Origin of the sequence: Micrococcus sp. TA1 (assembly GCF_014199555.1) — a bacterium.
Taxonomy (GTDB): domain Bacteria; phylum Actinomycetota; class Actinomycetes; order Actinomycetales; family Micrococcaceae; genus Citricoccus.
Genome location: NZ_JACHNW010000004.1, coordinates 1 through 55,876, shown reverse-complemented (window position 1 = coordinate 55,876; position 55,876 = coordinate 1). Strand labels below are relative to the sequence as shown.

At 71.2% G+C, this 55,876-nt stretch carries 50 protein-coding genes and 1 pseudogene (1 of these 51 cut by a window edge); 30 read left to right on the top strand and 21 right to left on the bottom strand.

Annotation, left to right across the window (positions count from 1 at the left end):
* From GGQ69_RS14735 to GGQ69_RS14725, 3 genes are all read left to right on the top strand, one after another.
* A protein-coding gene (locus tag GGQ69_RS14735; protein ID WP_183529896.1) for an enoyl-CoA hydratase/isomerase family protein crosses the window boundary here: on the top strand, positions 1 to 325 show its end. Its footprint begins 551 nt before the window's first position; 325 of the gene's 876 nt are visible here — the last part of the coding sequence; its start codon lies off the left edge, out of view; the stop codon is at positions 323 to 325.
* Positions 322 to 900 (top strand): MarR family winged helix-turn-helix transcriptional regulator, encoded by a 579-nt coding sequence (locus GGQ69_RS14730; protein WP_183529894.1) that lies wholly within the window; start codon positions 322 to 324, stop codon positions 898 to 900. The genes GGQ69_RS14735 and GGQ69_RS14730 overlap by 4 nt, the downstream gene beginning before the upstream one ends.
* A gap of 117 nt (positions 901 to 1,017) precedes the next feature.
* Complete coding sequence (locus tag GGQ69_RS14725; protein WP_183529892.1) at positions 1,018 to 1,566, top strand: CarD family transcriptional regulator; 549 nt, start codon at positions 1,018 to 1,020, stop codon at positions 1,564 to 1,566.
* 8 nt (positions 1,567 to 1,574) lie between these two features.
* On the opposite strand, the gene GGQ69_RS14720 is transcribed toward GGQ69_RS14725, so the two are convergent.
* Entirely contained in the window at positions 1,575 to 2,543 is a 969-nt protein-coding gene (locus tag GGQ69_RS14720; protein WP_183529890.1) for an acyl-CoA thioesterase domain-containing protein, read from the bottom strand.
* Positions 2,544 to 2,824: 281 nt separating this feature from the next.
* On the opposite strand from GGQ69_RS14720, the pseudogene ectA reads away from it, so the two are divergent.
* The 6 genes and pseudogenes from ectA to GGQ69_RS14695 all read left to right on the top strand — a co-directional run.
* A pseudogene (ectA, locus tag GGQ69_RS16640) lies at positions 2,825 to 3,316 on the top strand (diaminobutyrate acetyltransferase); the annotation flags it as partial.
* A 51-nt stretch (positions 3,317 to 3,367) separates the two neighbouring features.
* Positions 3,368 to 4,666 carry a diaminobutyrate--2-oxoglutarate transaminase gene (gene ectB, locus GGQ69_RS14715; RefSeq protein ID WP_255459784.1) on the top strand — a complete coding sequence of 433 codons (1,299 nt, stop codon included), beginning with the start codon at positions 3,368 to 3,370 and terminating at the stop codon, positions 4,664 to 4,666.
* 113 nt (positions 4,667 to 4,779) lie between these two features.
* Entirely contained in the window at positions 4,780 to 5,223 is a 444-nt protein-coding gene (locus tag GGQ69_RS14710; RefSeq protein ID WP_183529888.1) for an ectoine synthase, read from the top strand.
* A 253-nt stretch (positions 5,224 to 5,476) separates the two neighbouring features.
* A complete protein-coding gene (locus GGQ69_RS14705; protein WP_010144906.1) occupies positions 5,477 to 6,697 on the top strand; it encodes an acetyl-CoA C-acyltransferase in 1,221 nt (406 codons plus the stop codon).
* Positions 6,697 to 7,491 carry an enoyl-CoA hydratase/isomerase family protein gene (locus tag GGQ69_RS14700; RefSeq protein WP_183529886.1) on the top strand — a complete coding sequence of 265 codons (795 nt, stop codon included), beginning with the start codon at positions 6,697 to 6,699 and terminating at the stop codon, positions 7,489 to 7,491. Before GGQ69_RS14705 ends, GGQ69_RS14700 begins: the two co-directional genes overlap by 1 nt.
* A gap of 6 nt (positions 7,492 to 7,497) precedes the next feature.
* Positions 7,498 to 8,385: a 3-hydroxyacyl-CoA dehydrogenase family protein gene (locus GGQ69_RS14695; protein WP_183529884.1), complete on the top strand. Its 888-nt coding sequence runs from the start codon at positions 7,498 to 7,500 to the stop codon at positions 8,383 to 8,385.
* A gap of 84 nt (positions 8,386 to 8,469) precedes the next feature.
* Here GGQ69_RS14695 and GGQ69_RS14690 read toward each other — a convergent pair whose 3' ends face one another.
* The 3 genes from GGQ69_RS14690 to GGQ69_RS14680 are packed head-to-tail and all read right to left on the bottom strand — an operon-like array spanning position 8,470 to position 13,840.
* On the bottom strand, positions 8,470 to 10,935 hold the full coding sequence (locus GGQ69_RS14690) for a GNAT family N-acetyltransferase (protein WP_183529882.1): 2,466 nt from the start codon (positions 10,933 to 10,935) through the stop codon (positions 8,470 to 8,472).
* Complete coding sequence (locus GGQ69_RS14685; protein ID WP_183529880.1) at positions 10,932 to 12,254, bottom strand: lysine N(6)-hydroxylase/L-ornithine N(5)-oxygenase family protein; 1,323 nt, start codon at positions 12,252 to 12,254, stop codon at positions 10,932 to 10,934. The genes GGQ69_RS14690 and GGQ69_RS14685 overlap by 4 nt, the downstream gene beginning before the upstream one ends.
* Entirely contained in the window at positions 12,251 to 13,840 is a 1,590-nt protein-coding gene (locus GGQ69_RS14680; RefSeq protein WP_255459780.1) for an aspartate aminotransferase family protein, read from the bottom strand. Before GGQ69_RS14680 ends, GGQ69_RS14685 begins: the two co-directional genes overlap by 4 nt.
* 194 nt (positions 13,841 to 14,034) lie before the next feature.
* On the opposite strand from GGQ69_RS14680, the gene paaZ reads away from it, so the two are divergent.
* Positions 14,035 to 16,164 carry a phenylacetic acid degradation bifunctional protein PaaZ gene (gene paaZ, locus GGQ69_RS14675; RefSeq protein ID WP_010144914.1) on the top strand — a complete coding sequence of 710 codons (2,130 nt, stop codon included), beginning with the start codon at positions 14,035 to 14,037 and terminating at the stop codon, positions 16,162 to 16,164.
* 80 nt (positions 16,165 to 16,244) lie between these two features.
* Here paaZ and GGQ69_RS14670 read toward each other — a convergent pair whose 3' ends face one another.
* From GGQ69_RS14670 to paaI, 3 genes are all read right to left on the bottom strand, one after another.
* Positions 16,245 to 16,859, bottom strand: a complete 615-nt coding sequence (locus tag GGQ69_RS14670; protein WP_183529878.1) for a TetR/AcrR family transcriptional regulator — start codon at positions 16,857 to 16,859, stop codon at positions 16,245 to 16,247.
* Between the two features lie 62 nt (positions 16,860 to 16,921).
* The gene (locus GGQ69_RS14665; protein ID WP_183529876.1) at positions 16,922 to 18,241 is read right to left on the bottom strand and encodes a phenylacetate--CoA ligase family protein; all 1,320 of its coding nucleotides are present in this window, start codon (positions 18,239 to 18,241) and stop codon (positions 16,922 to 16,924) included.
* Between the two features lie 55 nt (positions 18,242 to 18,296).
* On the bottom strand, positions 18,297 to 18,776 hold the full coding sequence (gene paaI, locus GGQ69_RS14660) for a hydroxyphenylacetyl-CoA thioesterase PaaI (RefSeq protein WP_255459779.1): 480 nt from the start codon (positions 18,774 to 18,776) through the stop codon (positions 18,297 to 18,299).
* 226 nt (positions 18,777 to 19,002) lie between these two features.
* Between paaI and paaA the strand changes: the two genes are divergently transcribed.
* From paaA to GGQ69_RS14625, 7 genes are all read left to right on the top strand, one after another.
* Positions 19,003 to 19,992, top strand: coding sequence for a 1,2-phenylacetyl-CoA epoxidase subunit PaaA (paaA, locus tag GGQ69_RS14655; protein WP_010144918.1), 990 nt, complete (start codon positions 19,003 to 19,005; stop codon positions 19,990 to 19,992).
* Entirely contained in the window at positions 19,989 to 20,303 is a 315-nt protein-coding gene (gene paaB, locus GGQ69_RS14650; RefSeq protein ID WP_010144920.1) for a 1,2-phenylacetyl-CoA epoxidase subunit PaaB, read from the top strand. The genes paaA and paaB overlap by 4 nt, the downstream gene beginning before the upstream one ends.
* Complete coding sequence (gene paaC, locus GGQ69_RS14645) at positions 20,300 to 21,172, top strand: 1,2-phenylacetyl-CoA epoxidase subunit PaaC (RefSeq protein WP_183529874.1); 873 nt, start codon at positions 20,300 to 20,302, stop codon at positions 21,170 to 21,172. The genes paaB and paaC overlap by 4 nt, the downstream gene beginning before the upstream one ends.
* Positions 21,173 to 21,224: 52 nt before the next feature.
* The gene (paaD, locus tag GGQ69_RS14640) at positions 21,225 to 21,731 is read left to right on the top strand and encodes a 1,2-phenylacetyl-CoA epoxidase subunit PaaD (protein ID WP_183529872.1); all 507 of its coding nucleotides are present in this window, start codon (positions 21,225 to 21,227) and stop codon (positions 21,729 to 21,731) included.
* A complete protein-coding gene (gene paaE / locus GGQ69_RS14635) occupies positions 21,728 to 22,903 on the top strand; it encodes a 1,2-phenylacetyl-CoA epoxidase subunit PaaE (RefSeq protein WP_183529870.1) in 1,176 nt (391 codons plus the stop codon). Before paaD ends, paaE begins: the two co-directional genes overlap by 4 nt.
* A 98-nt stretch (positions 22,904 to 23,001) precedes the next feature.
* A complete protein-coding gene (locus GGQ69_RS14630) occupies positions 23,002 to 23,805 on the top strand; it encodes an enoyl-CoA hydratase/isomerase family protein (RefSeq protein ID WP_183529868.1) in 804 nt (267 codons plus the stop codon).
* Positions 23,806 to 24,003: 198 nt separating this feature from the next.
* Positions 24,004 to 24,840: a formate/nitrite transporter family protein gene (locus GGQ69_RS14625; protein ID WP_183529866.1), complete on the top strand. Its 837-nt coding sequence runs from the start codon at positions 24,004 to 24,006 to the stop codon at positions 24,838 to 24,840.
* Between the two features lie 66 nt (positions 24,841 to 24,906).
* Here GGQ69_RS14625 and GGQ69_RS14620 read toward each other — a convergent pair whose 3' ends face one another.
* Both GGQ69_RS14620 and GGQ69_RS14615 read right to left on the bottom strand, forming a co-directional pair.
* Positions 24,907 to 25,374 (bottom strand): hypothetical protein, encoded by a 468-nt coding sequence (locus tag GGQ69_RS14620; RefSeq protein WP_183529864.1) that lies wholly within the window; start codon positions 25,372 to 25,374, stop codon positions 24,907 to 24,909.
* A 101-nt stretch (positions 25,375 to 25,475) separates the two neighbouring features.
* A complete protein-coding gene (locus tag GGQ69_RS14615) occupies positions 25,476 to 25,925 on the bottom strand; it encodes an Lrp/AsnC family transcriptional regulator (RefSeq protein ID WP_183529862.1) in 450 nt (149 codons plus the stop codon).
* Positions 25,926 to 26,148: 223 nt separating this feature from the next.
* Between GGQ69_RS14615 and GGQ69_RS14610 the strand changes: the two genes are divergently transcribed.
* The 11 genes from GGQ69_RS14610 (at position 26,149) to GGQ69_RS14560 (ending at position 39,455) form a co-directional block, all read left to right on the top strand.
* Positions 26,149 to 27,312, top strand: coding sequence for a thiamine pyrophosphate-dependent dehydrogenase E1 component subunit alpha (locus GGQ69_RS14610; RefSeq protein ID WP_183529860.1), 1,164 nt, complete (start codon positions 26,149 to 26,151; stop codon positions 27,310 to 27,312).
* A gap of 182 nt (positions 27,313 to 27,494) precedes the next feature.
* Entirely contained in the window at positions 27,495 to 28,505 is a 1,011-nt protein-coding gene (locus GGQ69_RS14605; protein ID WP_255459783.1) for an alpha-ketoacid dehydrogenase subunit beta, read from the top strand.
* Between the two features lies 1 nt (position 28,506).
* Positions 28,507 to 30,171 carry a dihydrolipoamide acetyltransferase family protein gene (locus GGQ69_RS14600; RefSeq protein ID WP_183529857.1) on the top strand — a complete coding sequence of 555 codons (1,665 nt, stop codon included), beginning with the start codon at positions 28,507 to 28,509 and terminating at the stop codon, positions 30,169 to 30,171.
* 290 nt (positions 30,172 to 30,461) lie between these two features.
* Complete coding sequence (locus tag GGQ69_RS14595) at positions 30,462 to 32,225, top strand: tannase/feruloyl esterase family alpha/beta hydrolase (protein WP_183529855.1); 1,764 nt, start codon at positions 30,462 to 30,464, stop codon at positions 32,223 to 32,225.
* A 228-nt stretch (positions 32,226 to 32,453) separates the two neighbouring features.
* Entirely contained in the window at positions 32,454 to 33,158 is a 705-nt protein-coding gene (locus GGQ69_RS14590) for a 4-carboxy-4-hydroxy-2-oxoadipate aldolase/oxaloacetate decarboxylase (RefSeq protein ID WP_183529853.1), read from the top strand.
* A complete protein-coding gene (locus tag GGQ69_RS14585) occupies positions 33,148 to 34,224 on the top strand; it encodes a PrpF domain-containing protein (protein ID WP_370577201.1) in 1,077 nt (358 codons plus the stop codon). The genes GGQ69_RS14590 and GGQ69_RS14585 overlap by 11 nt, the downstream gene beginning before the upstream one ends.
* A gap of 12 nt (positions 34,225 to 34,236) precedes the next feature.
* Complete coding sequence (locus tag GGQ69_RS14580; RefSeq protein WP_183529851.1) at positions 34,237 to 35,235, top strand: VOC family protein; 999 nt, start codon at positions 34,237 to 34,239, stop codon at positions 35,233 to 35,235.
* Positions 35,235 to 36,242 (top strand): amidohydrolase family protein, encoded by a 1,008-nt coding sequence (locus tag GGQ69_RS14575; protein WP_183529849.1) that lies wholly within the window; start codon positions 35,235 to 35,237, stop codon positions 36,240 to 36,242. The genes GGQ69_RS14580 and GGQ69_RS14575 overlap by 1 nt, the downstream gene beginning before the upstream one ends.
* 133 nt (positions 36,243 to 36,375) lie before the next feature.
* Positions 36,376 to 37,170 carry an adenylate cyclase gene (locus GGQ69_RS14570; protein WP_183529847.1) on the top strand — a complete coding sequence of 265 codons (795 nt, stop codon included), beginning with the start codon at positions 36,376 to 36,378 and terminating at the stop codon, positions 37,168 to 37,170.
* Positions 37,171 to 37,248: 78 nt separating this feature from the next.
* Entirely contained in the window at positions 37,249 to 38,733 is a 1,485-nt protein-coding gene (locus GGQ69_RS14565; RefSeq protein WP_183529845.1) for a helix-turn-helix transcriptional regulator, read from the top strand.
* Positions 38,734 to 38,912: 179 nt separating this feature from the next.
* Complete coding sequence (locus tag GGQ69_RS14560; RefSeq protein WP_221243858.1) at positions 38,913 to 39,455, top strand: CarD family transcriptional regulator; 543 nt, start codon at positions 38,913 to 38,915, stop codon at positions 39,453 to 39,455.
* Between the two features lie 95 nt (positions 39,456 to 39,550).
* Here GGQ69_RS14560 and GGQ69_RS14555 read toward each other — a convergent pair whose 3' ends face one another.
* Positions 39,551 to 40,822, bottom strand: coding sequence for an MFS transporter (locus tag GGQ69_RS14555; protein ID WP_183529841.1), 1,272 nt, complete (start codon positions 40,820 to 40,822; stop codon positions 39,551 to 39,553).
* Between the two features lie 109 nt (positions 40,823 to 40,931).
* Between GGQ69_RS14555 and GGQ69_RS14550 the strand changes: the two genes are divergently transcribed.
* On the top strand, positions 40,932 to 41,615 hold the full coding sequence (locus GGQ69_RS14550; RefSeq protein WP_183529839.1) for a metalloregulator ArsR/SmtB family transcription factor: 684 nt from the start codon (positions 40,932 to 40,934) through the stop codon (positions 41,613 to 41,615).
* A 52-nt stretch (positions 41,616 to 41,667) separates the two neighbouring features.
* Here GGQ69_RS14550 and GGQ69_RS14545 read toward each other — a convergent pair whose 3' ends face one another.
* The 11 genes from GGQ69_RS14545 to GGQ69_RS14495 all read right to left on the bottom strand — a co-directional run bounded on the left by GGQ69_RS14545 (position 41,668) and on the right by GGQ69_RS14495 (position 54,561).
* Entirely contained in the window at positions 41,668 to 43,227 is a 1,560-nt protein-coding gene (locus GGQ69_RS14545) for an aldehyde dehydrogenase (protein ID WP_183529837.1), read from the bottom strand.
* Positions 43,224 to 43,997: an HD domain-containing protein gene (locus tag GGQ69_RS14540; RefSeq protein WP_183529835.1), complete on the bottom strand. Its 774-nt coding sequence runs from the start codon at positions 43,995 to 43,997 to the stop codon at positions 43,224 to 43,226. Before GGQ69_RS14540 ends, GGQ69_RS14545 begins: the two co-directional genes overlap by 4 nt.
* A complete protein-coding gene (locus tag GGQ69_RS14535; protein WP_183529833.1) occupies positions 43,994 to 45,316 on the bottom strand; it encodes an NAD(P)/FAD-dependent oxidoreductase in 1,323 nt (440 codons plus the stop codon). The genes GGQ69_RS14540 and GGQ69_RS14535 overlap by 4 nt, the downstream gene beginning before the upstream one ends.
* A 44-nt stretch (positions 45,317 to 45,360) precedes the next feature.
* On the bottom strand, positions 45,361 to 45,681 hold the full coding sequence (locus GGQ69_RS14530; protein ID WP_183529831.1) for a 2Fe-2S iron-sulfur cluster-binding protein: 321 nt from the start codon (positions 45,679 to 45,681) through the stop codon (positions 45,361 to 45,363).
* 8 nt (positions 45,682 to 45,689) lie between these two features.
* The gene (locus GGQ69_RS14525; protein WP_221243851.1) at positions 45,690 to 46,490 is read right to left on the bottom strand and encodes an SDR family NAD(P)-dependent oxidoreductase; all 801 of its coding nucleotides are present in this window, start codon (positions 46,488 to 46,490) and stop codon (positions 45,690 to 45,692) included.
* Positions 46,483 to 48,408 carry a PEP-utilizing enzyme gene (locus GGQ69_RS14520; RefSeq protein WP_183529829.1) on the bottom strand — a complete coding sequence of 642 codons (1,926 nt, stop codon included), beginning with the start codon at positions 48,406 to 48,408 and terminating at the stop codon, positions 46,483 to 46,485. Before GGQ69_RS14520 ends, GGQ69_RS14525 begins: the two co-directional genes overlap by 8 nt.
* A gap of 57 nt (positions 48,409 to 48,465) precedes the next feature.
* The gene (locus GGQ69_RS14515; RefSeq protein WP_183529827.1) at positions 48,466 to 49,569 is read right to left on the bottom strand and encodes a PEP/pyruvate-binding domain-containing protein; all 1,104 of its coding nucleotides are present in this window, start codon (positions 49,567 to 49,569) and stop codon (positions 48,466 to 48,468) included.
* 17 nt (positions 49,570 to 49,586) lie between these two features.
* On the bottom strand, positions 49,587 to 50,921 hold the full coding sequence (locus GGQ69_RS14510) for a cytochrome P450 (protein WP_183529825.1): 1,335 nt from the start codon (positions 50,919 to 50,921) through the stop codon (positions 49,587 to 49,589).
* Positions 50,922 to 51,276: 355 nt separating this feature from the next.
* Positions 51,277 to 52,074 carry an IclR family transcriptional regulator gene (locus GGQ69_RS14505; protein ID WP_183529823.1) on the bottom strand — a complete coding sequence of 266 codons (798 nt, stop codon included), beginning with the start codon at positions 52,072 to 52,074 and terminating at the stop codon, positions 51,277 to 51,279.
* Between the two features lie 136 nt (positions 52,075 to 52,210).
* On the bottom strand, positions 52,211 to 53,005 hold the full coding sequence (locus GGQ69_RS14500) for a PIG-L deacetylase family protein (RefSeq protein ID WP_324590196.1): 795 nt from the start codon (positions 53,003 to 53,005) through the stop codon (positions 52,211 to 52,213).
* Complete coding sequence (locus GGQ69_RS14495; protein ID WP_183529821.1) at positions 53,002 to 54,561, bottom strand: TIGR01777 family oxidoreductase; 1,560 nt, start codon at positions 54,559 to 54,561, stop codon at positions 53,002 to 53,004. The genes GGQ69_RS14500 and GGQ69_RS14495 overlap by 4 nt, the downstream gene beginning before the upstream one ends.
* Before the next feature lie 39 nt (positions 54,562 to 54,600).
* Between GGQ69_RS14495 and GGQ69_RS14490 the strand changes: the two genes are divergently transcribed.
* Positions 54,601 to 55,752: an MFS transporter gene (locus GGQ69_RS14490; protein ID WP_183529819.1), complete on the top strand. Its 1,152-nt coding sequence runs from the start codon at positions 54,601 to 54,603 to the stop codon at positions 55,750 to 55,752.
* Positions 55,753 to 55,876 lie beyond the last annotated feature (124 nt).

Sequence of the window (55,876 nt, the reverse complement as noted above, 5' to 3'; positions counted from 1 at the left end):
GCGCGCCCACGGGCTGGGCCTGGTCCAGGCCGTCCACCCGGCCGACACCTTCTGGGACGACGTGGACGACTTCGCCCAGCGCCTGGCCTCCCGGTCGCAACTGTCGATCCAGGCCATGAAGGACATCGTGGACGTGGCGGCCGCGGGCGGGGACCTGGCGCCGGTCAGCGACCACTGGCAGGAGCAGATGGCCGCCAGCCAGGACCCCGCCATCGGGGCCCGGGCGTTCCTGGCCAAGCAGACCCCGCGGTTCACCTGGAACGGCGGGCCCGACTCCGTGCGCCGGCCGGGCACCCGGGTGGTGGATGCGGGCAGCGCGTCATGAGCAAGACCCTCCGGACCGACCCCGTGGGCGAGGCGCACCGGCACTGGACCGAACGCGGGTGGGGGGACGCGGCCGACGGGATGGCCGCGGTCACCTCGCTGTTCCGGAGCCAGCAGATCCTGCTGGCCCGGATCGATGCCGTCCTGCGGCCGCTGGACCTCACCTTCGCGCGGTTCGAGATGCTCACCCTGCTGGGGTTCTCCAAGACCGGGGCCCTGCCCCTGGCGAAGGCCTCGAGCCGGCTCCAGGTCCACCCCACGTCGGTGACGAACACCGTCGAGCGGCTGGGCCGCGCCGGGCTGGTCCAGCGCCAGCCCCACCCCACCGACGGGAGGGCCAACCTGGTGGAGATCACCCCGCAGGGACGCGACCTGGCCCTGCAGGCCGCCCGGGCCCTCAACCGGGAGGTCTTCGGGGACCTGGGCATCGACGACGGCGAGGTGACGGCCCTGAACGGGATCCTCGCCCGGCTGCGGTACAACGCCGGAGACTTCGCCGAGGCCAGCCCGCTGATGACCCCGGGGACGCCGGGGATGATAGACGATCCGGCGACGCCTGCCGGGGAGAACCGCTGAGAGGAATTGATTTTTCGTTCAGGAAATGAGAAAATGAATAGGCCAAATTCCCGGTAGTGCCCCGAGCCGCTGCCGTGTGTCGCTTTGGCCTTGTCGAGAGAAAGGTGCACCCCACCCATGCGTCTGGTCCCCGGTCAGTTCGTCGTCCACCCCCACCACGGACCCGCGGTCGTGCTCGACCGCCAGGTGCGGCAATTGAAGGGCAAGGACGTGGCGTACGTCGATCTGGAGATCCAGGACAAGGGGCTGCGCATCTCCGTGCCCGAGGCCGGGATCAAGGACATCGGTGTCCGCGACGTCAGCAGCCACACCACCGTGCGGAAGCTGATGTCGTTGCTGGCCAAGCCGAGCGAGCACGTCGAGCAGCAGTGGTCCCGCCGGATCAAGGCCTTCCAGGAGAAGCTGTCCACCGGTGACCTGCCCCGCGTGGCCGAGGTCGTCCGCGACCTGCACCGCCGCCAGGCCGAGAAGGAACTGTCCATGGCCGAGCGGATGCTCCACCGCGAGGCCGTCGAGGTGCTCGCCGCCGAGGTGGCCATCGTCCTGGACATCACCGCGGTCGAGGCGGAGGACGTCATGGCCCAGGCCATCGACGGCACCCCGCTCAAGGACCTCGGGCTGGACCGCGGCAAGGCCGCCAGGCCGGCGGCCCAGCAGGCCGCCTGACCTGAGGTTCAGCGGGCCGGGTGGAAGACCGCCTCGGCCTGCACGAACGGCTTGGCGTCGGGCCCGTTCCCGGCGCCGTACAGCTCCACCTGCACGATCCGCAGCGACCTCCCGGCGTGCCGGACCCGGACCCGCGAGGCGATCTCGCCGCCGGCCGGCCGCAGGAACATGACCCGCAGTGACTGAAGGTCGTATCCGGCGCGGTCCGGCATGGCCTGCTGGGCCGCCAGCGCCGCCATCATGCTCAGGGCGCCGCCGTGGACGGCCCCGTGCGGGTTGCGCAGCTCGTCCTTGCGCGCGAAGCCCCATCCGGCCCCGAAGGCGTCGGTGACCTCTGGTCGCCCGGCACTCGGGGCCGGCGTCGTGGGCTGGGCGCCGAGGACCTGTCCGAGGGGAACCTCGGTGTCCGGCCCCATGGGCAGGCCTGCCATGGCGATGAAGTGCCCGACGGCGGCGGGATCGTTCCCGTCCACGCCCTGGAACCAGCCGGTCGCCTGGACGTACTCCGTGCCGTCCGGCCCCCGCAGGGTTCCCGAGGCCATCCCGCCCGTGCCGTCGGCCACCAGGGTGCGGGTCCACGACTCCAGGGTGGTGCCGTCCGCGGGCAGCGGTCGCAGGACGTTCAGCACCAGTTCCGTGGTGACGATCCACTGCAGGCGGCGTTCCGCGGCGTGCAGGGACGTGGCCAGCGTGTTGTCCATGATCACCGCCGCCGCGGCGCCGAAGGGGCGGTCCTCCGGGTCCTGGACCCAGGGGCCGGTCGTCATCGTCCCCGTCCGGGCCCCGGCCACGCCCTCCTCCGGGCCGCGGAACAGCCTCACCCGCATCAATTGCTCCATCCGGCCCAGCACGAGGGACGGCCGGCCGGCGGGGGCGTCGCCCCGATCGTCCCGGGCGCCGTCCGCGCCATGGGCCGGGAGGGTGTCGGTTCCCCCGGGAAAGGGCGGCAGGGTGCGGTCCGGATGGGGTGCGGTCATTCCAGCAATGTAGCGGAGTGGCCCGGGGAAGCGGCCCGAAGGGTGCCGTGAAGGGGGACGTGGGGCTGCGGGAGCCTCGGCCTCGACCCCTGAATATAACGAAACGGTAAAGATCCCTGAGCAGCCTTCCGTGTACTGAGTGTTTGCCCGAGCAACCGCGTCAGCTCGCGGAAGTCCGGCCCTCCGAACCCGCCTTCCAGGACGGCCTCCCGGGGCCCAGAACCCCCGGATTTCGCGGATCTCGGGTTGAAATCGAAACTCAGCTCGTTAGGTTGGAATGGATGGCAGATGATGCAGACACACCACTGACCACCCGTCCGAACAGCCTCACCCTCCGCCCGTTGCGGGCCGCCGATGGTGCAGCGCTCTGGCAGTTGACGAAGGACTCGCAGGTCCTGGACCTCAACTCCTCCTACGCCTACCTGCTGTGGGCCAGGGACTTCGCCGACACCTCCGTGATCGCCGAACTCGACGGCGAGCCGGTCGGCTTCGTGACCGGCTACCTGCGGCCCGAGTCGCCCACCACCCTGATGGTGTGGCAGGTCGCGGTCTCCGAGGCCGCCCGTGGCCGCGGGCTCGCCTCGAAGATGCTCGACGCGCTCGTCGCCCGGACGTCCGCCAAGACCGTGGAGACCACGATCACCGCGGACAACGAGGCCTCCATCGCCCTGTTCACGCGCTTCGCCCAGCGCCACGGCGCCAGCCGCGAGGTCATGCCGCTGTTCACCGACCGGATGTACCCGGACGGACATGACACCGAATACCTCCACCGGATCGCGCCCCTCTCCGGGCCGCAGATCGACCCCATCCGAAAGGGACACACCATGGATACCACTGTCTTCAGCACCGTCGAGTCCGAGGTCCGCAGCTACAGCCGCGGCTGGCCCACCGTCTTCACCCACGCCAAGGGCTGCATCCAGACCGCCGAGGACGGCACCGAGTACCTCGACTTCTTCTCGGGTGCCGGCGCCCTGAACTACGGGCACAACCACCCGAAGCTGCAGGCCGCCGTGGCCGAGTACCTCACCAGCGACGCGGTCGTGCACTCCCTGGACATGATGACCCCGGCCAAGCGGGAGTTCCTGCAGACCTTCAAGGACGTCATCCTGGATCCGCGCGGTCTCGACTACAAGGTCATGTTCCCGGGCCCGACGGGCACCAACACCGTGGAGGCCGCCCTGAAGCTGGCCCGCAAGGTGACCGGGCGCCAGCACATCCTGTCCTTCACCAACGCCTTCCACGGCATGACCCTCGGGTCGCTGTCCGTGACCGGCAACTCGATGAAGCGCAAGGGGGCCGGTATCCCCCTGACCAACAGCTCGAAGATCCCGTACGACGACTACTTCGACGGCGAGACCGCCGACTTCCTGTGGCTGGAGCGGGTCCTGGAGGACTCCGGTTCCGGCGTGGACAAGCCCGCCGCGGTCATCGTGGAGACCGTCCAGGGCGAGGGGGGCGTGCGCGCCGCCCGCCTGGAATGGCTCCGCGGCCTGTCCGAGCTGTGCGCCAAGCACGAGATCCTGCTGATCGTCGACGACGTCCAGGCCGGCTGCGGCCGGACCGGCACCTTCTTCAGCTTCGAGGAGGCCGGATTCACCCCGGACATCGTCTGCGTCTCCAAGTCGATCTCCGGCTTCGGCCTGCCGATGGCGCTGACCCTGTTCCGTCCCGAGCTGGACGTGTGGACCCCGGGCGAGCACAACGGCACCTTCCGCGGCAACAACCTGGCCTTCGTCACGGCCACGGCCACCCTCAAGGAGTTCTGGGCGGACGACACCTTCCAGCTGGGCCAGCTCGCCGAGGCCATCGCGACCCTGCATGACGGCCTGGAGCAGATCGCCGACTCCGTGGAGGGCGCCTCGGTGCGCGGCCGCGGACTGCTGGCGGGCGTGCGCTTCGAGGATGCCGAGGTGGCCGGGAAGGTCGCCGCTCGTGCCTTCGACAACGGCCTGCTGGTGGAGACCTCCGGCCCCGACGACGAGGTGCTCAAGGTGATGCCGGCCCTGACCACCCCGCGGACCGAGCTCGAGCGCGGCCTGGGCATCATCGCCGACGCCGTCGCCGCCGTGACCGGAACCGAGGTCGGTTACCGGCCCGGTGCCCGCGAACTGGCCAGCGCCTGAGCCACCCACCCCTTCACCCCTGCCGGTTACGAGCACGAGGAGTGTCGGTCCACACGGCGTGTCCCTGCCTCCGCCGTGCTCGTAACGGTCCACCCGACTGAAAGGAACCACCCATGCTGGTGACCAACCTGAACGACCTGAACGACACCGACCGCGACATCCAGTCCGAGACCTGGCGCTCGCGCCGCATGGTCCTGGCCGGTGAGGGCGTCGGTTTCTCCTTCCACGACACCGTCATCTACGCGGGCACCACCTCCACGTTCCACTACGCGAACCACATCGAGGCCGTGTACTGCGTGCAGGGCGAGGGCACCCTCACCAACGAGGAGACCGGTCAGGTGCACGAGCTCCGGGACGGCACGATGTACCTGCTGGACGGCCACGAGAAGCACACCGTCCGCGCGACCACCGAGCTGCGCATGGCCTGCGTGTTCAACCCGCCGGTCACCGGCCGCGAGACGCACGACGCCAACGGCGTCTACCAGCTCGTCCTGCAGGAGGGCTCGGACCGCAAGGTGCCGACGAAGGCCAACGTCGAGACCGAGGCCATGGCCTGATCGCCTGACCCCCGGCACCCGCCACGGACCTGGCGGCCGGTCCCGCTCCCACAATCCCCTCATCGGGGTCCGGGGGCGGAACCGGCCGCCAGGCCCCGTTAAGGGGTCCGCCGGGGTGCCGGGCGCGTCCGGGGGTGCATCCCCGCCCGTCAGGTCATCTGTTTGCCCCGCCCCGTGTGACGCGGAATACTGTAGGTGAACGATCGGTCGGTAATTCGGCCTCCACCCCTGAAGTTCCCGCGAACGGAGTCCCATGACTGCAGCATTCCTGATCGGCGGCGCCCGCACCCCGGTGGGCCGGTACGGAGGGGCCCTGTCCTCCGTCCGCCCGGACGACCTCGCCGCGCTGACGGTCCGCGCCGCCGTCGAGCGCGCCGGCCTGGCCCCGGACGTGGTGGACGAGGTGATCTACGGCAACGCCAACGGTGCCGGCGAGGAGAACCGCAACGTCGCCCGCATGGCCTGGCTGCTCGCGGGCTTCCCGGACCACGTCCCGGGGATCACCGTCAACCGCCTGTGCGCCTCGGGCATGAGCGCCATCCAGATGGCCTCGCACATGATCCAGGCCGGTGCCGCGGACGTCGTGGTCGCCGGCGGCGTGGAGTCCATGTCCCGCGCCCCGTGGGTGATGGAGAAGCCGGCCAAGCCCTTCGCCAAGCCCGGCGAGGTGTACGACACCTCGATCGGCTGGCGCTTCCCCAACCCCGCGTTCCTCTCCGGTGAGTACTCCCGCGGCGGCAAGGCCACCTACTCCATGCCGGAGACGGCCGAGGAGGTCGCCCGCGTCTACAACACCTCCCGCGAGGACTGTGACGCCTTCGCCGTCCGCTCCCACGAGCGGGCGCTGGCCGCCATCGAGGCGGGCCGCTTCGCCGAGGAGATCGTGCCCGTGACCGTCAAGGGCCGCAAGGGCGCCGAGACGATCGTGGACACGGACGAGGGCCCGCGCCCCGGCACCACCGCCGAGGTCCTGGCCGGACTGCGCCCGGTCGTCAAGGGCGGCTCCGTCGTGACCGCGGGCAACGCCTCCACCCTCAACGACGGCGCCTCCGCGATCGTCGTCGCCTCCGAGGCCGCCGTCGAGAAGTACGGGCTGGCCCCGCGCGCCCGGATCCTGGCCGGCGCCTCCGCCGGACTGGCCCCGGAGATCATGGGCATGGGCCCGGTCCCGTCCTCCCGGAAGGTGCTGGAGCGCACCGGCACCGCGGTCGGTGACCTCGCCGCCGTCGAGCTCAACGAGGCGTTCGCCTCGCAGTCCCTGGCCAGCATGCGCGAGCTGGGCCTGGACGCCGGGATCGTGAACAACGACGGCGGCGCGATCGCCCTCGGGCACCCGCTCGGCTCCTCGGGATCCCGCCTCGTCATCACCCTGCTGGGCCGCCTCGAGCGGGAGGCGTCCGCGGGCGCCCGCGGCCTGGCGACCATGTGCGTGGGCGTCGGGCAGGGGTCCGCCCTGCTGGTGGAGTCCGTCTGATGACGCGATCCCAGACACTGGAGGCCGGCGGGTTCACCACGCTGGCGATCGAGGAGCGCGAGGACCGGCTGGTGGCCCGGCTGCACCGGCCCGAGGTCCGCAACGCGATCGACCAGACGATGGTCGACGAGCTGCACGCCGTCTGCGTCCACCTGGAGGCCGCGCCGAAGGTCCTCATCCTCACCGGGACACCGTCGGACACGGAGGCCGGGACCAAGGGGATCTTCGCCTCCGGTGCGGACATCGCCCAGTTGCGTGAGCGCCGCCGGGACGACGCGCTGGCCGGGATCAACTCCACGATCTTCGACCGGATCGCCAAGCTGCCGATGCCCGTCATCGCGGCCCTGGACGGTTACGCCCTCGGCGGCGGGGCCGAGCTGGCCTATGCCGCCGACTTCCGGATCGGCACCGAGGCCCTGCGCATGGGCAATCCCGAGACGAACCTCGGGATCCTGGCCGCGGCCGGCGCCACCTGGCGGCTGAAGGAACTGGTGGGGGAGCCGCTGGCCAAGGAGATCCTGCTGGCCGGCAAGGTGCTCAAGGGCGCGGAGTGCCTGGCGGCCGGGCTCATCACCGAGCTGGTGGCCCCGGAGCAGCTGATGGACGCCGCCCACGCCCTGGCCGACCGGATCGGTGCCCAGGACCCGCTGGCGGTGCGCATCACCAAGTCCGTGTTCCACACCCCCCGGGAGGTCCATCCCGTCATCGACACCCTGGCCCAGGGCATGCTCTTCGAGTCCCAGGCCAAGTTCGACCGCATGCAGGCGTTTCTCGACAAGAAGAACAGGAAGTAGGCCCTCATGACCGAGACCACCGGGGCGTCCGCGCCCGAGATCACCCCGTCCGTCCCCGCCACCGTCGGCGTGCTCGGCGGCGGCCGCATGGGTGCGGGCATCGCCCACGCCTTCCTCATCAAGGGCTCCGACGTCGTCGTCGTGGAGCGCGATGAGGCCGCGGCCGAGGCCGCGCAGGAGCGCGTGGAGTCCTCGACCGCCAAGTCCCTCGAGCGCGGGGTGCTGGACGGCAACCTCGACGCGATCCTCGAGCGGTTCACCGTCTCCGTGGACCGCAAGGCCTTCGCCGACCGCGAGCTCGTGGTCGAGGCGGTGCCGGAGGACTGGAACCTGAAGGTGGAGTCGCTGCGGGCGGTGGAGCGCAACCTCGCGGAGGGCGCGGTGCTGGCCTCGAACACCTCCAGCCTGTCCGTGACCGGCCTGGCGAGGGAGCTGGAGCGTCCGCAGCGCTTCCTGGGGCTGCACTTCTTCAACCCGGTGCCGGCCTCCACCCTCGTGGAGGTCGTCATCGGTGAGCAGACCGCGCCGGAACTGGTGGACGCCGCCCGGTCCTGGACCGCGGGGCTGGGCAAGACCGCCGTGGTGGTCAACGATGCCCCGGGCTTCGCCTCCTCCCGCCTCGGCGTGGCCATCGCCCTGGAGGCCATGCGGATGGTCGAGGAGGGCGTGGCCACCGCCGAGGACATCGACAACGCCATGGTCCTGGGCTACAAGCACCCCACCGGCCCGTTGCGCACCACGGACATCGTGGGCCTGGACGTCCGCCTCGGCATCGCCGAGTACCTGGCCTCGACCCTGGGCGAGCGCTTCGAGCCGCCGGCCATCCTGCGGGACAAGGTCGCCCGCGGCGAGCTCGGGCGCAAGTCCGGCAAGGGCTTCTTCGACTGGAGCTGATCGCTCCGGGCTCCTGGGGAGCCCACGCGACCGTGGCCCGGACCATCACGGTCCGGGCCACGGTCGTCCTCGGCTCCCGCCCCGCTAGGAACGCACGGCGGCCGCCGCGGCCAGGGGGTTGTCCAGCTCCCCGGCGTAGGCGAGCGAGCCGGCCGGATCCGCCAGGTCCACCATCTGCTGGTTGTTGCGCAATTGCAGGCGGTTCAGGCAGGACAGCCGGAAGGTGGGCTCCAGCAGGCGCAGGGAGTCGAAACGGTCCGCGGACTCGGGGTGCCGGGCCCGGTACGCCGTCAGCCGCGAGGCCACCACGGCCCAGAAGCCCTCCTCGGTGATGAGCCCCTCGCGCACGAGCAACGGGGCCAGGAACCGCAGGAAGCAGTCCACGACGTCCGTCAGGATGGACAGGCCGTGGTCCTCGGGGTCCACCTCGGCGCGCAGGCGGCGGACGACCTCCGGCAGCAGGGTGCGCTCGCCCAGCACGGCGACCTCCTCGGCCAGGTCCTTGAGCAGCACCCGCACCGGGACACCGTCCCGCAGCACCAGGATCACGTTCTCCCCGTGGGGCATGAACACCAGGTCGTGGCGGACCAGGCAGTGCACGATCGGCACGAGGTAGGCCTCGAGATAGCGCTCCAGCCAGTCGGCCGTCTCCAGCCCCGAGCGCCGGACGAGGGCGGCCACGAAGGGTGTGCCCCGGGCGTCCACGTGCAGCAGCGAGGCCATGGTGGCCAGGGCCTCGCCCTGCCCGATGCGCTCGGCCGGGGACTCCCGCCACAGGGCGGCGAGCATCTTGCGGTAGGCCGAGTGCCGGTCCGTGGCCGCGTGGAACAACGGGTTCGAGTACCCGACGGCGGCCGTCTCCCGCAACAGCTGGACCCGGGACGGGTCCAGCTCGGGATCGTCGGCGAACAGCCCGGCCAGCCAGTCGTTGATCGCCGGCGTGGCGTCCATGTACGCCGCGGACAGGCCGCGCAGGAACCCCATGTTGAGCACGGACAGGGCCGTCTTCACGTAATGACGTCCCGGAGCGGTCCGGTTCATGAAGGTCCGGATGGACTGCTGCGGCTGGTACAGGTCCGCGGAGGGGCCGAGATGGACGAGGTGGCCCGTGGCGACATCCCCGGCGAACGTGACGGCCAGGCGGTTGCGCCACTGCCAGGGGTGCACCGGCAGCGGGAGGAAGTCGTCCGGGTCCAGCCCCGTGCGGTGGCAGGCCTCGACGAGGCGGCGCCGGAACACCGCCCGCTGCTCCGGTCCCAGCTCGGCCTCGAGCAGGGAGTCCAGGTCGAGCCCCTCCACGGCCGAGAACCGGGCCCGGGAGCTGTGGGCCGCGACCCACTCGAGCCGGATCGCCGATCCCGTCTCGGGCGCCAGGTCCAGGTAGTCCTCGGCGCCCAGGCCGAGCCGGCCGTTGTTCGCCACGAAGCAGGGATGCCCCTCGGTCATGGCGGCCTCGATCCGCTGGAAGTCCGCCAGCGGGTCCCCGGTGCCGGCCGCGAGTTCCTCCGCCGTGGCGGTGGAGTGCAGTTGCTTGTAGCAGTGCGAGGCGAGTGTGCTGCCGACCTCCTCCAGGTACACGGGCAACTGCCGGTCCGAGATGCCCAGGGGTTCCCGGAACGCCGTGATGAAGCGCTGGGCGTCCGGCGCGGCCGGGTGCCAGGCGGTGCCGTCCGGGGCGCCGGTCCCGTCCTGCGCCCCGGCCGGGACCCGTTCCTCGCAGGTCAGTGACCCGGGGTCGAGGTCCCAGTGCTCCAGCGCGTGGCGACGGGCCCGGAAGCGGTAGCGCACCCCGGGGCCGTGCAGGACCCACCGCTGCCCGGCCGGGTCGTCACCGGTGGCCGGGTCGGGGCCGGGGGCCAGGAGGCGCTCGTGCGAGAACTCCGCGATGGCCTTGGCGGTCACGTGGCGGTTCGCCGCAGCCCAGCGTTCCGGGTTGAGGTGGGGCACCGCACCGCTGGGACGCCCCGTCGCCGCGGCGAAGTCCACCCGCGTGCAGTACGAGAGCTGGGCCGTCTTGGCCGGGGCGCCATCGGCGGCGGGCAGCTCCACGCGCCCGGCCGGACGGAACCCACACCGGGCGTTGAGCGCCTGGATCGCCGTGTTGCGGGCGTCCGGTTCCACCACGACGCGCACCACGGCGGGGTCGGCGAAGAGGTGTGCCAGGGCCGCGTCCATCGCGGCGGCGCTGAAACCGGCCTCGGGGCCCCCGGCGCCGGCCGGATGGGGGAGCAACAGGTGCAGCCCGGCGTCACCGTGACGCCAGGGGTAGCGGCCGGCCAGCACCGAGTGGGCCGGGTCGTAGGTCTCCAGCAGGAAGGCCGGCAGGCCGTCTCGTCGACCGTCCAGGGCCAGCAGCGCGGCGTGATGCGGATCGGCCGCGATCCGCTCGTGCTCGGCCCGGACCTCCGCCTCGCCGGCGCACTCCATGCCCCAGAACCGGGCCCGCGGCGTGGCCAGCCAGGAGTGCAGGAGCGCGGCGTCCGCGTCGGGGCGGACAGGACGGAACGTGAACCGGGGCCGGTGGTCCCCCGTGGCTGTCGGGCTGGTCATCGCAGTGCCTCCTCGAGGATGGCGGTCGATCGGGTGGGTGTGGTGAGGTTCTCGGCACCGGGGGAGCCGAACGCCTGGAAGGCGATCCGGTCCTCGACGGCGTAGTGCTCCCGCCCCGCCAGGCGGTTGACGAGGACGGAATTGCGGTACGCGCCCATGCCGAGGTCCGGGGCCGTGAACCCGTGGGTGTGCAGTTCGGCGTTCTGGACGAACACGTCGCCGTGCACCCCGATGCCGTAACCGCGGTCCACGTCCCACCGGCCGTCCGGCAACCGGGACAGGCGGTCCTCGATGCCCCGCAGGAACCGGGGTTCCCGGTAGCCGTACCCGGTGGCCAGCACGAGGGCGTCGACGGTCGTGCCGTGCACCCCGCCGTCGTCGGCGTGGCGCAGGGTCAGTCGCAGCCGGCCCGCGTCCTCCCGCACGTCCTCCAGGGCGGTCGAGGTCCGCAGGGTGGCCGGAGCCGGTCCGTGGACGCTGGCCTCGTAGAGCATGTCGTAGATGCGGTCGAGCAGCTCGGCGTTGACTCCCTTGTACAGCGGTGCGTGCGAGGCACCCAGCCGGTCCCGGACCTGCTGGGGCAGGGAGGTGAAGTGGTCCACGTAGTCCGGGGAGGTCATCTCCAGCGTGGGCTTCGTGTACTCCAGGGGGAAGAACCTCGGCGAGCGGGTGAGCCATTCCACGTGCCGGTCCTGCCCCGGGCGGCCCAGCAGGTCCGCGAACACCTCGGCGGCGCTCTGCCCGCTGCCCACGACCGCGATGCGGCCGGCCTCCGCGAGGCGCTCCCGGGCGGGGAGGTAGCCGGAGGAGTGCACGACGCGCGGGTCCTCGCGCAGGGCGGCGGGGACGGCGTCGGGCAGGAGGGGATCCGTGCCGGTGCCCAGCACCAGGTTCCGGCCCCGCAGGGTCCGGGGCCCGTCGGGCGTGTGCGCGGTGACCCGGTAGGCGTCGCCGTCGTGCTCGACGGCGACGACCCGGTGGCCGTAGCGCACCGGCAGCCGGTGTGCGGCCCAGGCCAGGTAGCGGGAGTATTCCGAGCGCAGCGCGTGGAAGTCCTCCCGGATGTAGAAGGGGTACAGGCGCCCGGACTCCTTCAGGAAGGCCAGGAAGGACAGCGGGTGGGTGGGGTCGGCGAGGGTCACCAGGTCGGCCAGGAAGGGGACCTGCAGGTGGGTGCCCTCGAGCATCATGCCCGGATGCCACTGCGGTCCCTCCCGCGACTCCAGGACCACGGCATCGAGCCCGGCGGGCACCGCCAGTGCGGCGAAGCCGAGGTTGAACGGCCCGGCGCCGACGGCGATCACGTCATGGGTGCTCATGCCGTCACCTCCGCGGGGGTGAGGGCCCGGCCGTGCCGGACGATCCCGGCCAGGATCCCGGCGACGTCCGCGGACGTGGTGCGGGGATTGAGCAGGGTCAGCTTGAGGTGACGCCGGCCCCCGACGGTGGTGGCGGCGACCATGGCCTCGCCCGAGCGGTAGAGGGCCCCGCGGATCGCGTCGTTGAGCTCGTCGACCGCTGCCGGCCCGGGGGCCTCTCCCGGGGCCCACGGCCCCGGATCCAGCTCCGGCTCGTAGCGGAAGACGACCATGCCCAGGTGCACGGGAGCGGCCAGGGCCAGTCCGGGGCACGCCTCGACCTGCCGGCCGGCGTCGGCCGCGAGGTCGAGCGTCGCGTCGAACATGGCGCCGAGGGCCTCGTGGCCCACGGAGCGCAGAGTGACCCAGAGCTTGAGCGCGTCGAAGCGGCGGGTGGTCTGCAGCGACTTGTCCACCTGGTTCGGGCTGGCGGGGTCCCGGCCCGGATTCAGGTAGTCGGCGTGGTGGGTGATGTGCGCGAACCGTGCCCCGTCCCGGACCAGCAGGGCGCTGGACCCGATGGGCTGGAAGAAGGACTTGTGGAAGTCGACGGTCACCGAGTCCGCCAGCTCGATGCCGTCCAGCAGGTGGCGGCGCGTCGGCGAGGCCAGCAGCCCGCAGCCGTAGGCCGCGTCGACGTGGAACCAGGCGCCGGCGGCCCGGGCGGCCCCGGCGGAGGCGGCCAGCGGGTCGATCGCGCCGAAGTCGGTGGTGCCGGCCGTGGCGACGACGGCCAGGGGGCGAAGGCCCTGGGCGAGGTCGCGGGCGATCGCGCGTTCCAGGGCCACCGGGTCCATGCGGTGGTCGCCGTCCACGGGGATGCCCACCACCGCCTCCGCGCCGAGTCCCAGCTGGGACGCAGAGCGCACGATGCTGAAGTGGCTCTCCTGCGAGGCGTAGACCCGCAGTCCCCGCAACCGTTCGGGGAGGGGGCCCGGGAGGGTGGCCACCGCACGGTTGCGGGCCATCAGCAGGGCCTGCAGGTTCGACTGTGTCCCCCCGCTGCCGAAGATCCCGTCCGCTTCCGCGCCCAGCCCCGCCAGCGAGGCGGCCCAGTTCACGAGGCGCCGTTCGATGAACGTGGCGCCGGCGGACTGGTCCCAGGTGTCCATGGACGAGTTGATGCTGCTGACCCAGGCCTCGGCCGCCACGGCGGGCACGGCCACCGGGCAGTTGAGGTGCGCCGCGTAGCGCGGGTGGTGGAAGTACACCGCGTCGTCCAGGTAGAGCGCCACCGCCTCCTCGAGGGCGGCCTCGGTCGAGCCGAGCGGCACCTTCAGGTCGACGCCGTCGAGCCTGCTCTCGAGGTCGTCGGCGGCGGGACCCGTGGTGGGGCCCGGAGCCCGGACGAGGGCCTCCGCGGCCAGCAGTGCCGCCGCGCCGTGGTCCCGGAGGAAGTCCCCGGCGGTGTCCCCGGACAGGAGCACGCTCGCGGCTGCCGGGCTGGCCCGCGACGGCGGCGGAGCCCCGGGATCCCGGCCGGTGCAAGGACCGGCCCCGGTCCCCGACGGCGGATCCCGGCGGACGGCTGAACTGGTGGAGGTCATGGTGGTCCTTCCAAGTGAGGTTAGCCTTACCTAAGGCTGGACCATTAAACGCACACCGATAGGCTCTAATTCAACTGACCATATGGACAGGGTGGCGCGGGAGGGTCGGCAGGGGAGAAATCGCTGTGCGCTGCGCCACCATCCTGTTAGGGTGGACGCAATACTGACCGATCGTTCAGAAAGGTAGTGCCCGGATGACCACGCAGACCGCCGCGCCCACCGTCCCCAGCTACGTCCTCGACGAGTGGTGGACCCCCGGGGCCGACTCCCGGACCACCGACGTCCTCGATGCCAGCACCGGTGAGACCCTCGCCCGGTACGGCGCGGAGGGCCTCGACCTCGGCGCCGTCCTGGAGCACGGCCGGACCGTCGGCCAGCGCGAACTGGGGAAGCTGACCCTCCATGAGCGCGCCCTCAAGCTCAAGGAGCTGGCCCTCTACCTCAACGAGCACCGCAAGGACCTCTACGAGCTGTCCCACCGCACCGGTGCCACGAAGGTGGACAACATGGTGGACATCGACGGTGGCATCGGCGTGCTGTTCACTTTCTCCTCGAAGGGCCGCCGTGAACTGCCGAACTCCAACGTCATCCAGGACGGCGGGATCGAGCCGCTGTCCAAGGACGGCTCCTTCATCGGCACGCACGTCTACACCCGCATCCCGGGCGTGGCCGTGCAGGTCAACGCGTTCAACTTCCCGGTCTGGGGCATGCTCGAGAAGTTCGCCCCAGCGTTCATCGCCGGCGTGCCGACCGTGGTCAAGCCCGCCACCCCCACCGGGTACGTCAGCGAGGCCGCGGTGCGGTTGATGGTCGACTCGGGGATCCTGCCGGCCGGTTCCCTGCAGCTGATCTCCGGTTCCGCCCGGGGCCTGCTGGACGTCATGGACTACCGGGACATGATGCTCTTCACCGGCTCCGCGACCACCGCCCAGTCCCTGAAGTCCCACCCGAACGTCATCTCCGGCGGCGTCCGGTTCTCCGCCGAGACCGACTCGCTCAACGCGGCCATCCTCGGCCCCGACGCCGTGGAGGGCACCCCCGAATTCGAGGCCTTCGTCAAGGCCGTGGTCACCGAGATGACCGTCAAGGCCGGCCAGAAGTGCACCGCGATCCGCCGCACCATCGTTCCCGAGGCCCAGCGCGAGGCCGTGGCCTCGGCGATCGCGGCCCGGATCGAGCAGCGCGTGGTCGTGGGTGACCCGCGCGCCGAGGGCGTGACCATGGGCGCGCTCGCCTCGTTGGCACAGCTCCAGGACGTGCGCGGCGCCGTCGAGGACATGCTCGCCGCCGGAGGCGAGCTCGCCTACGGCAGCCTGGACGCACCCACGGTGCGCACCGCCAGCGGTGAGGACGCCGTGGTGAAGGACGGGGCCTTCATGTCCCCGGTGCTGCTGACCTGGGCGGACGCGGAGAACGAGGTGGTCCACTCCCGTGAGGCCTTCGGTCCAGTGACCTCCCTGATCGGCTACACCGACCTGGACGACGCCGTGCGCCTGGCCGCCCGCGGCTCCGGCTCGCTCGTCGCCACCGTCTGCACCAACGACCCGGAGGTGGCCCGCGAGGTGACCGTCGGGATCGCCGGTCACCACGGGCGTGTGCACCTGCTCAACCGCGAGACCGCCAAGACCTCCACCGGCCACGGCTCGCCTGTCCCGCACCTGGTCCACGGCGGACCGGGCCGCGCCGGCGGTGGCGAGGAGCTCGGCGGCGTCCGTTCCGTCAAGCACCACATGCAGCGCACGGCCCTGCAGGGTTCCCCGAACCTGCTGACCGCCGTCACCGGCGTCTGGCAGACCGGTGCGGACCGGCAGATCGCCGGTTCGGAGGCCTACGGCGCGGAACCGGGCAACGTGCACCCGTTCCGCAAGTCCCTGGCCGAGCTGCGCATCGGCGACGCACTGGCCTCCGACCTGCGCCAGGTCACCCAGGAGGACATCACCGCCTTCGCGAACACCACGGGGGACACCTTCTACGCCCACGTGAACCCGAAGGCCGCCGAGGCCAACCCGTTCTTCCCGGGCACCGTGGCGCACGGCTACCTGCTCGTGGCCTGGGGCGCCGGGCTCTTCGTGGAACCGGCGCCGGGCCCGGTGCTGGCCAACTACGGCCTGGAGAACCTGCGGTTCATCACCCCGGTGGCCGCCGGGGACTCCATCCGGATCACGCTGACCGCCAAGAAGATCACCCCGCGCGTGACCGACGAGTACGGCGAGGTGGCCTGGGACGCCATCATCCACAACCAGAAGGATGAGATCGTGGCGACCTACGACGTCCTGACCCTGGTGGAGAAGGAAGACGTCACCTACAAGAACTGGACCGACTGACCCCGTCGGGCCACCTCGGCTCATGAGAGAGGCCGCCTCCCCGTCCGGGGAGGCGGCCTCTGCCGTGGGCGAGACGGCGCTCAGTCGCGGGCGCGCAGTCCGTCCACGATCATCGCGATCGCGTTCTCCTCGACCTCCTGGGGGGTGGCCGGCCCGTCGGGCCGGTACCACTCCACGAGGGAGTTGATCATGCCGAACATCAGCCGGGTGGTGGTCCGGGGCTCGATGTCGGCGCGCACCTTCCCGTCCTGCTGCGCGGTGATCATCAGCTCGGTGACCTTGCGGTCCACCGACCGGCGGCGCTCGAGCGCCTGGCGCTCGATCTCGGTGTTGCCGCGCAGGCGCAGCAGCAGGGTCACGTAGGGCTGGCGTTCGATCAGCACGCGGATGGTCGAGCGCAGCATGAACTCCAGGCGCTGGATCGAGGTGCCCGTGAGGGCCTGCTCGTGCTGGCCGATCGCCTCGAGGGGGACCAGTGCCTCGTCCAGGGCCAGTCGCAGCAGGTCCCCCTTGGAGGGCACGTGGTGGTAGATCGCCGACTTGCTGACGCCGAGCTCGTCGGCGAGCATGCCCATCGACGTGGCGTCGTATCCGTGGCGGTTGAACACCTGGACGGCGACCTGCAGGACGGATTCCTGGTCGTATCCGGGCCGGCCCCGCCGGGGTGTGGCGGTGGTCTTGGGCGCGGTGGGCACTGGTTGCTCCTTGGGAACAGTCGTCCCCCGGGGACCGTGTGGGTTCCCGGGGGACGCGGTGATCAGAGGTTGCGGAGGTCGTGGATCCGCTTCAGTTTACCCACCGAGCGGGGCAGGGACTCCGGGTCCACCACGTCGATCTGGCACGAGGAGCCGACGTGGATCTTGATGAGCTTCTGCAGTTCGCTCGCGGCCGCGACGGCGCGGTCGGAGGTGCAGTCGACGCGGCGCTCGATCTTCACGGCCAGCTGGTCCATGCGGCCCGGGCGGGTGATCTCGAGCTGGAAGTGCGGCGAGAGGCCCTCGACCTTCAGGGCCAGCTCCTCGATCTGGCTCGGGAACACGTTCACCCCGCGCAGGATGATCATGTCGTCCGAGCGGCCCGTGATCCGGCCCATGCGCCGGTGGCCCGGACGCTCGGTGCCCGGCAGCAGGCGGGACAGGTCGTGGGTGCGGTACCGGATGATCGGCAGGGCCTGCTTGGTCAGCGCGGTGAACACGAGCTCGCCGGCCTCGCCGTCGCCGAGGACCTTGGTCTCGTCGAAGGGGTCCAGGATCTCCGGGCGGAAGTGGTCCTCCCAGATGTGGCAGCCGTCCTTGGTGCGGTAGGACTCACCGGCCACGCCGGGGCCCATGACCTCGGACAGGCCGTAGATGTCACACGCGTGGATGTCGAACATCTGCTCGAGCTCGTGGCGCATCTCCTCGGTCCACGGCTCGGCGCCGAGGACGCCGACCTTCAGGGAGGTCTGCCGCGGGTCCAGGCCCATGCGCTGCATGGCGTCGCCGATGGTCAGCAGGTAGGTCGGGGCGCACAGGATGGCGTCCGGCTTGAAGTCGTTGATCAGGGTGATCTGCTTCTCGGTCTGGCCGCCGGACATCGGGATCACGGTGGTGCCCAGGTACTCCGCCGCGGCGTGGGCGCCCATGCCGCCGGTGAACAGCCCGTAGCCGTAGGCGTTGTGGACCTTCCAGCCCCGCTGGATCCCGGACAGGCGCATGCACCGGGCGCCGAGCTTGGCCCAGTCGGTGAGGTCCTGCTTGGTGTAGCCGACGACGGTGGCGCGGCCGGTGGTGCCCGAGGAGGCGTGGATCCGGGCGACCTCCGGCTGCGGGACGGCGAACATGCCGAAGGGGTAGGTCTTGCGCAGGTCCTCCTTGTCCGTGAAGGGGAACTTGGCCAGGTCCGAGAGCTCCTTGAGGTCGGAGGGGTGCACGCCGACGGCGTCGTACTTCTCCTTGTACAGGGGGACGCGGTCGTAGGCGTAGGCGACCGTGTGCTGGAGGCGCTCCAGCTGCAGCGACTCGATCTGGTCGCGGCTCATGGTCTCCTCGGGATCCAGTCCCGCGGTCGATTCTTGGGTGGTCAGGGTCTCAGTCATCGAAGGCCTTACTCGTGCTGGGGTGTGGGGTGTTCTTCAGGGGTGGGGGAGGGGCTCAGCGGGCGGCCACGGTGCGTGACCGGCCGCGGAACTCGGCGATCACCTCGGTACCGCCCCCGGGCAGGGACTGCAGGACCTGGATATCGTAGATCCCGCTGCGGCCCGACTGCTGACGGCGGTTCGCCACCGCGGTCAGCAACCGGCCCGGGATGCCGGGCTTGAGGAAGTTGATGTCCACCCCGGAGGCCACCGTCATCGTCTCGTCCGAGCCCTCGGGCGGGTTGCAGGCCATCGCGAAGGCCGAGTCGGCGAAGGCGAAGATCATGCCGCCGTGGGCGATCCCGAAGCCGTTCAGCATCTCCGGGCGCAGGGTCATGGTGATGGTGGCGTGTCCGTCCGTGACGGCCTCCACCCCGATCCCCATCCACTCGCTGGCGTGGTCCCCGGCCAGGACGGCATGGTGCTCGCCCAGGGGGCGGGCCGCGGGGGACGGACTCTCGGACGCTACTTCCGTGGCGGTGCCAGGCGTGGTCATGCGCGCTCCCAACTTTCTTTACCGAACGATCATTAGGTAATCCTAGAATGTGATGTGGGTCAAGTTGTGAAGCACCGATCCGGCCCGGGGCTGTTGACGGGGTCACAGGTGGTGTATATATACTGAACGAGCGGTCAGTAAATATGAGCGCGACTGACCTGACCTGACCACGGCGCGCGGCGATTCTCCTGCCAGCGCCGACACTCCAGAGAATGAGGTGGGCACCATGGCCGAACAGACGACGAGCGGCGGGCACCTGAGCGCCGTCCTGTCCCCCGAGGACGAGGCGGGCCAGCGGCGCTTCGACGCGATCATCGAGCAGGACTCCCGGATCGAGCCCCGTGACTGGATGCCGGAGGCCTACCGGAAGTCCCTGACCCGGCAGATGAGCCAACACGCGCACTCCGAGATCATCGGCATGCAGCCGGAGGCGAACTGGATCACCCGCGCCCCGAGCCTGAAGCGCAAGTCCATCCTGATCGCCAAGGTCCAGGACGAGGCCGGTCACGGCCTCTACCTGTACAGCTCCACCGAGACCCTCGGCACGGACCGCGACACCCTGAACGATCAGCTGATGTCCGGCCGCGCCAAGTACTCCTCGATCTTCAACTACCCGGCGCGCACCTGGGCGGACATGGGTGCGATCGGCTGGCTCGTCGACGGCGCCGCGATCGCCAACCAGGTCCCGCTGTGCCGCGCCTCCTACGGCCCCTACGGTCGCGCCATGGTGCGCATCTGCAAGGAGGAGTCCTTCCACCAGCGCCAGGGCTTCGAGATCCTGCTCGAGCTGGCCAACGGCACCGAGGCCCAGAAGAAGATGGCCCAGGACGCGATCAACCGCTTCTACGCCCCGGCCCTGATGATGTTCGGCCCCTCGGACAACGACTCCCCGAACTCGAAGCAGTCCATGGCCTGGAACGTCAAGCGCTTCTCGAACGACGACCTGCGCCAGCGCTTCGTCGGCATGATCGCCGAGCAGGTCAAGGTCCTCGGCCTCACCCTGCCGGACCCGGAGCTCCGCTATGACGAGGAGACCGGCCAGTGGATCCACATGGAGCTGGACTGGGACGAGTTCAACCGGGTCATCAAGGGCGGCGGCCCCTGCAACTCCCAGCGCATGGCCCGTCGCCGCGAGGCGCACGAAGAGGGCGCCTGGGTCCGCGAGGCCGCGTCCGCCTACGCCCGTAAGCAGCAGATGAAGGAACAGGTGGCATGACCATGAGCAACACGTCGAACAACGGATCGTCCGCCGGCTGGCCCCTGTGGGAGGTCTTCGTGCGTTCCTCGCGCGGCCTGTCCCACGTGCACGCCGGCTCCCTGCACGCCCCGGACGCCGAGATGGCCGTCCGCAACGCCCGGGACCTCTACACCCGCCGCAACGAGGGCGTGTCCCTGTGGGTCGTGCGCTCCGAGGACATCCTGACCTCGGATCCGGACGCCAAGGACGCCATGTTCGAGTCGCCCAAGGGCAAGGACTACCGTCACGCCACGTACTACACCAAGAGCGAAGGGGTGAAGCACCTGTGAGCGCTCCCTCCGGCCAGACCACGGACCACAGCCTGGACAGCTTCGGCGACGCCACCGCCTCGGCCACGCGCGTCACCCCGGGCAACGCCCTGCGCCCCGAGGACATCGCGCTGCAGGACACCGCCCCGGCGACCGAGGCGATCGCCCAGTACGCCCTGCGGCTGGGCGATGACGCGCTCATCTACTCCCAGCGCATGGCCCACTGGGTCTCGCGTGCCCCGGAGCTGGAAGAGGACATCGCCCTCGGCAACATCACCCTGGACCAGCTCGGCCACGCCCGCTCCTTCCTGACCTACGCCGGCAAGAAGTGGGACAAGACCGAGGACGACCTGGCCTACTGGCGCGAGGAGGAGGAGTTCACCTCCGTCCACCTCGTCGAGCAGCCGAACGGCGACTTCGCCGAGACGATCGTCCGGGCCCTGTTCCTGAGCATCTACCAGCACATGGTGTACACCCGCCTGCTGGAGTCCTCGGACGGGACCCTGTCCGCCATCGCGGCCAAGGCGCTCAAGGAGGTCGACTACCACCTCGAGCACGCCGAGCTGTGGACCCTGCGCCTGGGCTCGGGCACCGAGGAATCGGCCCGCCGGATGCGCCGCGCGCTGGAGAAGCTGTGGCCGTACGTCGACGAGCTGTTCCAGGACGAGCCGCTGTACGACGAGCTCGAGGGCATCGCCCCGCGCCCGTCCACGCTGCGCGAGGAGTGGACCGCCCGGCTCACCGACATACTCGGGCGTGCGGAGCTCTCCGTGCCCGAGGTCCCGTTCGCGATGGCCTACGGCCGTCGCGGCGAGCACTCCGAGCACCTGGGCTACATCCTGGCGGAGATGCAGGTCCTGGCGCGGAAGCACCCCGGGGCGACCTGGTAACCCGCTGCCCGTCCCCGCATCACCGCCGAACCGTGAAGACGGAGGAAGCACCATGACCACCATCCCCACCCCCACCGCCGGCACCAGCCGGCTGTACGAGATCGCCTCGAAGGTGACCGACCCCGAGATCCCGGTGCTCACCATCGCCGACCTCGGGATCCTGCGCGACGTCACCGCGGACCGCGACGGCACCGTCGTCGTGACCATCACCCCGACCTACTCGGGGTGCCCGGCGATGGACGTGATCGGCCAGGACCTCAAGACCGAGTTCCAGGCGGCGGGGTACGACAGGGTGCGGGTGGACCTGGTGCTCTCCCCGGCATGGTCCACGGACTGGATCACGGAGGAGGGCAAGGCCAAGCTCCAGGAGTACGGCATCGCCCCGCCCACCGGCAAGGGACACCGTGGCACGGTGACCCTCGGCATGGCAGTGAAGTGTCCTCGCTGCCACTCGCTGAACACCCGCGAAATCTCCCGCTTCGGGTCCACGGCCTGCAAGGCGCTGTACTCCTGCAAGGACTGCCTGGAACCCTTCGACTACTTCAAGGTGCTCTCATGACTGCAACTGAAACCGATTCCGCCCCCGCACGCCGTCGTGCGGCCTTCCACGAGCTCGAGGTGGCCGGGGTCCGGCGCCTGACGGCCGACGCCGTGGAGGTGACCTTCGCGGTCCCCGAGGAGCTGGCGGACGAGTACGACTACGCCCCCGGCCAGTACGTGGCCCTGCGCAAGGAGCTGCCGGACGCCGACGGCACCCTGCACGAGGTGCGCCGCAGCTACTCCATCTGCGCCGAGCCGAGGCCGGGCGAGGTCCGGGTGGCCATCAAGAGGGACCTGGGTGGCATCTTCTCCACGTGGGCGAACGAGAACCTCGCCGCCGGGGACACGATGGACGTGATGAGCCCGGCCGGGGCCTTCATCTCCAAGCACAAGATGACCGGGCTCAACGACCCGGAGTCGATCGACACCGACACCGAGCACACCTTCGTGGCGTTCGCCGCCGGTTCCGGCATCACCCCGGTGATCGCGATCGCCCGGACCGTGCTGGCGGCCAACGAGAAGGTCAGCTTCGACCTGGTCTACTCGAACAAGGCCGCCATGGACGTCATGTTCCTCGAGGAGCTGGCAGACCTGAAGGACCGCTACCCGTCCCGGTTCGCGCTGCACCACGTGCTGACCCGCGAGCAGCGGATCTCTCCGCTGCTGTCCGGCCGGATCGACAACGAGAAGCTGTCCACCCTGCTGTCCACCGTCATCCGCCCGGAGACCGTGGACGAGTGGTTCCTGTGCGGCCCGTTCGAGCTGGTCCAGATGGTCCGGGACGAACTGGCCGGGCTCGGCGTGGACTCGGACAAGGTCCGTTTCGAGCTGTTCACCACCGGTGACCCCACGAAGGGCCGCCCGGAGGGTCACATTGGCCGTCCGGTCGTGGTGGACGAGGCCGGCGACAACTTCGACATCACCTTCACCCTGGACGGGCTCCAGGGCGAGGTGAAGTCCCCCAAGGGCCAGCGCGAGACCGTGCTCAACGCGGCCCTGCGCGTCCGCCCGGACGTCCCGTTCGCGTGCGCCGGCGGCGTCTGCGGCACGTGCCGCGCCAAGGTCGTGGAGGGTTCCGTGGACATGGACGAGAACTACGCCCTCGAGACCGACGAGGTCGAGAAGGGCTACGTCCTGACCTGCCAGTCCCATCCCACCTCGGACAAGCTGGTCCTCAGCTTCGACGCCTGACACCGAACGCCGTCCCCGCCGCGATCCCGGCGGGGCCGGCGTCGTCCGTGCCCGGCGTCACCGCCCTGATACCCGCACCCACCGCCCAGGAGGCACGCATGATCGACCTGACCATCGCCGACGGGATCGCCGAAGTGGTCCTGAACGCCCCCGAGAAGATGAACGCCCTCAACGAGGAGGCGATCGCCGAACTGGGCGCGGCCTACGACGACGCCGCTGCCGCCGCCTCCCGCGGTGAGGTGCGGGCCCTGCTGCTGCGCGGCGAGGGGCGCGGGTTCTGCGCGGGGCGGGACATCTCCGCGGTCACCCCCGCGGACGACGACGTGATGGGCTACCTGGGGGACAAGGTCACCCCGCTGCTGCAGTCCATGAGCGCCTTCCCGGCGCCCACCTTCGCCGCCGTCCAGGGCGCCTGCCTGGGCGTGGGGCTGGGCCTGGCGATCGCCACGGACGTGGTCTACGTGGCCGAGAACGCCAAGATCGGCTCGCCGTTCGCCAACCTCGGCGCCACCCTGGACTCCGGCGGCCACTGGCTGTTCACCGAGCGCCTGGGCACCCACCGCACCCTGGACCTGATCTACACCGCCGAGCTGATCAGCGGGGCCGAGGCGGTCTCCTCCGGGCTGTTCTCCCGCGCCATGCCGGCGGAGTCGCTGCTCGAGGACACCCGGGCGATCGTGGCGAAGGTCGCCGGCGGGGCCACGGGGGCCTTCGTGGCCTCCAAGGGACTCGTGGCGCAGATCCGCGACGAGCGACTGGGCCTGTGGGACTCCATGGCGACCGAGAACCGGGCGCAGGCCGACCTGTGCGGCACGGAGGACTACGCCGAGGGCTTCGCCGCCTTCCAGCAGAAGCGCAAGCCGGAGTTCCGCGGGGTCTCCGGGACGTCCCTGCCGCGCTGACGCGCCGAGCCGTACCGCGCACGATGGCCCGGTCCCCGGTGGGGGGCCGGGCCTTCTGTCCCCCGGTCGTCCAGGCCCCCGCCCCCGTCCCCGCCGCCGGGGGCGGGGGCTGTGTCATGGTGCCGCGGGTCAGTAGAGTCGCAGGTCAGTAGAGTCGCGACGGGCCGACCATGACCACCGACACGTCTGTGAGGGCGCATGAGCGAGGACAGGCGTAGGGAGCTCGGCGAGAACGAGTTCGCCATCGAGGAGCACCTGCAGGAGGCGTTCGAGAGCACGATGGAGGAGGGCGCCGAGCGCCTGCACCGCACGTTCCGTGCCGTGGTCATCACCGGCCTGTTCGGCGGGATGGAGGTCGGCGTCGGCGTGATGGCCTACCTGGCCGTCCTGCACGAGACGGACAGCCACCTCCTCGCCGGGCTGGCCTTCAGCGTCGGGCTGATCGCCGTGCTGCTGGCACACAGCGAGCTGTTCACCGAGGACTTCCACATCCCGATCATGGCCCTGGTCACCCGCCAGGCCAGCATCTGGAAACTGCTCAGGCTGTGGTCGGTGACCCTGGTGAGCAACCTCGTGGGCGGCTGGGTGTTCATGTGGCTGGTGATGCAGGCCTTCCCCGAGTGGAGGTCCACCATCGCGGAGGCGGCCCACCACTTCGTCGACGCCCCCTTCTCCCTGCAGACCGCCTGCCTCGCCCTGCTCGGCGGCAGCACGATCACCCTGATGACCCGGATGCAGAAGGGCACCACGTCGGATGCGGTCCGGGTGGTCGCGGCGATCGGCGGTGGCTTCCTCCTGGCGGGGCTCCAGCTCTTCCACTCGATCCTGGACTCGATGTTCATCTTCGGCGCCATGCAGTCCGGGGCGGACATCACCGTCCTGCAGTGGCTGGGGTGGTTCGGCTACACCGCGGTGTTCAACATGCTCGGCGGCATCCTCCTCGTGACGGCGCTGCGCATCGTCAGGACGAAGGAACTCGTGGTGCACTACCGGCGCCAGTCGGGACCGGATCCGGACGCTCCCCGCGGCCGGTGACACCGGGGGCGGGCACCAGCGGGGGCCGGCCCGGCCGACGGCAGGAGGGCCCGAGCCGAGACCGGGTCACGGGGCGGCGGGTCCGTGCGTGCTCCCCAGGGACCCGGACATCATCAGCTCCAGGTCGGCGGGTTCCAGGACCGTGGTCATGCCCCACATCATGAGGGCGAAGGCGGCGACGGAGAGGATGAGCCACGCGATCGAGATCCTGGCCAGGAGCCTGAACTCCCGCCGGGTCGCCGCGTGCCGGTCCGAGGACAGCTCGGCCAGGCGCAACCGGGTGCGGTCCGCGGGGCTGAGGTGCACGGCGCCGCCGTGGAGACGGTTGGGGGCGGTGTCCGTGCCACCGTCGTCCAGGACCGCGACGGTCAGGTCGCCGTCGGTGTCCTGACGGAAGTGGTCGATCCGGTCTCCGTGCCGTGCCAGCAGGATGTCCTCGCCCAGCGCCCCGGGAGGGGCGGTGCTGATGGACAGGCGGCCGCGCCGGGGGGCGCGCCGGGCTGCTGACGGGCGAGGGGCTTCGGGCGACTTCATACCCCGAGATTACAGTTGCAAACAGTCTGTTCCGGCGGTGGCCCGGGGTTTTGTCGCCAACTTCACCCGGGTCTGTGATACAGGGGACAGGGTACTGAGGGTCAGCGGGTGTCCATGTCCTCGAAGATCACGAAGGTCGTGGTGTCCAGCACGGCCGGCAGCGGCTGGATGTTGTCGAAGACCACGCGGCGCAGGTCCAGGTTGTCCCGCGCGCGGACCAGCAGCAGGACGTCGAAGTTGCCTCCGACCAGGCTGACGTGGTGCACCTCCGGGATCCGGGACAGTGCCTCCTTCACCTCCCGCCAGCCGTGCTGGCGCAGCTTGAGCGTGACGTAGGCGGAGGAGCGCAGTCCGGCCCGGACGGGGTCCACCACGGCGCTGTAGCGCGTGATGACGCCCTCCTCCTGCAGCCGGTTGATCCGGGCGTAGGCGTGCGCTCGGGAGATGTGGACCTTCTGGGCGAGCGCGGTCACGGACTGGCGGCCGTCCCGCGTCAGCTCGGCCAGGATGCGCTCGTCCACGGAGTCGATCCGGGCTGGCACCTTGTCCATCGTCCCTCCTCGGTCAGCGTGGAGCGTCGGCTCCGTGGACCCCGGGCGGCAGCCCGAAGCATCCACCAGAGTATGCATGTCTGGACAATCTGTCCACGATCAGCCGGGATTGCGGCGACGAAGCATCGACTCCCTCCACACTGGTGGGTACAAAGTGACTACCGCCGTGAGCTGGGGCACAGGCATGTGCCTCCCGCCGGCGGGGAAACGTCCAGGAGGAACGATGAGCGACGACGTCCGCACCGACATCGCCGAGGCTGCCCGCAGCTTCGGCATCACGCCGGAGGACTACATGCTCCCGGCCCGCCACCTGATCCGGATCGTGGACCAGGACGGCACGGTCCTGTCCACCGAGGAGCAGGGCGCCGAGCCGGGCCATGACTATCCGGTCCCCGCCGATGAGGACCTGCTCGAGGCCTACCGTCGCCTCGTGGCCGGCCGGCGCATCAATGACCAGAACTCCGCGCTCGTGCGCCAGGGCCGGATGGCGGTCTACCCCTCCAGCCACGGCCAGGAGGCCTGCCAGGTGGCCGCCGCCGCCTGCCTGGGGGAGGGGGACTGGCTGTTCCCCACCTACCGGGACACCGTGGCCGTGATCTCCCGCGGCGTGGACCCGGTGGAGGCCATGACGATCTTCCGCGGGGACTGGCACGGCGGCTTCGACCCGCGGCAGCACAAGGTCGGCATCCAGTCAACGCCGCTGACCACCCAGCTGCTGCATGCCGTCGGGGTGGCGCACGCCGCGCGGTTGCGCGGGGAGGACACCGTGGTCGTGGCCCTGTGCGGGGATGGCGCCACGAGTGAGGGCGACTTCCACGAGGCGCTGAACTTCGCCGCGGTCTTCCACCTGCCGGTGATCTTCTTCGTGCAGAACAACCAGTACGCCATCTCGGTGCCGCTGGCCCGCCAGACCGTTGCCCCGTCACTGGCCCACAAGGCGGTGGGTTACGGCATGGCCGGCGAGCGGGTGGACGGCAACGACCTCGTGGCCCTGCTGGCCGTGCTCGAACGCGGTGTCCGGCTGGTCCGCGGCGGCGCCGGGCCGCTGCTGGTGGAGGCCCACACCTACCGGATCCAGGCGCACACCAACGCCGACGACGCCACCCGCTACCGCGAGGACGCCGAGGTCCAGGAGTGGCTGGCGAAGGATCCGGTGAAGCGGATGCGCACCTACCTCACCGACCGCGGGCTGCTCACCGAGGAGCTGCAGTCCCGCTACGAGCAGGAGGCCGAGGACATCGCCACCGCCCTGCGCGAGGGCATGAACCGCGAGAGCACCCCGGACCCCCAGGACCTGTTCGCCCACGTCTATTCCGTCCCCACTCCCCAGCTGGCCGAGCAGTCCGCGATGCTGGCCGAGGAACTCTCCCGCGAGGAGGCATCATGAGCACCACCCAGAACACCGACGCCGGCCCCCGGCCCGGCAGCGCCCAGACCGGACCGGACACCGGCGAGATCACGGTCGCCGTGGACGCCGCCCGGGAGTCCACCACCCGGGCCGGTGGCGCCGGCGTCCCGCAGCCCCGGCCGGAGTCCCCGGCCGCCCCGGTCCCGGCCGGGCCGGTCACGATGGCCAAGGCCCTCAACGCGGCCCTGGCCGATGCGCTGTCGGCCGATGCCGGCGTCGTGGTCTTCGGGGAGGACGTGGGCACCCTCGGCGGGGTCTTCCGCATCACCGACGGGCTGGCCGCCCGGTTCGGCGCGGACCGCTGCTTCGACACCCCGCTGGCCGAGTCCGGGATCGCCGGGATGAGCGTGGGGATGGCGATCAACGGGATGCGCCCGGTCATCGAGATGCAGTTCGACGCCTTCGCCTACCCGGCGTTCGAACAGATCGCCTCGCACATCGCCAAGATGTCCAACCGCACCCGCGGGGCCCTGCCCATGCCGATCGTCATCCGCATCCCGTACGCCGGGGGCATCGGCGGCGTGGAGCACCACTGCGACTCCTCCGAGGCGTACTACGCGCACACCCCGGGGCTGAAGGTCGTCACCCCGGCCACCGTGACCGACGCCTACCTGCTGCTGCGCGCGGCCATCGACTCCGATGACCCGATCGTCTTCATGGAGCCCAAGAAGCTGTACTTCTCCAAGGACCGGGTGGACCTGGACGCGCTGCGCGAGCAGTACGAGTCCGGGGCCGCGGACGTCGCCGGTCCGCGGGCGGCCGTGGAGTCCGGCGGGGCCGCCGTCGCGCGCACCGGTACCGACGCCACGCTGATCGCCTACGGTCCCTCCGTGCCCACCGCCCTGGCCGCGGCCGCCGCGGCGGCGGAGGAGGGGCGCTCGCTCGAGGTGGTGGACGTGCGCACGATCGTGCCGTTCGACGACGCCACCGTGTCCGAGTCCGTCCGCAGGACCGGACGGGCGATCGTGATCTCCGAGGAGTCCGGCTTCGCGTCCGTGGCCTCCGAGATCGCCGCCCGGGTCCAGGAGCGCTGCTTCCACTCACTGGCCGCACCCGTCCTGCGGGTGACCGGCTTCGACATCCCCTACCCGGCGCCGAAGCTGGAGCACCACTTCCTGCCCGGGGTGGACCGCATCCTCGACGCCGTCGACGACCTGCAATGGGAGGACTGAGATGACTGTCCGCACGTTCCTGCTCCCGGACCTGGGAGAGGGCCTGACCGAGGCCGACATCATCCGCTGGCTCGTCTCCGCCGGGGACCGGGTGGCCGTGGACCAGCCGATCGTCGAGGTGGAGACGGCCAAGTCGCTCGTGGAGGTGCCCAGCCCCTTCGGCGGCATCGTCACCACGCTGCACGCCGAGGCCGGCACCACGCTGGACGTGGGCAGACCCCTGGTGTCCGTGGAGGACGGGACCGGGCCGGGCGCTCCTGCCACCGGTCCCGGATCCGCCGGATCGGCGGCCGCCCCGACTGACGCCGACTGGGCCGGGACCGTCCCCGTGGAGGGAGCCCAGTCCTACACCGAGGAGGAGCGGGCCGGTGCGCACCCGGAGGCGGCGGCCGAGGCCGGCGTGGTCGCCGCGGATGAGGGCGGCCCCGATGCCGAGGACGATGGCGGCTCCGGCAACGTGCTGATCGGGTACGGCACCCCCGGGGGTGCGGCCAGGGGCCGGACCCGGCGCCGGAAGGGAACGGGCGGCGGGCCGGCGACCGCCACCGCCGTACACGCGACCCAGGGCCCGGCCGGCGCGAGGGAGGACGGGCCGTCCACGCACGCCGTGTTCGCCCAGGCCGCAGAACAGGCCCCTGCCGGTGAGCGAGGGGCAAGTGCACCGGTTGCCCCGGCAGGGCGCCACGACGACGGCCAGCGCCACGCCCCGCGCGTGGTCAACCCGCTGGTGCGGAAGCTGGCCCGCGACCATGCGGTGGACCTGTCCGCCGTGCGCGGTTCGGGCCCCGGTGGACTGGTGATGCGCGCGGACGTGATGGCCGCCGTCGGGACCGCCCCGGCGAGCGAGGGCGTTCCCGCCGCACCGCCGACCGGTGAGGCCGCGATGACGGCGTCCGCCGGACCGGAGGTGCCGGTCGGTGCCGCGGCCCCGGCCGCCGAGCTGGACGCACGCACGGGACTGGGCGTGTCCGGCGTCGAGAAGGTGTCCGGGGTGCGCAAGGCGACCGCGGCGGCGATGTCCCGCTCGCGCCGGGAGATCCCCGAGGCGACCGTGTGGGTGGACGTGGACGTCACCCCGCTGATGGACCTGCGCGCCGCGATGAAGGCGCACGGGGACGAGCAGGTCCCCGGCGTGCTGGCGTTCGCCTCCCGGTTCGCGCTCGCGGGTCTGGCCAAGTACCCGGCGCTGGCCCGGCGGTTCGAGGAGGACGGCGAGGGCGGGCACCGGATCGTGTCCTTCGACGGGATCAACCTCGGCGTCGCGGTGCAGTCCGACCGCGGGCTCGTGGTGCCCTCCATCCGCGGCGCCCACCGCATGAGCGCACGGCAGTTGCAGGCCGAGCTGCGCCGGGTGACCGAACTGGCCCGCTCCGGCAGGGGCACGCCGCAGGAACTGTCCGGCGGGACGTTCACCATCAACAACTACGGCATCTTCGGCACGGACGGTTCCGCGGCGATCATCAATTATCCCGAGGTCGCGATCCTCGGGATGGGGCGGATCATCGACCGGCCGTGGGTCGTGGACGGCCAGCTGGCCGTGCGCAAGGTGATGCAGCTGTCCCTGGTGTTCGACCACCGCGTCTGCGACGGGGGAGAGGCCGGCGGCTTCCTCCGGTTCGTGGCCGACTGCTTCGAGAACCCGGTGGGGCTGCTGGCGGACATGTGACCGGCGGGGGCACTGCCGCTGCCGAGTCTCTGACGACCACTCCGTGTGGTGCCAAGGGTGCCCGTCCTCTCGTGGGACGGGCACCCTTGCTGTTCGCCGTGGGTGGTGCCCAGTGCGGGGGCGGCGCGGCGTGTGGTGGTCATGGTGGACTCGGTTTTCGCAGCTCAATCGTTGTTGTTCGCAACAATTAATCTTAGGATCCAGTTCACGGGCCGCGATCCGCCGGCCCCGTGAACAGGGCCTTCCAGGCGATCGGGGTGATCGCGGGCCCGGCGGGCACGGAGGGTGATATGCATTACTTCAGGCGACCATCGCAGCGATCGACGACGCTCCCGCCCGACGGGTCCGGTGCGGGTACCCGGCGGGCCCTCCGGGCCGCCCTTGGCGTCCTGGCCGCGACCGGGTTGCTCCTCGGCTCCGCCGTGGTGCCGGCCGCGGGTGCGGGGATTCCCGGCCAGCAGGAGCGGCCGTCGGTCGCGAGCTCACCCCAGCGGTCGGCCCCTCCGCTGACCAGGCCGACGTGTGAGGCGCTTGCGGAGTTCGACTTCGCCTCCACGCAGATCACCTCGGCGGAGATCGTCCAGCCCGGTGTACTCACCCACCGGGGGGAGCGCATCGGCAAGCACTGCCTCGTCACCGGGCGGATGAACGAGCGGGTCAGCGAGGTCGACGGTGAGACCTACGCGATCGGCTTCGAGATGCGCCTGCCCATGCACTGGAGCGGCCGGTTCCTCTACCAGGGCAACGGCGGCCTGGACGGGTCCGTGGCGACGGCGTACGGCCGCGCCGGCGGCAGCGACAGCGGCCTGCAGATGGGCATGGCGGTCCTCAGTTCCGACGCCGGCCACACCGGCGCGCAGAACCCGACCTTCGGCCTCGACCCGCAGGCGAGGCTGGACTACGGCTACCAGGCCGTCGGCACGCTGACCCCCATGGCCAAGGCGCTCGTGACCGAGGCCTACGGCACTGCGCCGCACCACTCCTACGTCGCCGGATCGTCCAACGGCGGCCGGCACACCATGGTCGCCGCCTCCCGGTACACGGACGAGTACGACGGCTTCCTGGCTGTGGCCCCGGGCTTCAACCTGCCCCAGGCCGCCGTCGCCCAGCTCTGGGGTGCTCAGCGGTGGAACACGGTCGCCACCTCCGAGGACCTGTCCTCGGCGTTGACGGTCGCCGAGCGGCAGGTGGTGGCCGAGGCCATCCTCGCCCAGTGTGACGGCCTGGACGGCCTCGACGACGGCCTGGTCCAGTCCAGCGACGACTGCCAGGAGTCCTTCTCGGTCGCCGAGCACGTGCCCACCTGTGAGACCGACTGTGACGGCACGTGCTTGAGCGCGGAGCAGAAGGCCGTCGTGACCGAGGTCTTCGCCGGGGCCACCACCAGCGGGGGAGAGGACATCTACTCCTCCTTCCCCTACGACCCGGGGTTGGTGCAGACCGGCTGGGCCGACTGGAAGTTCACCTCCCCGATCTCCCGGGACTCCGTGGCGGTGGGGTACATCTTCTCCACCCTGCCCTACGCCCCCGCCCTGAACGCGCTGCGGGACTTCGTCCTGGACCTGGACATCGATGACGCCAACGAGCGGATCCACGCCACCGAGGGGGCCTATGCGGAGAGCGCCATGGAGTTCATGACGCCGACCGACCTGGCGTTCGAGGAGCTACGGGCCAGTGGCGGGAAGATGATGGTCCTCCACGGCGCCTCGGACGGGGTGTTCTCGATGGAGGACACCACGGCCTGGTACCGGGGCCTGGACGAGCATCACGGCGGGGACGCCTCGGACTTCGTCCAGTACTTCCAGGTGCCCGGCATGGGCCATACCCAGGGCGGGCCGGCCACCGACCGGCACGACTCGCTGGCGGCCCTGGTCGACTGGGTGGAGGAAGGTGATCGACCGGACCGCCTGGAGGCCTGGGTGAACCCGGCGAACACCCAGTTGCCGGCGGACTGGTCCACGGACCGCTCCCGGCCGTTGTGCGCCTACCCGGCCGTGGCGACCTACGCCGCCGGGGACTCCGAGTCCGCGGACAGCTTCGACTGCCAGGGGTAGCCGGATCGTGCCGGCCGAGGATGGGGGACCTTGTGGGGGGCGGGAGGATGCGTTGGTGCCTCCCCGCCCTCCGGGTGCCCCGTCGTCTGAATATTGTTTGAAAGATTGTTGACAATGTGGTCCGGCGCATGACCTAATGGGTCTGGGCGCCGTGCCGCCGCTCCAGCGGAAAGAGGCCGGCCAGCAGGCCGAATGGTGCTCTAGACCAGTCGACACACAGGGGGAGACATGGGTGGCGTCGTCGTCACGGACATCTCGCGCGCGGAGGGGGCAGTGGTCGACGCCCTGGCCCGGCACGGGGTGGCCACCGTCCATGAGGCGATGGGCCGCACCGGCCTGGCGGGGCCGTCGCTGCGGCCGATCCAGCAGGGCGTGCGCATCGCGGGAACCGCCGTGACCGTCGTCGGCCAGCCCGGTGACAACCTCATGATCCACGCGGCCGTCGAGCAGGTGCGGCCCGGTGACGTCCTGGTGGTCACCACCACCTCGCCCTCGGTCGACGGTGCCTTCGGCGACCTCTTCGCCACGGCGCTCAAGGCCCGCGGCGTGCGCGGCCTCGTCACCACGACCGGCGTCCGGGACACCCAGGACCTGCGGGACATGGACTTCCCCGTCTGGGCCGCAGCGGTGTTCTCGCAGGGCACCGTCAAGGCCACGGGAGGGTCGGTGAACGTGCCGGTCATCGTCGAGGGGGTGCGGGTCGAGCCCGGTGACGTGGTCATCGCGGACGACGACGGCGTCGTCGTGGTCCCGCAGGACCGCGCCACCGAGGCCCTCACCGCCGCCGAGGCACGTGCGGCCAAGGAAGAGGCCGACCGTGCGGCCTACGCCGCCGGCACCGAGCTGAGCCTGGACCGCAAGGGACTGCGTTCCCTCCTGTCCGAGCTCGGCGTCGAGTACACCACCCAGGCCGAGTACCGCCGTGGCCGGTGATCCCGTCCTCGACGGCGTCCCGTGCATGCTGATCCGCGGCGGCACCAGCAAGGGCGCCTTCTTCCTCGCCGAGGACCTGCCGGACGACCCGCGTGAGCGTGATGCACTGCTGCTGCGGATCATGGGCACCCCGGACCCCCGCCAGGTCGACGGGATCGGCGGGGCGCACCCGCTGACGAGCAAGGCCGCGATCGTCTCCCGCTCGGAGATGGCCGGCATCGACGTCGACTACCTGTTCCTCCAGCTCGGCGTCGACGAGGCGGTCGTCGGCACCACGCAGACCTGCGGGAACCTGCTGGCCGGCGTCGGCCCGTTCGCGGTCGAACGAGGCCTCGTCGACGCCGAGGCGTCCACGACCTCGCTCCGGATCCGCATGCTCAACACGGACGATGTCGCGACGGCGACGTTCGCCACCCCGGACGGCCGGGTCGACTATGACGGCGACGTGGGCATCGACGGCGTGCCCGGCACCGCCGGCCGGATCGACCTGGACGTCGGGTCGGGACCGGAGCGCTCGCTCCTGCCCACCGGCAACGTCACCGACACGATCGACGGCCACGAGGCCACCCTCGTCTCCAACGGCATGCCGGTCGTGCTGCTCCGCGCCTCGGAATTCGGCGTCACCGGCGAGGAGACTCCCGAGGACCTCGAGTCCCGTCCCGAGCTGGTGGAGGCCCTCGAGGGCATCCGCCGGCAGGCGGGACCGCTCATGGGACTGGGCGACGTGACGGGGCAGACCGTCCCGAAGATGTTCCTGCTCTCCGCCCCCCGCGCCGGCGGGGCCATCTCCACCCGGGCCTTCATCCCGCACCGGGTCCACGCGGCCATCGGCGTGCTGATGGCCGCGTCCGTCGCCGCCGGGATCCGCCTGCCCGGTGCGGTCGGTTCCGAACTCGCCCTGCTGCCCGACGACGGCCCGGACCTCATCGAGCACCCCTCCGGCGTGTTCCCCGCCCGGGTCAGCGTGACCCGTGACGACGAGGGGACGTGGCGCGCCACCAGCACCTCCATCCGGACCGCCCGCAAGATCTTCGACGGCCGGGTCTTCCCCCGGCCCCGCCTCTGAAAGGACCCCACCATGGCACATCCCGAGAACTTCGACCTGGCCCACATGGGTGCCGTGGAGCTCTTCACCCCGAAATTCGAGGAGAGCCTCCACTTCTTCCGCGACCTGCTGGCGATGCGCGAGGTCGAGCGCATCGGTGACTCTGCCTACCTGCGCTGCTGGGACGAATACCAGCGGTACTCGCTCAAGCTGACGGCCTCGGACACCAACGGCGTGGGACGCACGCTCTACCGCACGACCAGCGAGGACGCCCTGCAGCGGCGCGTCGCCGCGATCGAGAAGGCCGGGCTGGGCCACGGCTGGCGCGACCCCGAGGTCGGCGTGGGCCCCTCCTACGAGTTCGAGGACCCCGACGGACACCTGATGGCCCTGTACCACGAGACCGAGCACTACGTGCCGGACGACGAGGACCGCCCGGCGCTGAAGAACCAGGCCGCCGCCTACCCCGGCCGCGGCATCAACGTCCGCCGTCTGGACCACATCAACTACCTCGCCAGCGACGTCACCGCCTGCGGGGAGTTCTGGAGTGACGTGATGATGTCCCGGGAGTCCGAGCGCGTGGCACTGGACGACGGCGGCTACGGGGCCCGGTGGTTCCGCTTCCACCAGAAGTCCTACGACGTCGTGTACTCCGCCGACTGGACCGGTGAGCGAGGCCGCTTCCACCACTTCGCCTTCGCTCCGGACAGCCGCGAGGACATCCTCAAGGCAGCGGACATCTGCCTCGAGAACGGCATCTACATCGAGTACGGACCCTACAAGCACGCCATCAACCAGACCTTCTTCCTCTACGTGTGGGAACCGGGCGGCAACCGCATCGAGTTCGCCAACGCCCAGGCCCGCCTCATCCTGGACCCCGACTGGCCGGTCGTGGAGTGGTCCGAGGCCGAACGCGCCAAGGGCCAGGCCTGGGGCATGAAGACCGTGGCCACCTTCCACACCCACGGAACACCCTTCGTGGCGAACCAGGAGGAGATCGACCGCGCCGCCCTGGAAGGACGGGCCCACTGATGATCATCGACGTCCACGGGCACTACACGACGGCGCCCGCACCGCTGCAGCACTGGCGTGACCAGCAGGTCGCCGCGCTGTCCGGGGGGCCGGAACCGGACCCGATGGGACCGGTGATCTCCGATGACGAGATCCGCGAGACCATCGAGAAGAACCAGCTGCGGCTCATGGACGAGCGCGGCATCGACCTCACCGTCTTCTCCCCGCGCGCGTCCTTCATGGCCCATCACGTGGGGGACGTCGAGACCTCCCGGGCGTGGGCGCGAATCTGCAACGACCTGTGCGCCCGGGTGGCACGGCTCTTCCCCGGTCGCTTCGCGCCCGCGGCCATGCTCCCGCAGTCTCCCGGAGTGCCCACGGAGACGGTCCTGGAGGAGATGACCCGAGCCGTCGAGGACCTCGGCGCCGTGGCGGTCAACCTCAACCCGGACCCCTCCGGTGGGCACTGGACCTCACCGCCGTTGACCGACGAGTACTGGTTCCCCGTCTACGAGCGGATGATCGAACTGGACGTGCCGGCGATGGTGCACGTCTCCACGTCCGTGAACCCCGCCTTCCACACCACCGGCGCGCACTACCTCAACGCCGACACCACGGCGGTCATGCAACTGATCCAGGGCGACCTGTTCTCCCGGTTCCCCGGGCTGCGCCTGGTGATCCCGCACGGCGGCGGCGCCGTGCCGTTCCACTGGGGGCGGTTCCGCGGGCTGGCCATGGCGTTGGGCAAGCCGGAGCTCACGGAGCACCTGCTGGGGAACGTCTACTTCGACACGTGCGTGTACCACCAGGCCGGCATCGACCTGCTGCTGGAGGTGGTGCCGGCCGAGAACGTGCTGTTCGCCTCGGAGACGGTCGGGGCCGTGCGGGACATCGATCCGTGCACGGGACACTACTTCGACGACACGCGACGCTACGTCGAGGCCGCGGGCCTGGACGCGCAGACCCTGGCGCGGATCCAGGAGGGCAACGCCCGCAGGGTGTATCCGCGCCTGGCGCGGTGGATCTGACATGATCACCCCCCTGGGGTGATGCCCGGGCGGGCCCGGGGGCGTTGGATGGGTCTCGACCATCCCGTGGGCGGGGGGTCCCCGCCTCCCCGCGGGCCGGCCTGCGGCCGGGTGCCAGCCCGAAGGAGCCGACATGACGACACCAGCACCCCGCCTGCTCAGCGACGACCTCGTCAAGGTGCTGCAACTGGCGCGGGAGTCCGACAGTGTCGAGCTGAAGCTGACCGTGCCCGAACGGTCGTACCGCTCCGCGGCCGCCGCCCTCGGCGTCGACCCCCTCGACGCGCAGATCCGCCAGGTCTTCTTCTTCGACACCCCGGATCTGCGCCTGGACGCCGCCGGGGTGGTCGTGCGGGCCCGTCGGGTCCGGGACCGCGACGACTCGGTGGTCAAGCTCCGGCCGGTCGTGCCGTCCGCCCTGAGCGCCGAACTGCGCGCCTCGCCCAACCTGGTCGTCGAAGTGGATGCGATGCCCGGGGGCTACGTGTGTTCGGCCGCGCTCAAGCAGCGGCTGACCTCGCCGGACGTGGCCGCGGTGGTCTCCGGCAGGAAACCGCTGCGCAAGATCCTGGACAAGGACCAGCGTGCCTTCTTCCTCGAGCACGCCCCGGAGGGGGTGACACTGGAGGACCTGTCCGTCCTGGGGCCGATCCTGGTGCTCAAGCTGAGCCTCCGCCCGGAGGGCACTCCCCAGAAGTTCGTCGCCGAGATGTGGACCTACCCGGACGGGACCCGCGTCGTGGAACTGTCGACGAAGTGCCCGCCCGCGGACGCCCTCAACGTCGCGCTGGACACGCGCGCCTTCCTGGAGCGCAAGGGGATCCCGCTCAGCGGTGAGCAGCGGACGAAGACCCGGACGGCCCTGGAGTTCTTCTCCCGGGAGCTCCAGGCCCTTGCCGCAGAGGGGCCGGGGCCCGAGAGTCAATAAACGCATCGTTGGGCCGGCCGAGGGCGAATACCGTATCCTCTCCGCGACAGGATCCCGGAAATTGACTAGGATGACGTGATGGCGATCACCACACCGGCCCCCACTGATGACACCTCGCGCGCGGGGCTGCCGGCCGACGAACTCGATCCCGTCGTCCTCGGCCGCCGCCTGCGGCACCTGCGCAAGGAGGCCGGGCTGACCCTCGACCAGGCGGCGGAGGCGGTGGGGGCCACCGGCTCGCACCTGTCCCTGATCGAGAACGGCAAGCGCGAGCCCCGGCTGACCCTGCTCTCCCGGCTGGCCGCCCTCCACGGGAGCTCCGTGGAGGACCTGCTGGCCACGGAGGCGCCGAGCCGGCGGGCGGCCCTGGAGATCGCGGTCGAGAAGGCCCAGCGCACCGAGCACTACGCGAGCCTGGGGCTGCCGCAGATCAAGATCTCCCCGCGCACCCCCACCGAGGTCCTCGAGGTCATCGCCGGCCTGGAGGCCGAGCTGAACCGGCGGATGGAGGAGCAGGCCGCCACCCCGGAGGAGGCGCGCCGGGCCAACTCCGAGCTGCGCCAGGAGATGAAGGAGCGCAACAACCACTACCCCGAACTGGAGCGCCAGGCGCAGCAGTTGCTGGACGCCGTCGGGCACTCCGGGGGACCGCTGAGCCACCATGCCGCGGCCGACCTGGCCGAGCACCTGGGCTTCTCCGTTCGCTCCGTGTCCAACCTGCCGCACTCCACCCGCTCGGTGACGGACCTGAAGAACCGGCGGTTCTACCTCTCCCGCGCGCGGAACCCGGACCACGACCAGCGCTCGGTGCTCCTGCAGGCCATCGGCGCCTACGTGCTCGGCCACGGCGAGCCCGTGGACTACTCGGACTACCTGCGCCAGCGGGTCTACACCAACTACTTCGCCGCGGCACTGATGATGCCGCAGAAGGAGACGGTGAAGTTCCTCAAGAACGCCAAGGCGGAGAAGGACCTGGCCATCGAGGACGTCCGGGATGCCTTCGGCGTCTCCTACGAGTCCGCCGCCCACCGGTTCACCAACCTGGCCACCGAGCACCTGGGCATCACCTGCCACTTCCAGAAGGTGCACGAGTCCGGGATCATCCACAAGGCCTACGAGAACGACGGCGTCTCCTTCCCCGCCGATCACACCGGCGCGATCGAGGGCCAGCAGGTCTGCCGGAACTGGACCTCGCGGGAGGTCTTCGGCGTGGGCGACCGGTTCCGTGCCTTCAACCAGTACACGGACACCCCGGCCGGCACCTACTGGTGCACCGCCGTGGTGGAGGGCCACTCCTCCGGGTTCTACTCGTTGTCCATCGGGGTGCCCTTCGACGTGGCCCGCTGGTTCCGCGGCAAGGAGACCACCGCCCGCTCCGTCTCCCGCTGCCCGGACCCCTCCTGCTGCCGGCTGCCCTCACCGGACCTGGAGGCCGAGTGGGGCGGGCACGCCTGGCCGGCCGCCCGCGCCAACGCCCACCTGCTCGCGGCGATGCCCTCCGGGGCGTTCCCCGGAGTGGACGAGGTGGAGGTCTTCGAGTTCCTGCGTGCCCAGGAAGGGTGACCGACGTCCGCCCCGTGACCTGCCGTGATGCGAAGGGGAGAAGCCTAGGGCATCTGGGCGCACATGTCTCGCAGATGTGCGAAAATGGAGGACAGCCAATCTCACGGAACGCGTCCGGCCCGAGGGTGGGACCGGACTCCGGAGGAGTGGCCTTCGCCCTGAAGGAAAGAGACGTGTACATGCAGTTGATCCCCGGCAAGCTCGTTGTTCATCCCCACCACGGTCCGGCGACCATCACCAACACCTTCCAGCGCACCGTGAAGGGCGCGGAGGTGACCTACATCGAGCTGACGATCCGGAGCAACAACCTCGTGGTCTCCATCCCGGAGGCGAGGGTGGAGGAGATCGGCGTGCGCGAGGTCTACGACCGCGCCCACCTGCGCAGGCTGCTCGAGGTCGTCCAGGAGCCCACCGGCGTCGAGGAGAAGCAGTGGTCCCGCCGCATGAAGGCCAACCAGGAGAAGGTGGCCTCCGGCCTGCTCGAGCAGATCGCCGAGGTGGTGCGCGACCTGGGCCGCCGCCGCGACACCAAGGGCCTGTCCATGGCGGAGAAGGACATGTTCCGCAACGCCCAGGCCCCCCTCGTGGCCGAGGTCGCCCTGGCCCTGGAGATCACCGAGGACGAGGCCACCGAGGTCCTGGAGGCCGTGGCCAACGGCGCCTCCCTGGACGAGCTGGGCTTCGCCGAGAACACCGCGGACGCGGAGCCTGCCCTGGCCTGACGATCCGTTCGCCGGGGGAGGCGTTCTCGCCGCGGTGATACCGACCTTGACGGGGTCCGGCCTGACGGGCCGGGCCCCGTCGGTCGTCGGCAGGCTCAGCGCCGAGGGTGCGTCTCGTACATGCGCAGGGCCACGCCCAGCGCCGAGGTGGCGCTGATCGCCATGGCCACCCACACGGCCGCCCGCAGGTCCAGCAGGTCGGCCACGAGCCCGCCTCCCACGGCGCCCACCGCGTAGCCAAGGTCCCGCCAGACCCGGTACACCCCCACCGCGCGCCCCCGCCAGACGGGGTGGGCCACGTCCCCGACGGCGGCCAGCAGGGTCGGGTAGACCATCGCCGTCCCCAGTCCCAGCAGCACGGAGCCCGCGGCCCAGCCGGTGAACCCGGAGCCCAGGGCGACGACCCCCAGGGCTATGGACTGCACGGCCATCCCGGCGGTGATGAGGTGCTTGCGCCCGATCCGGTCGGACAGGGCGCCCGTGACGAGCTGGCCCGCCCCCCACACCCCGGGATACAGGGCCATCAGCACCCCGACCTGCGCCAGCGGCAGGCCCGAGCCGGCGAACAGCAGGGGGAACACGCCCCAGGACAGGCCGAAATTGAGATTGTTGACGAGCCCGGCCTGGCTGGCCGAGGACAGGGCCGGGTCCAGCAGGCTCGTCTGCATCGCGATCTGCCGGTCGGTCAGCGAACCGTGCAGGTGATCGTGGTGACCGTGGGAATGCGGGGCGTGCCCCGCCGCCTCGAGGTAGGCGTGGCCACGGGTCTCCCGGACGAAGAATCCCGTCAGGACCAGGGCGAGGGCCGCGTAGGCCAGGCCCAGCAGGAACGGGGCCGGGCGCAGTCCGACGGTCCCGGCGAGCCACCCGGCGAGCAGCGAGGTCACGGCCACGGCACCGTAACCGGCCGCCTCGTTCAGTCCCATCGCCAGGCCCCGCCGTTCAGGTCCCACGAGATCGATCTTCATCACCACGGTGGTCGACCAGGTCAGTCCCTGGCTGATGCCGAGCAGCACGTTGGCCGCGACGATCCACCACCAGTCCGGTGCCCAGATCAGCAGCAGTGGGACGGGCACCGCCAGGAGCCAGCCGCCCAGCAGGACGGGCTTGCGCCCGTAGCGGTCCGAGAGCGTGCCGGCGAACCAGTTGGCGGCGGCCTTGCTCAGGCCGAAGGCGGCCACGTAGGCGAAGATGAACGTGTAGCCGGACAGGCCGAACTCGGCCTCAGCGAGCAGGGGCAGTACCGTCTGCTGCTGGCCCACCATGCCGCCCACGAGGGCGTTGACCGCCACGAGCAGGGCGAACTGGGCGGCATTCTCTCGCAGGCCGAGCCGCACGGTGGCGGGGGGAGAGGGAGCGCGGGACATGGGGATCCTCGGAAGGGTCGGGGAGGCCGCGGCCGACCGGCCGGGGCACTATTCGGGCAAAACGTGGAATAGATGGACTACAGTATTCCATAGATCATTGGAGGACTAGATGGGTGACCGCGTGAAGAAGTCCGCGCTGTTCGACGAGCTGGCGCGCGTGGGCAAGGCACTGGCGAACGGCCGGCGGCTGGAACTGCTGGACCTGCTGGCCCAGGGCGAGCGCAGCGTGGAACACCTGGCGACCGCGGCCGGGCTGGGGCTGAGCACCGCCTCCGCCCACCTGCAGGTCCTGAGGCAGGCCGGACTGGTCACCACGCGGCGGGAGGGCACCCGCATCCACTACGGACTCGCAGGCCAGGACGTGGCCGCCCTGTACGAGCGGTTGCGCGCCGTGGCGGGGGAGCGGACCGCCGGTGTGGAACGTGCCCGCGTCGAGTACCTGGGCCCGGACAGCGAGGGACCCGAGGGCGCCCGGGCGGTGGGCCGCGAGGAGCTGCTCAGCCGATGGGCGACCGGGGAGGTGACGGTGGTGGACGTGCGCCCGGCCGAGGAGTATTCGGCCGCGCACATCCCCGGAGCGGTCTCGATGCCCCTGGACGAACTCCGCGACCGGCTCGGGGAACTGCCGGCCGACGTCGAGGTGGTGGCCTACTGCCGGGGTGCCTATTGCGTGTTCGCCTACGAGGCCGTGGCCCTCCTGCGGGCCTCCGGCAGGACCGCGTCCCGCCTGCAGGACGGCATGCTCGAATGGCGCCTGGCCGGACTGCCGGTCGAGCAGGGCCGCGCCGCGTAGGAAGGCCCCGGCCCCTCGCACGGGGAACCGGGGCCTCCTGCCGGCGGGCCGCTCAGCGGGCCCGGCGGTGGATGGACTTGTAGCTCAGGTAGGCGCTGAGCCCCTCGAGCCCGTACTCCACGCCCATGCCGGAGTCATGCCGGCCCCCGAACGGCGCGGAGTGGTTGGACCCGAAGAAGTTGATCCCCACGGACCCGGAGTCCACCCGGCGGGCCACCTCCAGGGCCCGCTCCTCGTCGGCGCCGAACACGATCCCGCCGAGGCCGAACTCGGTGTTGTTGGCCAGCTCGACGGCCTCGTCGGCGGACCAGTCACCGGAACCGCCGGCGTCGTCGTACCTCAGCACCGAGATCACGGGACCGAAGATCTCCTCCCGCGAGATCCGCATGTCCGCGGTGACGTCCGCGAACACCGTGGGCTGGACGAACACGCCCTCCTCCAGCCCGGCCCCGAGCGATCCGCCCGGCACCGCGGCACCGCCGGTCACCGCGCGGGCACCCTCGGCGTGGGCGGAGTCCACGTACTCCATGACCGTCTCGTACTGCGAGCGGGTGGCCACCGGCCCGAACACCGTGGCCTCGTCCAGGGGATCCCCCTGACGGCCCGCCGCGATCGTCTCGCCGACCATCCGCACGACCTCCTCGTACCGGGAGGCCGGGGCGATGATGCGGGTGGAGATGTAGCAGGTCTGGCCGGTGTTGCGCATGCAGGAGCGCACCAGCACGGCGGACATGGCGTCCAGGTCGGCGTCCGGCAGCACGATCGCCGAGGACTTCCCGCCCAGTTCCAGGGTCACCGGGCGGAGCAGCTCGCCGCACGCCGCGGCGATCTTCCGGCCCACCGGGGTGGACCCGGTGAACGCGACCTTGTCCACGCCCGGGTGGCGCACCAGGGCGTCCCCGAACCGTCCCGGACCGGTCAGCAGGTTCACGACGCCGGCCGGCACCCCTGCGGCCTGCACCGCGTCGATGACGAAGCGCAGGGAAAGCGGCGTGGGGGAGGCCGGCTTGATGACCACGGTGCAGCCGGCCAGCAGGGCCGGAGCCAGCTTGATGACCACCAGGTTGATGGGGAAGTTCCACGGGGCGATCAGCGCGCACACCCCCACCGGGTCCTTGTCCACCACGGACTCCGCGCCGCCGGCGGGGAAGGGCCGGACGTCGTCGTGGTCCAGCCAGTCCGCGAGGGTGGCGAAATAGCGGAAGATGCCCGCCGCGTTGGCCGCGGCGCCGCGGGTCTCGGAGATCGGCGAGCCGTTCTCCCGGGTGTTGGTCAGGGCCAGCGGCTCGGCGCGGGCCTCGATCTCCTCCGCGATCCGCACCAGGTACCGCGCGCGCTCGGCGGCGCTCAGCGCCCCCCAGCCGGACAGCGCCGCCCGGGCGGACCCGACGGCGGCGTCCAGCTCCGCGCCGGTGGCCGCCGGGACCGAGCCCCAGACCTCACCGGTCGCCGGGTCGGTGACCGGGGTGCGCTCCGGGGCGGCGGCGGGGACGTAGGCGCCGTTGATGAAGAAGTCGTCCACGTGCGTGTACGGCAACTCCAGGGCGGCGCGGCGGGCCTTGGCGTCGGTCGCGGCGCGGGGACGGGCGGGGACGTCGGCAGTCGTGCTCATCGCAGCACCTCCGTGCGCAGCAGGCCGCGGGTGCGGGCCAGGTCGGTGCTGGCCATCTGCACGGCCGCCCCGGTGATCAGTTCGGGCAGGATCTCCCGGTCGAGCCGGTCGGTGTAGGTGGCCGGGTTCATCCCGAACCACGAGGAGGACACGCACACCCCGGTGATGTCGAAGCGCCACAACCGGTCGGCGTCGCGCACCAGCGCGTCCTCGAGGGAGAAGGCGACCTGGCGGGTGTCATGGCCGTCGATGATCTCGCAGACCCGATCCACGAACTCCGCGCCGTAGCCGAGCCCGGGCAGGACGCGGCGGGCCACGTCACAGCCCCTGGCCTCGTGCTCGTAGCGGATGGCGGCCTTGCGCCAGTCCCCCTGGAAGCCCTCGGAGATGATCCGGGACTCGTCCACGTGGGCCCAGCCGGTGTCGTGCAGGATGATCGTGGCCAGCACGAGCTCGCGGTCGGCCTGCGGGTAGGCGTCGCACAGTCGCTGGGCGTAGGCGGTGGAGGTCGGCAGGTGGATGTCGTTGGACCGGGTCCGGGACTCCGGTTCGATCGCCGCCCACAGCGCCTCCAGGCCCATGGCCGGGGAGGTGGAGATGGGGGCCGTGTCCACCGGGCCGATGGCGGGGATGGGGCGCTCGGGGTAGGCCTCGGTGAAGGCCACGGCGCGCGGGTCCCGGGCGTGCTGGCCGGGATCGGCCGCCTCCCAGGCGGGGTGGTCCTGCCGGGACTGGCCGGCCCGCGCCGCCTGCTGGTCGGTGGGGTTCATGCGGAGACCTCCTGGACGTGCCGGTCCACCACGAGGGACTTGAGCGGGACGGCGGGGTCCGCGGCGGCCCCGGCGGGGATGTTCTGTCCCTTGCCGAGGGCGTTGCGCACGGCCATGAAGTCCAGCGGGGCGTTGACGCAGTCCGCGGCGATGACCTGGCCGTCGCGGTAGTACAGCACCGAGAACTTGCCCTTGGCGTCGTCCCGCCGCACCACGGTGGAGTCGTAGCCGAGGGTGAGCCCGGCGATCTGCAGCTTCAGGTCGGCCTGGTTGGACCAGAACCACGGGATGCCCGCGTACTCCTCCCGGCGCCCGGTGAGGGAGTAGGCGGCGATCTTGGCGTGCTCGATCGCGTTGTTCACGCTCTCCAGCCGGATCCGCTCGCCTTCGGGGGCGCCGGGCAGCGGATTCGGCATGTTGGCCACGTCCCCGACGGCCACAGTGGTCCCGTCCGAGGCGACCGCGTGGCGGTCCACCACGATCCCGTTGTCCACCGCCAGGCCCATCTGCTCGGCCAGTTCGGTGTTCGGGACGACGCCGATGCCCACGAGCACCAGCTGGGCGTCCACCACGGTGCCGTCCTCCAGCTCCACGCCGGCGACCCTCCCGGCGCGCTCGCCGGTGCCCTCCACGAAACGCGTCATGCGGGCGCCTAGCCGGATGTCGATGCCGCGGCCCCGGTGGGCCTGCAGGAAGTACTCGGAGGTGTCCTCGCCCACGGCCCGGCCGACCAGGCGGGGGCCGTACTCCATCACGGTGACGTTCTTGCCCATGCCGTGCAGGGAACAGGCCGCCTCCAGCCCGATGAACCCGCCACCGACCACCACGGCGTCCTGGACGTCGCCCAGCCGGGCCTTGAGCTCCAGGGCGTCGTCGGCGCTGCGCAGGTAGACCACGCCGTCCAGCTCCGCGCCCTCGATCTCCAGTCGCCGCGCCCGGGCGCCGACGGCCAGGGCGAGGCGGCGGAACGGATAGCGGGTGCCGTCGGCGGCGACGGCCACGCCGGAACCGTCCTGGGTACCGTCTGCAGCGGTGTTCTTCTCGATCCGCTCGATCCGGGCGCCCTTGACGAGCTCGATGCCGTGCTCGTCCCAGTACTCCTGGGACCGGAAGATCAGGTTCTCCTTGTCGACCTTGTCCTGCAGGAACTCCTTGGACAGGGCGGGGCGCTGGTAGGGGCGGTGGTCCTCCTCGCCCAGCAGGGTGATGTGCTCGTCGAAGCCAGTGCCGCGCAGGGAGATGGCCAGCTGGACGCCGGCCTGGCTGGCGCCGATGATCAGCAGGCCCGTCTCGGCCCGCTCGGTGGTGGGGGTGTTCATGGGAACTCCTGGATCGGGTCCCGGCGCGGTGCCGGGGCGCTCGGTCAGACCTGGGTCTCGGGGGTGGTCACGTGCAGGTCCATGCCCTCGGTGACCTTGATTTGGCAGGACAGCCGCGAGTTGTCCCGGCGGTCCTCGGTGGTGCCGTAGAGCATCTCGTCCTCCATCTCGCTCATCCCGGGCAACTGCTCCAGCTCGTCCTCCCGGACGAAGACGTGGCACGTCGCGCAGGACAGGGAGCCGCCGCACTCGGCGACGATGCCCGGCACGCCGTTGCGCACGGCGGTCTCCATGACGGAGTCGCCCACGTTGGCGTTGATGTCGATGGTCGAGCCTGCGGCGTCGGTGTAGTGGATGGTCGGCATGATTCCTCCTAGATGAACTGGCGGCCGCCGTCGACGACCATGGTCTGGCCGGTGATGTACCCGGCCTCGGGCGAGGCCAGGAACAGGGCGGCGCCCACGATGTCCTCGGGCCGGGAGGCCCGCTTGATGGACCCGCGGTCCACCCCGTAGGTCTCGGCGTCCTCCATCAGCCCGTAGCTGGCCTCGGTCAGGGTGAAGCCGGGGGCGATGGCGTTGACGGTGATCTCCCGGGCGCCGAGCTCCTTGGCGAGGACCCGGGTCAGGGCCACCACGCCGCCCTTGGAGGCCACGTAGTGGGCCCAGTGGGCGGAGCCGGAGTAGACGGTGGCGCTGGAGAGGTTCACCACGCGGGCACCGGTGGACAGGTACGGGCTCACGGCCCGGGTCATCATCCACGGCCCCTTGAGGTTCACCCCCATCACCAGGTCCCACTCCGCGGGGTCGATCTCCTCGAAGGGCGAGCGGGTGACGGTCGCGTAGATGGCCGCGTTGTTGACCACGACGTCGATGCTCCCGTCCCCGAACTGCGCCACCTGCCGCGCCAGGGAGGTCACGGAGTCCAGGTCCGTGACGTCCACCTGGAAGGCGGCCGCCGTGGCCCCCGACTCCTCCAGGGACCGCACGGTGGCGGTGGCGCCGTCGAGGTTGATGTCGGCGACGGCGACCCGGTCACCCCGGGCGGCGAAGCCCTCGGCGAACGCCCGGCCCAGGCCCCCGGCGGCACCGGTGACGAGCACCGTGCGCGGCCGGCCGGCCGGCGTCGGGGACTGCGGGGCCTTCGGCTGGGACTCGGGACGGACCTCAGACATGGGCCGGCTCTCCCTCGGCCGCCGTCTCGGGGGTGCCGTGCGGGTGCTGGTGGCTGTGGGCGCCGGGGCCGGCGACCTGCGGGGCGGCGTTGGGGCCGTCCAGGATGGTCACGGTGCCCTTGGTGCCGTCCACACGCAACCGCTGGCCGGTGACGATGGAGGTCGAGGCGCTGCCGGTGCCGGTGACGGCGGGCAGGGCGTACTCGCGGCAGACGATCGCGGCGTGGCTCATCATCCCGCCGATGTCCGTGACGGTGGCCTTGATCTTGCCGAAGACCGGTCCCCAGGACGGGGCCGTGACCGGGGCGACCAGGATCTCGTCCTGCTGGATCTGGGCCAGGTCGTCGGAGTCCATGATCACGCGGGCCACGCCCTCCACCACGCCGGGGGAGGCGGCCATGCCCTTGAGCACGCCCTCGGTGCCCTCCTCCCCGGCGCCGAGCCAGGACTCGACCTGCTCGGTGGTGATGCCCCACAGCATGCGGGTGAACGGCTCGGTGATCGAGGCCGGCGGGGTGTTCAGGGCGGCGGCCGGGCGGGCGGTCTTCAGGGCCGCGACCAGGGCCGTGCGCTCGGCGATGATCTCGGGCCAGTAGTCCGGGCCGACCGGGCCGGAGGGGGCGCCGACGCCCCAGCCGGTGGCCAGGTCGAAGAGCACGTCCCGGACCTCGTTGCGGCGCAGGTACAGCAGGTCGTCCTCGTGCTCCCAGAAGCCGTAGCCGTGCAGGGTGCGGGAGAGCTCGCGGACCTTGCGCCAGAACACGCCCATGGTCCAGTGCTCGATGTAGAAGTTGTGGTTCTCCACGTAGGGGTAGGCGGTCGCGGCCAGGGAGCGCTTGGCGTCGAAGGCGGCCAGCTGGTCGCCGTCGAGCAGCTCGCGGTACTCCTCGACGATCCGGTCCTTCTCCGCGACGAGTTCGGCGGTGGGGCGCATGATCGTCTGGCCCTCGTCCAGGCGGCGGATGTAGTCCGCGATGTAGCCCAGCGGGATGTCCAGGTGCTCGTTCCAGTACTTGTCGTGCCCGTAGAAGCCGTTGCCCACGGTGAAGTTGAACCACGGGTCCTGGGCCTCGGCCCAGCGGTCCAGCCACCGCTGCCCGCCGTCCGCGGCGCCGATGGCACCGAGGGTGGCCTCGACGTCGTCGGGGCGGGCGAAGTGGGACTGCAGGCCGAGCTCGACGGCCAGGGTGGCCAGCGCCTTGAGCTCGTCGTCCGGACGGAACAGCTCCATGTCCACGCCCTGGACCATGGTCGCGATGGACTGGTCCGGGATGTCCGGAAAGACCTCCTTGCAGTAGTTGAAGAAGTCCAGGTAGGCGATGTAGCCCAGGTTCAGGAACTCGAAGTGGTACTGCCAGTTCTGGTACGCCAGCTGGATCAGCCGGTCGTAATTCTCCAGCAGCACCTCGGTGCCGTCCTTGGCCGTGCCGGAGGTGATGTCCTCCATGGAGACCATGTCCGGCAGGGGCTTGAACTCGAGGGTCTCCATCTCGTCGATGGTCCCGCGGACCTTCCTCTTCCACTGCTCCAGCAGGGTGTCCCAGTTCTGGAAGTAGTGGCCCACGCGGGCCTGGAACTCGGGCACGCGCGCGGCGATCTCCTGTTCCGGCACCGGGATGGGGGACATGTACAGGTAACCCAGGTGCACGCGGAATTCGATGCCATTGGCGTTGGGGATCATCAGGTGCCGGGCGTTGTACTGGCCCAGGCACTTGACCGCGAACTCCCCGCCGATCGTCTCGAAGGGCTTGAACACGGTGGGCCAGTGCTGGGAGTCGCAGAACCAGAACTTGGCGTCGTCCTCGTCCTTCCGCTTCTCCTGGAAGGTCAGGTAATAGGGGTAGAGCTTCTCCCAGCCCTCGGCGCCGGCGGGAACCGGCAACTCGGAGGGCTTCGGGAAGGACTTCTTGGCAGTCATGGGTCTCTCCAACGTGGGATACCCGGAAGGATCCGGGGCGGGTCGTCAGGTGGGTGGTTACTTGCCGATGCCGGTGAGCGAGGAGGTGATCGAGCTCAGGTCGAAGCCACCGGGGGCCGCGGGCGTGGCCGGGGTCGGCTGGGCCGCGGCCTGGCCGGCGGTGCCCTTGCCGTTGGAGTGCACGGTCTCCGGGCGGGACTGCAGCAGCAACAGGTTCTCCCCGTCCGGCAGGTCCGCGTCCAGGGCCCACTCGATGTCCTGCGGGCACTTGTAGTGCTTCTCGGCGCGCTTGGCCATCCGGGCGACGGCGGTCAGCTCGGCGTCCGTGAGGCAGCGGATGTCCGCGCGCTCGGCGGGGACCTCGCGCTCCACCAGGGACTGGGAGACCGGGTCCGGGACCAGTTCGGCGTGCTTGTCGCCCACGTGCTCGGCGACGACCTGCAGGGTGATCTTGTCCATGAGGATGTTGTCCGGGGTGACCTGGCCGGAGACCACCATCTCCCCGACGCCCCAGGAGGCGTCGATGGTGAGCTTGGACCGGTCTCCGTTGGCGGGGTTCATGGTGATGGCCACCCCGGCCACCCGAGCGTTGACCATCTTCTGCACCACCACGGCCATGGACAGTCCCTCGTTGGGGATGTCGTTCTTCAGCCGGTAGATGATGGCGCGGGAGGTGTACAGCGAGGCCCAGCACTTGCGGATGTGCTCCGTGACCGCCTCCCGGCCCGTCAGCCACAGGTAGGTGTCCTGCTGGCCGGCGAAGGAGGCGTCCGGCAGGTCCTCGGCCGTGGCGGAGGACCGGACGGCCACCGGGACCTCACCGCCGCAGGCCTCCATCAGCGTGGCGTAGGCCTCGACGACGGCCGCACGGGCGGACTCGGGCACCGGCCGGCTGCACAGGTCCTCGCGGATGGCCGCCGAGACCCGGTCGACCTCGGCGACGTCCTCGGCGTCCAGGCCCTCCAGCAGGGTATGGACGTGCTCGGTGATGCCGGCCTCGTGGACGAAGGCGTCGAACGAGGCCGTGGTGACCACGAACCCGGGAGGGACCGGCATGCCGGCCGCCGTCATGGAGACCAGCGAGGCACCCTTGCCGCCGAGGGTCTCGAGGGCGGGCTCGCGGCCGTCGTCGAACGACTGGATGTAGGGGTTGAGCGTCATGATGGAGTCCTGGTCGGTCAGGCGGCCCAGGTGACCGGGACGGCCACCGGGACGCGGAAGGAGAGGTTCTCGCGGAATTCGATGTCAGGGCTGCCGGCACCGTCGGCGGCACCGGGATCGTCCAGGCGCAGGCCCGGCAGCAGCTTCACGGCCTCCTCGAGGCAGATCTTGGCCTGCAGCTTGGCGAGCATGTTGCCCAGGCAGTAGTGGATGCCGAAACCGAAGGACAGGTGCTCGCGGGCGTTGGACCGCGTGATGTCGAAGTCCTCGCCGTGCTCGAACCGGGACTCATCCCGGTTGGCCGAGCCCATCAGCAGCAGCAGGCCGTCGCCCTTCTTCACCTGCACCCCGCCCACCTCGGCGTCGGCGAGGGCCTTGCGGCGCCAGCCGACGATCGAGCCGGAGTAGCGCAGCACCTCGTCGATGGCCGCGGGGATCTTCTTCGGGTCCTCGACGAGGGCCTCCCACTGCTCACGGTGCGCCAGCAGCACGCGGAAGCAGTTGGAGATCAGGGTCGTGGTGGTCTCGTGGCCGGCGAAGAGCATGGAGTAGAGCAGCGAGGCGATCTCGTGGTCGGAGATCTCGCCGCCCTCCTGCTGGGTCCGCACCAGGTCCGCGGTGAGGTTGTCCCCGCCGTGGGCGTGTGCCTCGGCCACGAGACGCTGGCACTCCTGCCAGTACTCGACCAGGTTGTGGGCGTGCGGCACCTGCTCCTCGTCCGTCAGGTCCCCCCAGGTCATGGCGGCCCGGGAGTCGCTCCACCGCTTGTAGGTGTCGATCTTGGACACGTCCGCGCCGATCAGCGTCAGGATGGTGATGGTGGGGATCTCGTAGGCCAGGTCCTGCACCATCTCACCGGTGCGGTCCTGGCGGGCGGCGACGGCCTCGAGGCGGGAGACCACGTTGGCGCGGATGTCCGGCTCCAGTGCCTTGTAACGGCGCGGGGTGAACGCCTTCTGGGCGATGGCCCGGATGCGGGTGTGCTCCGGGGGGACGCGGGCGGACAGGCCGGAGTAGGCCGTGAAGCCGCCGTCCTTCATGATCTGGGTGGCCAGCGGGCCGCGCTCGCGGACCGGGGCCTGGGCGTTCTCGGAGGAGAAGGTCTCCCAGTCGTCGAAGACCGCCTTGATGTCGTCGTAGCGGGAGACCACCCAGTAGCCGATCCGCTCGTCGAACATCACCGGCTCCTCCGAGCGCAGCGCCGCGTAGGAGGGGAAGGGGTCCTTCATCTGGAACGGCTGGTAACCGTGGTGGTCGGTGGGCGTCGCTGCGTCGGCGTCCTGCGCGCCCGGTCCGCCGTGACCGAACGGGCACTGCCCCGCCGGTGCTGCGGTGGTTGACTCGGTGGTCATCTCATCTCCTGTCCGTGGCCTCCGGTGGTGGCCCGTCGGTCTGGCCGCGTGCTGTCGAGTTGGCGGCTGCCGCGTGACGGGTGATCCGCATCACGCGACGAGCCTGACTCCATGGTTGCGCGTCGCGATGTGACGCGGGTCATGGTCGTTCCACTGGGTGGAAACGACTTCGCGTGCGCCGGATCCGGCCTGTGGGGAGGCCGAGGCGTGACGGAGCGGGGGAAGGCGGCGTGGGGAAAGGGCCGGGCGGGAGCGGGCCCGGTGGGAGCGGGCCCGCGGATCGCGCCGGTGGAGCGGGCCGGTCGTGCGGGCCGGTGGAGCGGGCCGGTCGTGCGGGCCGGCGGGTCCGGGGTCCTCAGTCGCGGTGGGCGAGGTGGTGGGACTCGAGCAGGGTCTCCAGGGGGATGTGGGCCGTGGCCCGCTCGATCCGTGCACTGACCGCGCGCAGGGCCGGCAGGTGTTTCTCCATCGTGGCCGACTGCTCCGAGGGGATGACCAGGCCCAGGGCCGCGCCGATCCGGCCGGTGTGGAAGACCGGCACGGCGATCGAGCAGGCGCCCACGCGGATCTCCTCCAGCGTCTGGGCGAAGCCCTGTTCCCGGACCTGGGCGATCTCTGCGGCCAGGCGCCCGGGGTGGACGATGGTCCGGGGGGTCGTGGCCTCCAGGTCCAGGTTGAGGTAGGCCTCGAGCACCCAGGGCTCCTCATAGGCCAGCAGGACCTTGCCGACCGCGGTGGAGTGCATCGGCAGCCGGCCGCCCACGCGGGAGGCGCGGGGCACGCGCTTGGTGCCGTAGACGCGGTCGATGTAGAGCACCTCGCTGCCGTCCCGGATGGCGAGCTGGGAGGTCTCCCCGGTGAGCGAGTAGAGGTCCTGGATGAAGGGGCGGGCGGTCTCTCGCAGCTGGCGCCCCACGTTCTGGGCCAGTTCCCAGATGCGCAGCCCCAGCTGGTAGCGGCCCTGGGGGGTCCGGGAGAGGAACCCCCAGTCGGTGAGCTCACCCACCAGGCGGTGGGCAGTGCTCACGGGCACGTCCGCGAGCGCCGCGATCTCCGTCAGCGCCAGGGAGCGGCGCTCCTTCTCGAAGGCGGTCAGGACGGACAGGACCTTGTCCGTGACGGTGCGGCCGGGGTCGCGATTGCCTCCGGCCATCAGCGGGAGTCCCCGGCGTGCTGGATGCCGCAAGTCATGCCCATGATCCTACGTCGCCGTCATCCCCGGGGCGCCGAGCACCCCGGGCCCCGGACGGCCCCCGTCCTCGTCCTGCCGGTTGGCCGTCCGGCGGCCGTCAGAGCCCGTAGTACCGGAAGGCCGCGGCATACTCGGTGCCGGCCGCCGCACCGCCCGCGCGCAGGATCTCCGGGATCATCTCCTCGGGCCTCGGGTGGTCCGCCACGTGCCGCAGGTACGCCTCGTGGCTGTTCAGGGAGGCGACGGCGGCCTGCACGGCCTCCTCGTCCACGATCACCGCGTGCGTCGGCTGGGCGGGGTTGGCCACCAGTAGCCCGCCGGCGTGCCAGGCGGCCAGGCCCTCGTCCTCGGCCAGCTCGCGGAACACCCAGGGGTTCGCCGCGTCCCGGACGCCGTCCACCACGGCCAGCCCGGCGGCCCGGTGGTCGGCCTGGTTGAACCCGCCGTAGGCCTCGACGTCGAAGTTCGCGGTCACCACCGCGTCGGGCCGCACCTGGCGAACCACCCGGGCGACGTCCCGGCGCAGGGCCAGTCCGTACTCCAGCATCCCGTCTGGATGGCCCAGGATCCGCAGGTCCGTCACGCCCACCGCCGCGCAGGCCGTGCGCTGTTCGATGGCTCGCAGCGGCGCGACGACCTCCGGCGGCTCGGCCATCCCCGCCTCCCCGGCGGTGAGCAGCAGGTAGCAGACCTCGACTCCCCGCCGGGTCCAGGTCGCGACGGCGGAGGAGGTGCCGTACTCCATGTCGTCCGGGTGCGCGACGACGCACAGCACCCGGGACCAGTCCGCGTCGGGCACAGCCGGCAGCGGCGGCGGTACGGCGGGTCCCGTCGTGGGGTCCTTCACATCGTCCAGTTCCTTCCCGTCCTTCCCGCCACCCATCTCGCTCACCGCCCCAGCACGTGACGCAGGGCCGATTCCAGGTCCGGGTGCCGGAACCGGTAACCGTCAGCCCGGGCCTTGTCCGCGCGGGCCTTCTGGTCCGCCTCCACCAGCAGGCGGTTGCCCTCTTCGCCGAGCACCATCCGCGGCGCCACCGGCGGCAGGGGCAGCGCCGACGGGCGGTGCAGGACCCGGCCCAGGGTCTGGGCGAGCTCGCGGGCCCGCACGGGATGCGGCGCCACGCCGTTGACGGGACCGGTGAGGGTGCCGGACAGGGCGGCATGGGCGAACACCCCCACGATGTCGTCGATCGAGATCCAGCTCTGCCAGGGGTCCCGGTCCGCGCCGCCGAAGGGCCCGCCGGTGCCCATCGGGCCGCCGGCGCCGACCAGGAACAGCGGCAGCACCTGCTGGAGGATGCCACCGGCCGGGGTCTGGACCAGCCCGGTGCGGACCATCACGGTCCGTACTCCCGCCTCTGCCGCCGGGGCGGTGGCCTGCTCCCACTGCTGGCAGACCTCGGCCAGGAAGTCCGTGCCGGCGGGGTCGGTCTCGTCCAGCCCGTCACCGTTCGGCCCGGTGCCCGCCTCGGCCCCGTAATACCCCACCCCGGAGCCGTTGACCAGCGTCCGGGTGCGGCCGTCGTCCGCGAGGTCCGCCAGGGTGCGGGCCAGCAGGCCGGTGGTGTCCAGCCGGGACTGCAGCACCGCGGTGCGGTGGGCCTCGGTCATCCGGCCGCCGATGCTCTCCCCCGAGAGGTTGACCACGACGTCGGCCTGCCGCAGGGCGTCCGGGTCCAGGCTGCCGGCGGCCGGGTCCCAGGAGATGGCCGGCCCCCGGTTCCCGGAGGCGGTGCTGCCGGGCCGCACCAGCGGGATGACCCGGTGGCCACCGCCGGTGAACAGGGCCGTCAACTGGGTGCCGATCAGTCCGCTCGCGCCCGAGACGGCGATGGTCAGGGCCTGACCGCTGCCATGGTGGGCGTGGAAGTCCAGGTCGTCACGCACCTGGGCGTGCCGGTAGGCGAACTGGCGGTCCAGCTCGGCCTCGAAGTGGTCCTGCGTCCAGTGCTCGGTGGAGCGCCCGGCCTGGCCGAGGCGGCCGAACAGGGGGGCCCCGGGCAATTCGTACTCGATGTGGTCCACCATCACGGTGCCGGGAGAGCCGTCGGCGGTGTCCGCCTCACCGGGGGCCGCGTCCTCGAAAGTGTGCGTGTGGACCCAGGAGCGCAGGGGCCCGGAGGCCATCTCGTCGCGGAACATGGTCCCGTCCTCGAAGGCGGTGTGCCGGGCCGTCCACGGCACCTCCGGGGCCAGCCAGGCCGGCAGGCTGACCGGCAGGATGGTGCGCGCGAGGCCGGCCGCGGACTCCAGGCCCAGGCCCAGCGACCCGGGGGCGCCGATGCCCAGCCGGGCCTCGGCGCCGACGTCGATCCCGTCCGGCTCCCGCCGGACCGAACCGGCGAACGGGGGCGTGAGCCGGACCAGGGCGCCGGGGCGGGTGAACCAGGCGAAGACGTCACGGCGGCTGAACGGGAGGTGGACACGACGCTCGAAGACAGGCATGGGGCCAGTCTTGCACTGAGCCCTGCCTACGGTGAGGGCATGAGTGCGCAGAATTCCCTGACCCGAGGATCCCCGGCCCTGCTGGGCCTGATGTGGATCGCGCTGTGGGGGTTCTCGGGGTTCTTCCTCAGCTACTCGACCATGGTGCCGATCAGCGTGGAGCGGGGCCTGTCCTCCGTCACGGGTGGCGCGCTGCTGCTGGTCATGATGCTCAGCGTCATCGCGGTCCAGCCGGCGGCTCCCGCGGTGCAGCGGCGCCTGGGGCCGCAGCGGGCCATCGGTGGGTCATTGCTGCTGATGGCGGCCGGACACGGTGCCGCCGTCCTCGTGCCGGACCCGGCGGCGGGCCTGCTGGCCACGGGGGTGGCCGTCGGCGGCGGGTTCGGGGTCCTCGTGGTCCTGGCGACCGCTGCCGTGCCCGCCGTCACGAGCCCGGAACGGGTCGGCCGGGCACTGGGACGGTTCGGGGCCATGACCGCTGCCGCCGCCGCTGCCGGCGCGCCGTTGGGGCTGTGGCTCAGCGCCCAGGTGCCACCGGAGGCGTTCCGGGGGTTCGCCGCCGCGGCGGTGCTGCTGGCCCTGCCCGCGCTGCGGTTCGTCCCCTCCCGGTCCTCCGTGCCCGGGACGCGGCCGTCCGCGCGGCCCGCCCCGGGGAGGGACCGTGCGTCGGGATCCTTCTGGTCCGCGCTCGCCCCGGTGCTCCTGCCCTTCCTGGTGAGCATGTGCGCCTACGGGCTGGTCATCGCCTTCGGCCCGGGCGGGGGCACCGCCCATCCCGCCCTGTTCATCGCCACCATGCAGGCGTCCGCGGTGGTGAGCCGGTGGGTGGCCGGTGCGCTGACCGACCGGGGGAACCCGGGCACGGTGTACACCGTAGGCATCGTCATGACCGTGCTCGGGCTGGTCACCGTGGCCCTGGTGCCCCCGGGGTGGGCGCTGGCGGCCTGCCTGGTGCTGATGGGGCTGGGCGTGGGGGCGGTGCAGTCCGCCAGCCTGGTGCTGGCCTTCGCCCGGGCCGGCAGTCGCGGCCAGGCCAGCGTCGGGTGGAACATGACCTTCGACAGCGGCCTGGGCCTGGCCGGGCTGTTCGGCGGGCTGGGTTTCACCTTCCTGGGAACGGGGCCGACGTTCGCCGGGGTCGCCGGACTGTTGCTCGCCGCCAGCCTCCCCCTGTGGTCGTCGCGGCGCTGACCGCGAGAGGCTGGGGAATGTCGCGAACGTCCAGGCAGAACTCTTAACCAACCCCTGCTGAGGAAGCCGAACCGGAGACTTTCGCGAAAGCATCACGCTCGCGGGCCATCGGCACTTCGCAGGC

Excerpts from the sequence above, each read along its gene's own strand:
- GGQ69_RS14730 (WP_183529894.1), top strand. The coding sequence starts at position 322 with ATGAGCAAGACCCTCCGGACCGACCCCGTGGGCGAGGCGCACCGGCAC.
- GGQ69_RS14725 (WP_183529892.1), top strand. The coding sequence starts at position 1,018 with ATGCGTCTGGTCCCCGGTCAGTTCGTCGTCCACCCCCACCACGGACCC.
- GGQ69_RS14720 (WP_183529890.1), bottom strand. The coding sequence starts at position 2,543 with ATGACCGCACCCCATCCGGACCGCACCCTGCCGCCCTTTCCCGGGGGA.
- ectB (WP_255459784.1), top strand. The coding sequence starts at position 3,368 with ATGGATACCACTGTCTTCAGCACCGTCGAGTCCGAGGTCCGCAGCTAC.
- GGQ69_RS14710 (WP_183529888.1), top strand. The coding sequence starts at position 4,780 with ATGCTGGTGACCAACCTGAACGACCTGAACGACACCGACCGCGACATC.
- GGQ69_RS14705 (WP_010144906.1), top strand. The coding sequence starts at position 5,477 with ATGACTGCAGCATTCCTGATCGGCGGCGCCCGCACCCCGGTGGGCCGG.
- GGQ69_RS14700 (WP_183529886.1), top strand. The coding sequence starts at position 6,697 with ATGACGCGATCCCAGACACTGGAGGCCGGCGGGTTCACCACGCTGGCG.
- GGQ69_RS14695 (WP_183529884.1), top strand. The coding sequence starts at position 7,498 with ATGACCGAGACCACCGGGGCGTCCGCGCCCGAGATCACCCCGTCCGTC.
- GGQ69_RS14690 (WP_183529882.1), bottom strand. The coding sequence starts at position 10,935 with ATGACCAGCCCGACAGCCACGGGGGACCACCGGCCCCGGTTCACGTTC.
- GGQ69_RS14685 (WP_183529880.1), bottom strand. The coding sequence starts at position 12,254 with ATGAGCACCCATGACGTGATCGCCGTCGGCGCCGGGCCGTTCAACCTC.
- GGQ69_RS14680 (WP_255459780.1), bottom strand. The coding sequence starts at position 13,840 with ATGACCTCCACCAGTTCAGCCGTCCGCCGGGATCCGCCGTCGGGGACC.
- paaZ (WP_010144914.1), top strand. The coding sequence starts at position 14,035 with ATGACCACGCAGACCGCCGCGCCCACCGTCCCCAGCTACGTCCTCGAC.
- GGQ69_RS14665 (WP_183529876.1), bottom strand. The coding sequence starts at position 18,241 with ATGACTGAGACCCTGACCACCCAAGAATCGACCGCGGGACTGGATCCC.
- paaI (WP_255459779.1), bottom strand. The coding sequence starts at position 18,776 with ATGACCACGCCTGGCACCGCCACGGAAGTAGCGTCCGAGAGTCCGTCC.
- paaA (WP_010144918.1), top strand. The coding sequence starts at position 19,003 with ATGGCCGAACAGACGACGAGCGGCGGGCACCTGAGCGCCGTCCTGTCC.
- paaB (WP_010144920.1), top strand. The coding sequence starts at position 19,989 with ATGACCATGAGCAACACGTCGAACAACGGATCGTCCGCCGGCTGGCCC.
- paaD (WP_183529872.1), top strand. The coding sequence starts at position 21,225 with ATGACCACCATCCCCACCCCCACCGCCGGCACCAGCCGGCTGTACGAG.
- paaE (WP_183529870.1), top strand. The coding sequence starts at position 21,728 with ATGACTGCAACTGAAACCGATTCCGCCCCCGCACGCCGTCGTGCGGCC.
- GGQ69_RS14630 (WP_183529868.1), top strand. The coding sequence starts at position 23,002 with ATGATCGACCTGACCATCGCCGACGGGATCGCCGAAGTGGTCCTGAAC.
- GGQ69_RS14625 (WP_183529866.1), top strand. The coding sequence starts at position 24,004 with ATGAGCGAGGACAGGCGTAGGGAGCTCGGCGAGAACGAGTTCGCCATC.
- GGQ69_RS14620 (WP_183529864.1), bottom strand. The coding sequence starts at position 25,374 with ATGAAGTCGCCCGAAGCCCCTCGCCCGTCAGCAGCCCGGCGCGCCCCC.
- GGQ69_RS14615 (WP_183529862.1), bottom strand. The coding sequence starts at position 25,925 with ATGGACAAGGTGCCAGCCCGGATCGACTCCGTGGACGAGCGCATCCTG.
- GGQ69_RS14610 (WP_183529860.1), top strand. The coding sequence starts at position 26,149 with ATGAGCGACGACGTCCGCACCGACATCGCCGAGGCTGCCCGCAGCTTC.
- GGQ69_RS14605 (WP_255459783.1), top strand. The coding sequence starts at position 27,495 with ATGGCCAAGGCCCTCAACGCGGCCCTGGCCGATGCGCTGTCGGCCGAT.
- GGQ69_RS14600 (WP_183529857.1), top strand. The coding sequence starts at position 28,507 with ATGACTGTCCGCACGTTCCTGCTCCCGGACCTGGGAGAGGGCCTGACC.
- GGQ69_RS14595 (WP_183529855.1), top strand. The coding sequence starts at position 30,462 with ATGCATTACTTCAGGCGACCATCGCAGCGATCGACGACGCTCCCGCCC.
- GGQ69_RS14590 (WP_183529853.1), top strand. The coding sequence starts at position 32,454 with ATGGGTGGCGTCGTCGTCACGGACATCTCGCGCGCGGAGGGGGCAGTG.
- GGQ69_RS14580 (WP_183529851.1), top strand. The coding sequence starts at position 34,237 with ATGGCACATCCCGAGAACTTCGACCTGGCCCACATGGGTGCCGTGGAG.
- GGQ69_RS14575 (WP_183529849.1), top strand. The coding sequence starts at position 35,235 with ATGATCATCGACGTCCACGGGCACTACACGACGGCGCCCGCACCGCTG.
- GGQ69_RS14570 (WP_183529847.1), top strand. The coding sequence starts at position 36,376 with ATGACGACACCAGCACCCCGCCTGCTCAGCGACGACCTCGTCAAGGTG.
- GGQ69_RS14565 (WP_183529845.1), top strand. The coding sequence starts at position 37,249 with ATGGCGATCACCACACCGGCCCCCACTGATGACACCTCGCGCGCGGGG.
- GGQ69_RS14560 (WP_221243858.1), top strand. The coding sequence starts at position 38,913 with ATGCAGTTGATCCCCGGCAAGCTCGTTGTTCATCCCCACCACGGTCCG.
- GGQ69_RS14555 (WP_183529841.1), bottom strand. The coding sequence starts at position 40,822 with ATGTCCCGCGCTCCCTCTCCCCCCGCCACCGTGCGGCTCGGCCTGCGA.
- GGQ69_RS14550 (WP_183529839.1), top strand. The coding sequence starts at position 40,932 with ATGGGTGACCGCGTGAAGAAGTCCGCGCTGTTCGACGAGCTGGCGCGC.
- GGQ69_RS14545 (WP_183529837.1), bottom strand. The coding sequence starts at position 43,227 with ATGAGCACGACTGCCGACGTCCCCGCCCGTCCCCGCGCCGCGACCGAC.
- GGQ69_RS14540 (WP_183529835.1), bottom strand. The coding sequence starts at position 43,997 with ATGAACCCCACCGACCAGCAGGCGGCGCGGGCCGGCCAGTCCCGGCAG.
- GGQ69_RS14535 (WP_183529833.1), bottom strand. The coding sequence starts at position 45,316 with ATGAACACCCCCACCACCGAGCGGGCCGAGACGGGCCTGCTGATCATC.
- GGQ69_RS14530 (WP_183529831.1), bottom strand. The coding sequence starts at position 45,681 with ATGCCGACCATCCACTACACCGACGCCGCAGGCTCGACCATCGACATC.
- GGQ69_RS14525 (WP_221243851.1), bottom strand. The coding sequence starts at position 46,490 with ATGTCTGAGGTCCGTCCCGAGTCCCAGCCGAAGGCCCCGCAGTCCCCG.
- GGQ69_RS14520 (WP_183529829.1), bottom strand. The coding sequence starts at position 48,408 with ATGACTGCCAAGAAGTCCTTCCCGAAGCCCTCCGAGTTGCCGGTTCCC.
- GGQ69_RS14515 (WP_183529827.1), bottom strand. The coding sequence starts at position 49,569 with ATGACGCTCAACCCCTACATCCAGTCGTTCGACGACGGCCGCGAGCCC.
- GGQ69_RS14510 (WP_183529825.1), bottom strand. The coding sequence starts at position 50,921 with ATGACCACCGAGTCAACCACCGCAGCACCGGCGGGGCAGTGCCCGTTC.
- GGQ69_RS14505 (WP_183529823.1), bottom strand. The coding sequence starts at position 52,074 with ATGGCCGGAGGCAATCGCGACCCCGGCCGCACCGTCACGGACAAGGTC.
- GGQ69_RS14495 (WP_183529821.1), bottom strand. The coding sequence starts at position 54,561 with ATGCCTGTCTTCGAGCGTCGTGTCCACCTCCCGTTCAGCCGCCGTGAC.
- GGQ69_RS14490 (WP_183529819.1), top strand. The coding sequence starts at position 54,601 with ATGAGTGCGCAGAATTCCCTGACCCGAGGATCCCCGGCCCTGCTGGGC.